The sequence below is a fragment of the Arthrobacter sp. I3 genome (genome assembly GCF_000520575.1).
Classification (GTDB): Bacteria; Actinomycetota; Actinomycetes; order Actinomycetales; family Micrococcaceae; genus Arthrobacter; species Arthrobacter humicola_A.
In genome coordinates, this window is sequence record NZ_KI914954.1 from 41,456 (window position 1) to 89,627 (window position 48,172).

Genomic DNA, 48,172 nt, shown 5'->3' on the forward strand with positions numbered 1-48,172 from the left:
GAGGGGCCGCCCGTCGCGGCGGCTGGGCCGCTCCGGCCGCCGCAACCTTGGTGCTCCTGCTTTCGGCCTCCGCCTGTGCGACGCCGGCCGGTAGCAGCGGAGCCATGGTCTCTGAAGCCGCGGATTCTGAGGGGACACCTTCCGCAACGTCCCCGGCACCGGCACCCGCACCGGCATCCACGACGTCGCCGCTGGCGAAACCCGGCCTGAAACCCGACAGGGAATCCGCCATGAAGTCCACGGTCGAGGCGGTCCTGAACGCCGCCATTCGCGGCGGCGGTCAGCCCGAAACGGCGGGCATCCGCGCGTCGTTGGTTAAGGCAGGGATTCCGGCCGACGCTGTGGAAGTCACAGCCGGGCGGACGCCCACCGGCCTCGCTGCCGACGCCGTCGAGGCCGGAGTGCGCGACGGCAGCGACTGCATCGTGGCCCAGATCCGCACCGGCACCGTCACCGTCGCTGTGCTGCCGGGTCTGGCCTCCGGCGGCTGCCTCGTGGGCGTCCGGGACTGAGCCGAACCCTCGAACGCCGTTAAGTGGCCGATCCGGGCTCACGGAATGTGAGTTATCCCGCCCGAACCACTAGATTTGTAGGCATGGCGGAATTTATCTACACAATGACCAAGGCCCGTAAGGCTGTCGGCGAAAAACTCATCCTCGATGACGTAAGCATGTCCTTCTTCCCGGGGGCCAAGATTGGCGTTGTCGGCCCGAATGGTGCCGGTAAGTCCACCATTCTCAAGATCATGGCCGGCCTGGACACTCCCTCCAACGGTGAGGCCCGGCTCAGCCCCGGCTACACGGTAGGCATCCTGCTGCAGGAGCCGCCGCTGAACGAAGACAAGACCGTCCTGGGCAACGTCCAGGAGGGCGTCGGAGAAATCTACGGCAAGATCCAGCGCTTCAACGCGATCTCTGAGGAAATGGCCAGCCCCGACGCTGACTACGATGCCCTCCTCGAGGAAATGGGACAGCTGCAGGAAGCGATCGACGCTGCCGACGCCTGGGACATCGATTCCCAGCTGGAACAGGCTATGGACGCACTGCGCTGCCCGCCCGCCGACGCCGACGTCACCCTGCTCTCCGGTGGTGAGCGCCGCCGCGTCGCGCTGTGCAAGCTCCTGCTGCAGAAGCCGGACCTGTTGCTCCTCGACGAGCCCACCAACCACCTTGACGCCGAGAGCGTGCTGTGGCTGGAACAGCACCTCTCCAGCTACTCCGGTGCCGTCCTTGCCGTCACCCACGACCGGTACTTCCTCGACCACGTGGCCGAGTGGATCGCCGAAGTCGACCGCGGCCACCTGTACCCGTACGAGGGCAACTACTCCACGTACCTGGAGAAGAAGCGCGCCCGCCTGGAAGTCCAGGGCAAGAAGGACGCCAAGCAGGCCAAGCGCCTGACCGAGGAACTCGAATGGGTCCGGTCCAACGCCAAGGGACGCCAGACCAAGTCCAAGGCCCGTCTGGCCCGCTACGAGGAAATGGCTGCCGAGGCAGACCGTACCCGCAAGCTCGACTTCGAAGAGATCCAGATCCCGCCGGGCCCGCGCCTGGGCGGACTCGTGCTGGAGGCCAAGGGTCTCCAGAAGGGCTTCGATGACCGCACCCTGATCGATGGACTGTCCTTCAGCCTGCCCCGCAACGGCATCGTCGGCGTCATCGGCCCCAACGGCGTCGGCAAGTCCACCCTCTTCAAGACCATCGTGGGCCTGGAACCGCTCGACGGCGGAGAACTGAAGATCGGCGATTCCGTCAAGATCTCCTACGCCGACCAGAGCCGCGGCGGCATCGACCCGAACAAGACCCTGTGGGAAGTCGTGTCCGACGGCCTCGACTACATCCAGGTCGGCCACGTCGAAATGCCGTCCCGCGCCTACGTGGCCGCTTTCGGCTTCAAGGGCCCGGACCAGCAGAAGAAGGCCGGGGTGCTCTCCGGTGGTGAGCGCAACCGCCTCAACCTGGCGCTGACCCTCAAGCAGGGTGGCAACCTGCTGCTCCTCGACGAACCGACCAACGACCTCGACGTCGAAACCCTCAGCAGCCTCGAAAACGCCCTGCTCGAATTCCCGGGCTGCGCCGTCGTCGTCTCGCACGACCGCTGGTTCCTGGACCGGGTGGCCACCCACATCCTCGCCTACGAAGGCGACGAGGAGAACCCGTCCAAGTGGTACTGGTTCGAGGGCAACTTCGAATCCTACGAGGAGAACAAGGTCGAGCGCCTGGGCCCGGATGCGGCCAAGCCGCACCGGGTAACCCACCGCCGCCTCACCCGCGACTAAGCCCGCAAGGCTTACAGCGCCGCGAAAAAGCCGGCTCCCGCCTGAACTGTTTCAGGGGGAGCCGGCTTTTTGCGTGCGGTGGGCCTGTGTGCCGAGGACGCCGTGTCCCAGCCGCCGGACGGGGGAGTACTGGCAGCCCTTGGCCTTGCGGATCTGGTGCTGCAGCGCCCTCGATCAGACGGCGGTCTGCACGGCGCCCTTCTCCGTGTTCTCCAGGTCGGTGTTTTTGAAGTCGTTCGGGACGCGGATCATGCCTTCCTGGGCCACCGTCGCCACGTGCCGGCCGTCCCGGCTGAAGATTTTGCCCGTCGCGAGGCCCCGGGCGCCCTGCGCGCTGGGCGATTCCTGGACGTACAGGAGCCACTCGTCGACCCTGACCGGCCGGTGCCACCACATGGCGTGGTCCAGGCTTGCCACGGACATCCCCGGCGTAATCCAGCTCATGCCGTGCCTGCGGAGGATGGATTCGAGCAAGGTGTAGTCGCTCGCGTAGGCCAGGGCCGCCCGGTGCAGGCCGGCGTCGTCGGGCATCGGGCCGAAGGTCTTCATCCACACGGCGTTGCGGGCCTCCCGCGGTCCCTTGGCCGAGACATACAGCGCCGGATCGACGTGGCGGATGTCGAACGGCCGCTCGTAGGCCCAGTGCCGGGCCACGGGGTGATCGAACTTGCCCAGCAGGTCGGCCGTGCTCGGCAGCGATTCGGGGTCCGGGATCCCGGCGGGCATCTCGGACTGGTGCTCGATCCCCTCGTCCTCGGCCTGGAAGGACGCGATCATCGACAGGATGGGCATGCCCTCCTGATAGGCGTGGACCCGGCGGGCCGAGAAGGACCGCCCGTCGCGCAGGCGCTGCACGCCGAAGGTGATCGGTTTGTTGGCGTCTCCGGGCCGGAGGAAGTAACCGTGCATGGAGTGCACGCTGCGGTCCGGATCGACGGTGCGGCTGCCGGCTATCAGGGACTGCGCCAGCACCTGGCCGCCAAAGACGCGCTGCTTGGGCTGTTGCTGGGAGGGACCCATGAAGATGTCCTCGTCCGTCCGGGCGCCCTCGAGCTCGCCGAGGTTGAGAAGTTGGATGAGCGAGGAGGTGGGGTCCTGGGTCGGGAGCCCCAGCAGTCCGGCTTCGGCTTCAGTCATGGTCTGACTCTAGACGGCGTCCAGCGCCGCTCCAAAGAAGCGCAGCCGGTAGAGTCAGTAGTGTGTCTGATGTCCTAACCCAGCCCCTGCAGTTCACCGATCCCCGCGACCTCGACGACCTGCGCACCTTCGCGACGCGCGCCAAGTCCATTGACGACGGCGCCATCCGGCTCCAGGCCGCGGGTCCCGTCCTGGCCGCCTACGTCTGCGTCCTGCGGCCCCGGCTCCTGGGCGAATCCACCCCCACCATCCTGGGCCTGCGGACCATGGCGCTGGCTCAGCCGGCGGACACTGACGTGACAGTGCCGCTGTCCGCCGTGCTGGACCGCCTGGCACGGGCGGGGGAGCACGACGTCGAACTTCCCGTCCCGCCGGTGACCGTCAGCGAGTCGTGGGCCGGGATCGGCGCGCCGCGGGCCGGCTGGGAACTGCTCGGCACCGTCCAGGACGCCGCCCTGCGGACCGCAGCGGAGGCCGGGATCAGGGAGATCGCCGCGATCATTCCGGACAAGCCCGGTGCGCTGATCGTCAACAACGCCAGGGCAACGGTCTGGGGCCGGGAACTGCCCGACGCCGGCGGCCTGCCGGCCGGGGCCGCGTTCGCCGCGCTCACCCTGGGCTTCCTGGCAGAGAGCGAGCAACGGCTCTACCGGGCCGGGCGCTGGTTCCGGCTCAGCGGCACCCGCGGCCACGTGCTGGTCCGGACCGGCACCGGGCTCTAGGAAGCTCCGGCGCCCTCCGCGCTCAGCCCTCCGACGGGCTGTTCACCATGGACAGGGCTGCCCGCTCCATGTAGTCCCAGAGCGTACCCTCATACAGCGGCGGCAGCTCCAGGGCATCCACCGCGGCACGCATGTGCAACAGCCAGCGTTCCTTGGCCTCCGGTGTCACCCGGAACGGCATGTGGCGCATCCGCAGCCGCGGATGCCCGCGCTCCTCGGCGTACGTCGTCGGCCCGCCCCAGTACTGTTCCAGGAACATCAGGAAGCGGCGCTTCGCCGGGCCAAGGTCCTCTTCCGGGTACATGGCGCGCAACAGCGGATCTGTTGCGACGCCGTCGTAGAAGACATCGATGAGCTTCACGAAAGTCTCGTGGCCGCCCACGGCGTCATAGAAGTTGTCCGTGTAGCCGGGCTGGCTGAACGGATCGTTCTGCAGCAGCTGCCTGGGCTGGCTGGGCTCGCTGGCGCTGGGAATCGTCATTTCACTATTCTCCGGCCTTCTGCTGGGGTGCGCTGTCGGCCTCGTCTGCCGGGGACGTCTCGGGCGGAATGTACGTGCCCTGGGAGCGGTTGCCCACACGCAGGATTTCGCCGTTGCGCAGGTACCAGATGGTGCCGTCGTCGGCCCGGACCCGGGTGATCCGCAGATTCATGGCCTCGACCGTGCCCACCACCTCCGAAGTCTCGATAATGTCGCCAATGCCGTACTGGTCCTCGAAGGTAATGAAAATGCCGGCGAGGAAGTCGCGGATCAACTGCTGGGCACCGAAGCCGATCGCCACACCGAGGATCCCGACGCTCGTCAGGATGGGAGCCACGTCCACGTTCAGGTACTTGAGCACGTACACGATGGTGAGGACGGCGATCAGGACGCCGACCACGCTGCGGAGCAGTGCGCCGATTGTCTCTGCCCGCTGGACGCGGCGTTCGTGGTCCAGGGCGCGGAACGCCGGAGCCACCCAGCGGAAGTGCGACTTCTTGAAGAGTGTGCTGCCCGCCGCTACCCGTTTGGTGATGCCGGTGATCACGAAGGATGCCACCAGCCACACGGCGACGCCGATGCCCAGGCTGATGAGGCCACCTGGCAGATTGACAGCCGAGATGTCCGGTGCGGTGATTGGTTCGATGGTGGTCAGGCTGATCATCGGTGAGGGAAAACTCCTAGTATACTGCAGCCCTGCTGCCGGCCGGCAGCAGGGCTGGGCGTCCGGAAAGGCGGCTGGCGTTCGCCGGGCGCATAACGCTCTGGTCTACTTCAACATTAGCGCCGTAGCGTGGCCCCATGCGCATCCTGGTCCTTGGCGGCACCGTCTTCCTGTCAGCTGAAATAGCCCGGCAGGCCCTCGCCGCCGGGCACGACGTCACCTGCCTGGCCCGAGGTACCGCCGCCTCGCCGCCCGACGGCGCCACCTGGCTGCGCGCGGACCGCGCGCAGGGGAAGGCCGCGTACGAAGGGGCTGCCGGCAGCGGCGCGTGGGACGCCGTCGTCGACGTCTCTCGGGACCCTGACCAGGCGCGGGAGGCCCTCGAGACGCTGGCCGGCTCGGCCCGGCACTGGACCTGCATCTCCAGCTGCTCGGTCTACGCGGACCACTCAGTGGCCGGCGAGGCAGAAGACGCCCTGGTGCTCCCGCCGCTGGCTCCGGGCACGGAGCTGTTAATGGATAACTACGGCGAGGCCAAGTCCGCGATCGAGCACCTGACCCGGGAACTGGCAGGGGGCAAGGCGCATCTCTGCCGCGCCGGCCTGATCGGCGGACCCGGGGACGGCTCCGACCGCTACGGGTACTGGCCGGCCCGGTTCGCCCGGGACAACGATCCCGTCCTGGTCCCGGACATTCCCGCCGACGCCACCCAGATCATCGACGTCCGCGACCTCGCCGCCTGGATCCTCACCGCCGCCGGGAACGGAACCACGGGGGCGCTGAACGCCGTCGGTGAGCCGGTGCCCTTTGCCGCCTATCTGGAGGAAGCCCGCCAGCTCGCCGACGCCGACTCCGAGGTGGTTGTGGCCCCCGAAGACTGGCTGGCGTCGCACGGCGCGAACTACTGGGCCGGCCCGGACTCGCTGCCGCTGTGGCTGCCGTCAGGCCACGAGGGCTTCGCGACCCGCAGCAACGACGCTGCCCGGACAGCGGGGCTGCGGCTCCGGCCGTGGATGGACACGCTGCAGGACACCCTGGCGGATGAACGCCGCCGCGGACTCGGCCGTGAACGCAAGGCCGGTATGAGCCCGGAGACGGAGCGCCGGTTGGTGTCCGAGTACCGGGCAGAGGCCTCGACCAGCCCGGCTGACGGCGCCGCCTGAAAACTATTCCGCCTGAAAACCATTCAGTCAGCCTGGCCCTCCACCACAGCCGTCGGCTCGTGCAACACCGGGAAGTTGACGCTGCGGGCGATGAAACAGACCTTGTTGGCCTCCACGTGGAGTTCCTCGAGGACATCCGGTGCCGCCGCTTCCGCCACCGTCACCCGGGGCCGCAGCGTGACGGATTCGAACTGCCCGCTGCCGTCCCTGTTGGTCCGCATCAGGCCCTCGGCCCGGTCCTCGTAGGCCGTCACCACAACGCCGTGCTTCACGGCCACGTGCAGGAAGGAGAGCATGTGGCACTGCGAGAGCGCGGCCAGCAGCAGCTGTTCGGGGTTGTAGCGCTCCCGGTCCCCGTGGAAGGTCGGATCGGCCGAGCCGCGCAGCACCGGCAGCCCGGGGATCTCGATGTCGTGGTCCCGTGAGTAACCGCGGTACGAGGACGTCCCGGCCCCGCGGTTCCCGGTCCAGCGGACGGTCAGCGCATAGTGGTGTTCGTCAAGGCTCATGGCTCCAGCCTAGAACGACAGAACCCCGGCGCCGCACAGGGGCGGTGCCGGGGTTCCAGGCTTGCCGGGGGTCCGGTGCCTTGGCCGTTAGCCGACGTCGGCCTGGCGGGCGCGCAGGGCGCGGGCAACGCCGTCGCGGTTCTCCAGCATCATCCGGCGCAGCGCCGCACTGCCCTCCGGCAGCGAGGCCAGGAACTCATCCGTGCGGTCCACCGTGGCCTGCGTGGTCAGCTGGGCCGGGTAGAGCCCGACGACGATCTGCGAGGCCAGCGCGTGGGTGCGGCTTGCCATGATGCCCGGGACGGCCTCGAAGTACTTCTCGGCGTACGGCTCGAGCAGGGACGTGTCCAGGACCCGGGTAAAGCCGGTCACCGCGGAGCCCTGCAGGGCGTTGGACAGATCGCCCTTGACCACAATCGATTCCCAGGCCTCGGCCTTGGCCTCGGGGGTGGGGATGGCGGCCTTGGCCAGGGCCGCCGCGTTCTGGCCGTTGGAGGTGTTGTCGTGCTCCAGTTCTTCGTCGATCCGCTCCTGCCCGGCGCGGCCGCCTGCCACGAGGGAAGCCAGCAGCTCCCACCGCAGGTCCTGGTCCACACTCAGCCCGTCGAGGGTGAGTGAGCCGTCCAGCAGCCCGGAGACCGTGTCCAGCTGCCCGGCACTGCGGGCCAGCAGGGCGTAGGACTTCACGAACTGCAGCTGGGCGTCCGAGCCGGCCGGCACCGCCGAGGCGAGTTCCCAGAGCTTGTCGGCCGCGGCCACGGCGGTGGACTCCTGGTACTCCTCGGCCACGTAGAAGGTCAGCGTGGTGGCCAGCTGCCGGAGCTGGACCAGGATCACGGAGGAATCGGATTCCTCGGCAATGTTGGCGAGGATCAGCTCCACGTACCCGCGGGCCGGGGATTCGCCGTCGCGCGCCGCATCCCAGGCCGAGCCCCACACGAGCGTGCGGGGGAGGCTCTGGCTGAAGTCCTTCAGGTGCGCCGTTGCGGTGGCGAGGGACTTCGGATCCAGGCGCACCTTGGCGTAGGCGAGGTCGTCGTCGTTGAGCAGGATCAGGTCCGGCTGGGCCAGGCCGGCCAGGGCCGGAACTTCGGTGCGCTCGCCGTCGACGTCGAGCTCCTCGCGGTGCACCCGCTCCAGCTTGCCGGTCCCGTTGAGGTTGTAGAAGCCGACGGCGAGACGGTGCGGGCGCAGGGTCGGTTCGCTCTCGATCGCCGACTGCACGATGGCGAAGGACTCGATGATGCCGTCCGCGGCCGCCGAGATTTCCGGCGTCAGGGTGTTCACGCCGGCGGTCTCCAGCCAGAGCTGCCCCCACCGTTCCAGGTCGCGGCCGCTGGCCTTCTCGAGTTCGGCCATGAGGTCGCTGAGCTCGGTGTTCTGCCAGGCGTGCTTGCTGAAGTACTCCCGCACCCCGGACATGAATTGCTCCGGGCCCACCCAGGCGACGAGCTGGCGCAGCACCGAGGCGCCCTTGGCGTAGGTGATCCCGTCGAAGTTCACCTCGACGTCCTGGAGGTCGTTGATCTCGGCGAAGATCGGGTGCGTGGTGGGCAGCTGGTCCTGCCGGTAGGCCCAGGACTTCTCCACGGACGCGAACGTGGTCCAGGCGTGGCCGAACTCGGTGTTCTCGACGGCGGCCAGGTGGGACATGTATTCGGCGAACGACTCGTTGAGCCAGAGGTCGTTCCACCAGCGCATGGTGACAAGGTCGCCGAACCACATGTGCGCGAGCTCGTGCAGCACGGTGATGGCGCGGCGTTCCACCTGGGCGTCGGTGACCTTGCCGCGGAAGACGTAGCCTTCCAGGATGGTGACGGCCCCGGCGTTCTCCATGGCGCCGGCGTTGAACTCCGGCACGAAGAGCTGGTCGTACTTCTCGAACGGGTACGGGCAGCCGAACTGGGCCTCGAAGAACTCGAAGCCCTGCCGGGTGAGTTCGAAGATGTTGTCCGCATCGAGGTACTGCATGAGCGACTTGCGGGCGAAGATGCCCAGCGGGGTGACCTTGCCCGCCGCCGACGTGACCTCGCTGCGCACCGACTGGTACGGCCCGGCGATCAGCGCGGTGACATAGGAGGACAGCCGAGGTGTCGGCGTGAACTCCCAGACAGAGCGGGCGCCCCCATCCGCGCCGGGGATGGTCTCCACCGGCACCGGGGTGGGGGAGTTGGACACGACATCCCAGTGCGAGGGGGCGGTGACGGTGAACGTGAAGCTGGCCTTCAGGTCGGGCTGTTCGAAGACGGCGAACATGCGCCGCGAATCCGGGACCTCGAACTGGGTGTACAGGTAGACCTCGTTGTCCACCGGATCCACGAAGCGGTGCAGGCCTTCACCGGTGTTCATGTACGGGGCGTCGGCGACCACCAGCAGGTGGTTCTCGGCCGCGAGGTCCGGGAGCTGGATCCGGACGCCGTCGGAGACCTCGGCCGGATCCAGTTCACGGCCGTTGAGGCTCACGCTGTGCACCGCGTGGGTGACGGCGTCGATGAAGGTCGACGAGCCCGGCTTGGCCCGGAACTTCACGGCCGTGGTGGAGCCGAAGACCTTCTCGCCGCGGGTCAGGTCCAGGCTGACCTCGTAGGATTCGACGTCGATCAGGGCGGCGCGCTCGCGGGCTTCGGCGCGGGTCAGGTTCATACCGGGCAAAGGGGCCTCCAGAAGAAGTTGGATACTGCCGGCCGGCCGCGGCCGCGGTCGCCGGCGGTACTGTGAAATTATTCTTTCACGTTAGCGGCCCTTGGCAAGTTAGCCCGGTCACAACCGGCCACCAGGCCTTTGCGCCAGTCCACGATTTGCCACGAATGGCCGCTAAGCCGATGCCCTTAGCGGCCGTTCGTGTCAGATGGGTGCGGTTGGGTCGGCCCCGTTGACGTTGCCCCGGCGATGTCTTCTTGCTCGTGGCGAGGTCCGGGCGCCGGACTACGTGCCTGATCCCACATTTGCTTCCCGTCCACCTCCTGACCTGCGCGCACGTCCCCAGATCCATCAAGGTGCGTCCGCGGTAGCGTTGGAGCATGGGAAAGATCCGTGACTCCGTCGATGCCAGGGCGCTGCGCTTTGCCATCGGTTTCCCCTTGATGCTGGCGGCAGGATTCGTGGTGTGTGCGCTTCTGGTGCGCCCGGACCTGCCCGAGCCGCTGGCCGTCCGCTGGACCGCCGCCGGTGCCGCCGACTTCGCGCCGTTCGTGACAGTCGCGGGAGCCGGAGCCTCGCTGATCGTGGTGATCGGCTGGGCCGTGTTGCTGCAGGCCGTGCCGCTCTCGCGCCCCGCGATGATGCGCCGCATCATGATGGGCGCCGGCCTGTCCATGAGCCTGTTCGTCACCACAGTCCTTGCCGCCGTGCTCGTGGGCCAGCTGGGCCTGCCCGATGCGCGGGGATCCCATGTGGACGCCTCGGTCCTGGCCCTCGGCAGCGGCGCGGCCCTCGGCCTGGGCATCGTGATGGGTTTTGTCTTCAAGGCCGACGAGCGCTGGTCCGTCGATGACGACGTCGCCGTCCGGCAGGCCCTTGAGCGCGAACAGGATCCGGATTTGGCCAGGGACCGGGTGAGCCTCTGGGTCCACGCCCGCAGCTCAATCTTCGTCATGCTCGGCATCGCAACGATTTTGCCGGCCGCCCTCCTGACCATTGCCGTGCCGTGGCTGTCTGTCCTCCTGGTGGCGGCGGCCCTGGTGGCCGCGGCGTTCCTGGTGGCCCGGATCCGGGTTGACCGCGGCGGGCTGCACGTCTTCGCGGCAGGCTTCGTCCGGGTGATGGAGGTTCCGGCCGCGGCCATCGACGCCGCGACGCCCAGGGACGTCACGGCGGCGGACTATGGCGGGTGGGGCTACCGGACCCATGGCAACACCACAGCGATGCTGGTCAGCAGCGGCCCCGCGGTGGTCATCGACCGCTCAGACGGGCGACGGCTGGCGGTGAGCGGCGGCAGTGCCACCGCGGCGGACAATATTGCCCAAACGCTGTCCCGGGTGGCGGACAGGGCCCGGCGGAACGGCGGGACCACCGCCGTGTAGCACGGCGGTGTCGGTCCCCGGTGGAGCTGGACGGTGGGGCAAGACGGTGGAGTACGACGGCGTGCCGGGCCTGTGTAACACGACCGTCCAGTGAGGGGTCCCGCCGGCTGCAGCACGGTCCCGGGAGGCCTGGCCTAGTACGCTTGGACCAGACCCCACCCGCCCCGGCCGCCGCCCCGGCGCCGCAACCGAACGGAACAGCCGTGACCATTTCTGACCTGCCCCGCGTGCACATTGCCACCGACCACGCCGGAATGGAGCTCAGCGCCCACCTGGTCAGCCACCTCAGCGCCAAGGGCTACGAGGTGGTGGACCACGGACCGAAGGTCTACGACGCCCTGGATGACTACCCGTCGTTCTGCATCAACGCCGCCCTCGCCGTCGTCGCGGACCAGGAAGCCGGAACCCGCGCCCTCGGCATCGTCCTCGGCGGCTCGGGCAATGGCGAGCAGATCGCCGCCAACAAGGTCAAGGGCGTCCGGGCCGCGCTGGCCTGGAACCTGTCCACCGCCCAGCTGGCACGTGAGCACAACGACGCCAACGTCGTCGCCGTCGGCGGCCGCCAGCACAGCGTCGACGAGGCCACGGAAATCATCGAGGCGTTCCTGGCCGAACCTTTCAGCAACGATGAGCGCCACGTCCGCCGGATCGGCAAGATCGCCACGTACGAGCGCACCGGCGAGGTCATCGACTAGTGCCGGAGGGGCATTCCGTCCACCGTCTGGCCCGCCAGTTCGGGGACGTCTTCGCGGGGGAGCGGCTCGCGGTCTCCAGTCCGCAGGGCCGGTTTGCCCAGGGCGCTGCGCTGCTGGACGGCCACACCCTCGTCAGTTCCGTGGCGCACGGGAAGCACCTCTTCCTGGAGTTCGGGCACGGGCTTCTCCTGCACGTCCACCTGGGCCTCTATGGCGCCTGGGATTTCGGCGGCGACGCCACCTTCCGCGGCGCCTCCAGCATCGGCGCGCCCCGGAAGGTGGGGGAGCGGGAAGTCTACGACGACGCTGAGGCGGCCGGGCCGGCCTCATATGAGGGCCCGCCCGCGCCGGTCGGTGCCGTCCGCGTCCGGCTCGCCGGCGCGCACGGCTGGGCCGATCTCCGCGGCGCGACCACGTGCGAGGCGATCACGGACGCGGAAGCGGCGGCCGTACTGGCGCGGCTCGGCCCGGACCCGTTGCGGAACCTTCCCGGCGACCGGGACGCCTTCAGCGCCACCGTGGCGGCCAAACGTACACCGCTGGCGGCCCTGCTGATGGACCAAAAGGTGATTGCCGGCGTCGGGAACGTCTACCGGGCCGAACTCCTGTTCCGGCAGCGGCTCAACCCCTGGCTGCCCGGCGCCGAACTGTCACCGGACGCTGCCCGCCGGCTCTGGGACGACACCGCGGCAATGATGACCGACGGCGTCCGGGACGGCCGGATCATCACGACGCCGCCGCAGTACTGGAACGGGGCCGGAGCCGGCGTATCCCGCGGCGTCCTGCCGGCCCCGGAGGAGGCCCACTTCGTCTACCGGCGGCACGGACTCGGCTGCAGGGACTGCGGAACGCCGGTGGCGCTGACCGAGCTCGGCGCCAGGAAGCTCTATTGGTGCCCGGCCTGCCAGCAGGCCTGAGCCGGTACGCCTGCCCTTCCAAAGCCAATCCTTCCAAGCTCCGGAGCTCCGGCCACCGGGGCCCGGAGGGAACGAAAAAAGCCCCTCCGGAGAGGGGCTTTTTTCGTCATATTTCTGAGGGGACGACGGGAATCGAACCCGCGTAATCAGTTTGGAAGACTGAGGCTTTACCATTAAGCTACGTCCCCGGGGATCTCACTGGAACTCCAGTAAAACTTCCGGGCGGCTGTTCAAGCCGGATACAACTAAACCCAATTCAAGGCCCCGGTGTCAAATGTGCAATTCGGCACAGTATGACCGTAGACTGTTCTGTGCACTTACGGGGTGTAGCTCAGCTTGGCTAGAGCGCCTGCTTTGGGAGCAGGAAGTCGCAGGTTCAAATCCTGTCACCCCGACTCTGCAAGCACTGCCAGCACGTGGCAATGCAGAACCCCATACCCCCCACACCAGGAGTACTTAGACTGTGAAGAGCGCTGTCGAGAACCTCACCCCCACGCGGGTCAAGCTCAATGTTGAGGTCCCCTTTGAGGAATTGAAGCCCAGCATCGCAGAGGCATACAAGACTGTTGCTTCGCAGATCCAGGTCCCCGGTTTCCGCAAGGGCAAGGTCCCCTCCAAGCTCATTGACCAGCGCGTTGGCCGCGGCTACGTCCTGGAGACGGCCATCAACGAGGGCCTCAACGGCTGGTACCAGGCCGCCGTGCAGGAAACCGGCATCCGCCCCCTGAGCCGTCCCGAGGTCGAGATCACCGAGGTTCCGGACCCGTCCGCCACCGACGGCGAGCTCAAGTTCCACGCCGAGGTTGACATCCGCCCCGAGATCGAACTGCCCGATTACGCAGGCATCAAGGTTGAGGTCGCCGCCGCCGAGTCCTCCGACGCCGACGTCGACAAGGCCCTGGACGAGCTCCGCGGCCGCTTCGGCACGCTGAAGTCTGTGGACCGCCCGGCCGCCGATGGCGACTTCCTGACGATCGACATCGCAGCCTCGATCGACGGTGCCGATGTTGACTCCGCTTCCGGCCTGTCCTACCAGGTTGGCGCCGGCACCATGCTCGAAGGCCTCGACGAGGCCGTCACCGGCCTCAGCGCCGACGAGGACGCCATCTTTGACACCACGCTGGTCGGCGGCGAGCACGCCGGCGAGTCCGCTCAGGTCAAGGTCACCGTCAAGGCCGTCAAGGAGCGCGAGCTCCCTGTCGCCGACGACGACTTCGCCCAGCTCGCCAGCGAATTCGACACCCTGGCCGAACTCCGTGAGGACCTGGCTAAGCAGGCCGCCGAGTCCAAGGTTGTTGACCAGGGCGTCGAGGCCCGCGACAAGGTCCTGGACAAGCTCGTTGAGCTCGTCGAGGTGCCCGTCCCGGCGTCGATCGTCGAAGAGCAGCTCGAGCAGCACTTCAACGCCGAAAACGCCCACGGTGAAGGCGAGCACGACACCGAGGAGCACCGCGCCGAGGTCAAGGCCAACACCGAGCGCGCCTTCCAGAACGAGATCATCCTCGACGCCATCGCGGAGAAGGAAGAAGTCAACGTCAGCCAGAACGAGCTGATCGACTACATCGTCACCACCGCCAGCCAGTACGGCATGGACCCGAACCAGTTCGCCCAGATCATCGATCAGAGCGGCCAGGTGCCCATGATGGTTTCCGAGGTCCGCCGCCGCAAGGCACTGGCCGTTGTGCTGGGCCAGGCCGAGGTCACCGACTCCGAGGGCAACAAGGTTGACCTGAGCGACTTCGTCCGCCCCGGCGACGAAGCCGCCCCGGCCGCCGAGACCGTTGAGGACGAAGCAGCTTCGGCAGAAGCCGGCACCGAGGCCACGCCGAGCGATGACCCCGCAGCAGTGAAGTTCTAGCAGTCACTGAGACGTAGAACAGTGGGCCCCCGGATCACCGATCCGGGGGTCGACTGTTTTAAGCCCCGCCTGCAGCCATGCCCGGCCGGCACGGTCTGTTCGGGAGCCGGGAAGGGCCCGCATCCAGGACCCGGCTCGCGGGGTCCCGGCAATCGTGCGCCGTCAGCGAACAGCCCGGCACCAGCGAACAAAGCGGGCCTGAAAACGGTTAGTGTCGCTGTAGGAAAGTTCAGTGATGTCGTCCAGTGGCGTCACCGTCGCCAGCGAGAGGTAAGTACATATGTCACAGCAAGCAGGGGCACCCCGGATGGCCACGGTCGATCCGGCAGCCCAGGATAACTACATTTACAACCGCCTGCTGAAAGAGCGCATCATCTGGCTCGGCTCCGAGGTCCGCGACGATAACGCCAACGCGATCTGCTCCCAGCTGCTGCTGCTCTCGGCGGAGAATCCTGAAAGGGACATCTACCTTTACATCAACTCACCCGGCGGCTCCGTCACCGCCGGCATGGCCATCTACGACACCATGCAGTTCATCCCGAACGATGTTGTCACGGTTGCCACCGGCCTCGCCGCGTCCATGGGCCAGTTCCTGCTCTCCTCCGGCACCAAGGGCAAGCGCTACGCCACCCCCAACGCCCGCATCCTCATGCACCAGCCCTCCGGCGGCATCGGCGGCACGGCGTCGGACATCAAGATCCAGGCCGAGCTGATCCTGCACATGAAGAAGGTCATGGCCGAGCTGACCGCCGACCAGACTGGCCAGAGTGTGGACACCATCCTCAAGGACAACGACCGCGACAAGTGGTTCACGGCCCCGGAAGCCCTCGAATACGGCTTCTTCGACAAGATCGCGGCACATGCCGGATCCGTGGCAGGCGGCGGCGGAACCAACGCCAACGGCTCCGGAAACAGCGGCGGCGCTGCGACAGCCACCGAGAACTGACCGGCAGGTAGACAGCAATGAATTCAGGAGCAATGAACATGAACTACAACTTCGGTTCGACTGCCGGCAACCTGCCGAGCAGCCGCTACGTGCTGCCCCAGTTCGAAGAGCGCACCCCCTACGGCTTCAAGCGCCAGGACCCGTACACCAAGCTGTTCGAGGACCGCATCATCTTCCTCGGCGTCCAGGTCGACGACGCCTCGGCCGACGACGTCATGGCCCAGCTGCTGGTGCTCGAGTCCACCGACCCGGACCGCGACATCACGCTCTACATCAACTCGCCTGGCGGTTCCTTCACCGCCATGACCGCGATCTACGACACCATGACGTACATCCGGCCCGAGATCCAGACCGTCTGCCTCGGCCAGGCGGCCAGCGCCGCCGCCGTGCTGCTCGCGGCCGGCACGCCGGGCAAGCGCCTCGCGCTGCCGAACGCCCGCGTACTGATCCACCAGCCTTCGCTGTCCGGCGGACAGGGCGGGCAGGCCTCGGACCTCGAGATCCAGGCCGCCGAGGTCATGCGCATGCGCTCCTGGCTCGAGGACACGCTGGCCAAGCACTCCGGCCGGACGCCTGAGCAGGTCAACAACGACATTGAGCGGGACAAGATCCTCACGGCCGCCGAGGCCATGCAGTACGGCCTCATTGACCAGGTCCTCGATTCCCGCAAGATCAAGCCCCAGGCAATCGCGCGCTAATCAGCAATCTGCGGCGCCGGTGCGGCATTTTTACTTGGCCGCACCGGCGTCCGCTTTCCACCCAACGGGCCCAAAGTGACCTAGAGTGGAACATGTCACAGCCAGCAGCAAGCTACTAAAGGGGTTCACACATGGCTCGGATTGGCGAGAGCACAGATCTGCTGAAGTGTTCTTTCTGCGGAAAGAGCCAGAAGCAGGTCCGCAAGCTCATTGCCGGGCCCGGCGTCTACATCTGCGACGAGTGCATCGAACTCTGCAACGAGATCATCGAAGAGGAACTCGCGGAAGTAGCTGACCTGGGCAGTTTCGAGCTGCCCAAGCCCCGCGAAATCTTTGATTTCCTGCAGGAATACGTGATTGGCCAGGAACCCGCCAAGCGTTCGCTCGCCGTCGCGGTGTACAACCACTACAAGCGGATCCAGGCTGGCCACGCGCCGAAGAGCGGCAGCCTCGCCGACGGCGTGCACCACGACGACGTCGAGATCGCCAAGTCCAACATCTTGCTGATCGGACCCACCGGCTGCGGCAAGACCTACCTGGCCCAAACCCTCGCCCGCCGCCTCAACGTCCCGTTTGCCGTCGCCGACGCCACGGCCCTGACCGAGGCCGGCTACGTCGGTGAGGACGTTGAGAACATCCTCCTCAAACTTATCCAGGCCGCCGACTATGACGTCAAAAAGGCCGAGCAGGGCATCATCTACATCGATGAGATCGACAAGATCTCACGCAAGAGCGAGAATCCTTCCATTACCCGGGACGTTTCGGGGGAGGGCGTGCAGCAGGCGCTCTTGAAAATCCTAGAGGGCACGGTGGCCTCGGTCCCGCCGCAGGGCGGACGCAAGCACCCGCACCAGGAATTCATCCAGATCGACACCACCAACGTGCTCTTCATCGTGGCCGGCGCCTTCGCGGGGCTCGAGGACATCATCGGTTCGCGGTCCGGGCGCAAGGGCATCGGCTTCGGCGCCCCGCTCAACGAGGTCAAGAACACCACGGATTCCTACGGCGAGGTCATGCCGGAAGACCTGCTCAAGTTCGGGCTGATCCCGGAGTTCATCGGCCGGTTGCCCGTCATCACCACCGTCTCCAACCTGGACCGCGCCGCGCTCATCCAGATTCTCTCGACGCCGAAGAATGCCCTCGTCAAGCAGTATCAGAAGATGTTCCAGCTCGACGGCGTCGAGCTCATCTTCGAGGACGAGGCCCTCAACACCATTGCCGACCAGGCGCTGGAGCGAGGCACCGGAGCCCGGGGGCTGCGCGCCATCATGGAGGAAGTCCTGCTTCCGGTCATGTTCGACCTCCCCAGCCGCGACGACGTCGCCAGCGTCGTGATCACCGAACAGGTCGTGACCAAGAAGGCAGCGCCCACGATGATCGCCCACGACGAGGTCAAACGGCGCAAGTCCGCCTGATCCGGAATATTATCGCGGCCAAGGTCGCTGTAATCTTTAGCGCGCCGTGTGCGTGATCCGCCCCGGCGCTTTCCCCGCAGACTTCCCTAAGGAGAACACCTGTGTCTGAAACCATGACCAACAAAGCCGACTTCTGGTTCGACCCGATGTGCCCCTTCGCCTGGGTCACCTCCCGCTGGATCGGCGAAGTCGAAGAAGTCCGTGACATCAAGACCGAGTGGCATGTCATGAGCCTCGCCGTGCTCAATGAGGGCCGCGAGGAACTGCCCGAGCAGTACCGCGAGTTCATGAAGAAGGCGTGGGCTCCGGTCCGCGTCATCACCGCCGCCGCTGAACAGCACGGTGCCGAATACATCAAGGCGCTCTATGACTCCATGGGCACCAAGATCCACAACGAAGGCATCAAGGACATCGACGAGGTCATCGCCAAGTCGCTGGCCGAGGCCGGACTGCCGGCCGAGCTTGCGGGCGCGGGCCAGAGCGACGAATTTGATGCAAAGCTGCGCGCCAGCCACGAGGCAGGCATCTCGCTGGTCGGTCAGGACGTGGGCACACCTGTCGTCGCCTTCAACGGCACGGCCTTCTTCGGCCCGGTTCTGACGCGTATCCCGCGCGGCGAGGAAGCAGGACAGATCTGGGACGCCACGGTGACCCTGGCATCCTTCCCGTACTTCTTCGAAATCAAGCGCAGCCGTACCGAAAGCCCGGTCTTTAACTAGGCCTGAACACGCCGGGCCGGGCCGCTGCCCGGCCTCCCGGGAGCCCCGGCAGAACTACTCTGTTGTAGTTCTGCCGGGGCTCTTGTGCACAGCAGGCCGGGGGACAACAATAGAACTTACCCACTTCGAAAGAAGAGGGACGCAGGAACCAAAGATTCAGTGACACTCATCCGACGCAGCCTTCGGCAAAGTCAGATGATGGCTACCAGTGACGAGGTAGGAAGACCTGAAAGTCTAAGGATCCCGCCAGATTGTCTAAGACGTCACGTGACAATCGAAAAGTCGAAGCCCCACCAACCGCTAAACGCTGATGGGGCTTCCCCTTTGCCCAAAAACACCTTGCCCAAAAACAGTGGGCCCAATAACGCCGTCCAAGGACGCTTCCCCGGGTGCAGCGTGGGCATTGTGCAGGTGCGCACGACCCGGGGCGGGTCATGCGCACCTGAGGGTGCCAGGGGACTGGCTCCGTGGTGTCAGTCGCGGCGGTCCTCCCGGCGGTCGCCGCGGTCGTCACGGCGGTCTTCGCGCCGGTCGCCGCGACGGTTGATCCCGTGGGCGACGACAACGGCCCCGCCGACGGCGGCGGCGGTCCTGCGTCTGCGTCGTGCTGCCAGTGGCATGTCAGGCTCCTTCTATCGCTTCTTCAGAGGACTGGTCTTCAGCGTCGGCCTGGAAGGCGGCGATGACGGCCTGGGTCGGGATCCGGCCGCTGGCCACGAGTTGGCCGCCGGCCTTGCGGACTGCCGTGCCGAACGGAGCCGCCCACAGGTTCTCCCAGACGAGCACCGCGGCGGAGTGGCCGGGCGCGATCGTCTCGGCCAGGTCCATGACATCCTGCTCAGAGAGCACCATGGCCAGGTCGGCCTCGGCCGTGCGCACCTCGCCGAGCTCGCTCGGGTCGAGGTCGGAGATCTCCGCCGTCTCGAGTGTGCCGTCTTCCATCTTCCTCAGGAACACCATGTCGAGCACCCTGACGAGGTCACGCTGGACCAGGTCCTCCAGGAACGGGGCGATCTGGCCCTTGCCGAAATCGGGTCCGGGGAATTCAACGACGATCCAGTCGACCGGCCCCAGTTCATCGAGTGTCTCAGTCATGCGTATGACCTCCGCTTCTTCTTGGGGTTCAAGGCGATCCGACGGACCGCTGCACCTTCATTCTGTGCCCCCGGTGAGGTGCGGCGCCTCACCCGTGCCGGGTGACCTCACGCCTCAGCGATAGGACTTGCTTGTGCTGCCCCGGGTTCCGGGCCGAAGGAACAAGCCCGGCGTCCCGGCTGTTGCTTCCAATGACGGGGCGGCGGTCCCCGTGCCGTGATCTCCGGGCCACCCGCCCGGTTGTACCCGGTTTTGTCCTGTCCCCACCTGCGAACATTGGAGCGCCATGCCCGTTACAGCCCATCTCGACTTGAACGTCAAAGCCGAAGCCCTGCCCACGGCGCCCGCGGTGCTCCGCGATATTCTCTCCGATACGCGCGCCTTTGACGGCTGCCTCGGGGTCGACGTGCTGGTCGACAGCGAGGATCCGGCGCATTTTCTCGTGGTCGAACAGTGGGTATCGATGGAACACGATGCCGCCTATCGCGCCTGGCGCGCAGGCGACGGCGCGAGCGGGCTGGCAGAACTCCTGGCCGCCCCGCCGGTGCTGACGCACTTCGAGACGTCCTTCGCGGTCTGAGCCTCCCCGCGACGCCGAAGGGGCCCCGCCGGATCAGAATTGCTTCTCTGAACCGGACCGAGGGCCCCTTCGTGTTGTTTCCGCCGGAGACTACGCCTGGACGGGCCGCTCGGCAGGTGCCAGAACGACGTCGCTGACGGCCAGTTCACCCTCGCCGGCGACAAGCGCCAGTTCACGGGCGTTGGCCGCGGCCTTGAGGTCGGCGAGGCCGGCCTTGAGCTGGGTCGTGAGGGACTCCGAGGCCGTGATCGTCGCGGACAGCACCTCGGTGCGCTGCTTGACCTTGGCCTCGGACTTGGCCTTGCGGATGCCGCTGAGCGCGGTGCCGACCGTGGCCAGGAGCGTCGTGTCGCCGTCGACCGCGATGGCGGAAGGCCACTGGGCGCGGTGCACGGAACCGGTGCGCCACCAGCTCCAGACTTCCTCCGTGGCGAACGGCAGGAACGGCGCGAAGAGCCGCAGGAGGGTGTCCAGGCTCGTCGCGAGGGCGGCCAGCACGGACGCCTGCTGCTCCTCGCCGGCCGCACCGTAGGCACGGTCCTTGATGAGCTCCACGTAGTCGTCGGTGAAGTTCCAGAAGAAGCTCTCGGTGATCTGCAGCGCCCGGGCGTAGTCGTAGCCCTCGAATGCCTTGGTCGCCTGCTCGACGACGTCGGCGAGCTGGGCCAGGACGGCCCGGTCCAGCGGGTTGCTCAGCACGGACAGGTCGCCGGAGACGACCGAGTCCTCGGTGGCGCCCAGGTTCAGGACGAACTTGGAGGCGTTGAGCAGCTTGATGGCCAGGCGGCGGCCGATCTTCATCTGCGCGATCTCGTAGGCGGTGTCCGCGCCGAGCTTGGCCGAGGCAGCCCAGTAGCGCACAGCGTCGGAGCCGTACTCTTCCAGCACATCCGTGGGCACAATGACGTTGCCCTTGGACTTGGACATCTTCTTCCGGTCCGGGTCCAGGATCCAGCCGGAGATGGCTGCATGCTTCCACGGTGCGGTCTTCTGCAGCGCGTCGGCGCGGACGGCGGAGGAGAACAGCCAGGTCCGGATGATGTCATGGCCCTGCGGGCGCACGTCGAAGGGGTAGACCTTGGCGAAGAGCGCCTCGTCGGTGCTCCAGCCGCCCACAATCTGGGGGGTCAGGGAGGACGTGGCCCAGGTGTCGAGGACGTCCGCGTCGCCGGTGAAACCGCCGGGCACGTCGCGCTGGGCTTCCTCGTAGCCGGGGGCCGCATCCGCCGCGGTGTCCACGGGCAGCTGCGCATCCGACGGGACGATCGGCGCGTCGTATTCGGGGTTGCCGTCGGCATCCAGGGGGTACCAGACCGGTACCGGCACGCCGAAGAAGCGCTGGCGGGACACGAGCCAGTCGCCGTTGAGCCCCGAAATCCAGTTCTCGTAGCGGGAGCGCATGAACGCCGGGTGGAACTCGATCTCGTTGCCGCGGCCGATCAGCCGTTCGCGCCGGTCCTCGTCGCGGCCGCCGTTGCGGATGTACCACTGGCGCGAGGTGACCACCTCAAGCGGCTTGTCCCCCTTTTCGAAGAAGTTCACCGGGTGCATGATCTTCTTGGGCTCGCCGTCGAGCAGCTCCGCGCCGGCCAGGAGCTCCACCACGGACTCCTTGGCGCTGAATACCGTCTTGCCGGCGATGGCCGCGAAGTTGGCGCGGCCTTCTTCGGTGGTGATCCACTCCGGGGTCTCGCCGATGATGCGGCCGTCGCGGCCCACGATCGCGCGGGTGGGCAGCTGCAGCTCGCGCCACCAGGTGACGTCGGTGAGGTCGCCGAAGGTGCAGACCATGGCGACGCCGGAGCCCTTGTCCGCCTTAGCCAGCGGGTGGGCCTTGACCTCTACCTCGACACCGAACAGGGGAGAGGTGACCTTCTTGCCGAACAGCGGCTTGTAGCGCTCGTCGTCGGGGTTGGCCACGAGCGCGGCGCAGGCGGCCAGCAGCTCGGGGCGGGTGGTCTCGATGAAGATCTTTTCGCCGTCTTCGGTGAAGAAGGGGTAGCGGTAGTAGGCGCCGGCGACCTCACGGTCCTCAAGCTCGGCCTGGGCCACGGCGGTGCGGAACGTGACATCCCACAGGGTGGGGGCCTCGGCCATGTACGCGTCGCCTGCTGCCAGGTTGGCCAGGAAGGCCCGCTGGGAGATGGCGCGGGACTTGTCATCGATCGTCCGGTAGGTCAGGTCCCAGTCCACGGACAGGCCCAGGGTCTGGAAGAGGTGCTCGAAGACCTTCTCGTCCTCGACCGCGAGCTCCTCGCAAAGCTCGATGAAGTTCTTGCGGGAGATGACGTCGAAGTCGCGCTGGTTCTTGGCGGGCTCGGCCGGGGGACGGTAGCCGGCGTCGTAGGCAATCGCGGGATCGCAGCGCACGCCGTAGTAGTTCTGCACGCGGCGCTCGGTGGGCAGGCCGTTGTCGTCCCATCCCATGGGGTAGAAGACGTTCATGCCGGTCATGCGCTGGTAGCGCGCCAGGACGTCGGTCTGCGTGTACGAGAACATGTGTCCGACGTGGAGGGATCCCGACGCCGTGGGCGGGGGAGTGTCGATCGAGTAGACCTGCTCCCGGGTGGTGTCCGGGTTGAACTTGTAGGTCCCTTCGTCAAGCCAGCGCCGCGTGAGCGCTTCTTCCAGCCCCTCCAGGGCGGGCTTGTCCGGAACGTTGATGGGGGCGGTGGTGGGCGTGTCTGTACCCTGATTGTCTTCAGCCATGGGTCAATTGTTGCAGTTCCTTACAGTCCGTTTCACCCAATCGCTACAGTCCGCTGCAGTAAATCGCACTATGCGAGGGCAAAACACTGGAATAGTGTCCAGCGGTATGGAGACGTCTGCCGGAACCTTTGCGGTCAAACGCATCTATGAGGACCCTTCCGACGACGACGGCTGCCGGGTCCTGGTGGACCGGCTCTGGCCGCGCGGAGTCAGCAAGGAACGGGCCCAACTAGAACTCTGGCTCAAGGACGTGGCGCCCTCCCCGCCGCTGCGCAAGGAATTCGGCCACATGCAGGAACGGTTCGCGGACTTCCGGGCGGCCTACGAAGCCGAGCTTGAGGTGAACCCGGCCGTGCAGACACTCCGGGACCTCGCGGCGGAGCACGGGAAAGTGACGCTGCTCTACGGCGCCCGGGACCCGGAGACCAACCATGCCCGGGTGCTGCAGGAGTTCCTCGAGCGGGGCAGCAACAGCAGGAAATGAGCCCGCCATTGCCGTTACTGTGGTCCCATGACTGAGGGAATCGACAACAACACACAAGAATTCACTGCAGCAGGAGCCAAAGCAGCAGTAGTCACCGGCGCCAGCACCGGAATCGGCGAGGCCACCGTGCGTGCGCTCCGCAAGGAAGGCTGGACCGTGTTCGCCGTCGCCCTTCCCACCGATGTGACCGACGACGTCGATGTGGCCCGGCTGCTCGATGAGGTGACCCGCGCCGGCGGCATCGACACGCTGATCAACATCGCCGGTGGTGCCCGCGGCGCCGACAAGGTTGCCGGGGCCAAGACCGAGGACTGGGAATGGATGTTCCAGGTCAACGTGCTCGGCAGCATGAAGCTGATCCGCGCATTCCTGCCCATGCTGCGCGCCTGCGGCGAGGGCACCGTGCTGAACCTGACCTCCACCGCCGGGCTCGCGGCCTATGAGGGCGGCGGTGGCTACAACGCGGCCAAGTTCGCCCAGCACGCCCTGACCGGCGCCTTGCGGCTCGAAGAGGCCGAGCACAACCTCCGCGTGATCGAGGTGGCCCCCGGCCTGGTGCAGACCGAGGAGTTCGCCCTGAACCGCCTCGGCGACCAGGACGCGGCGGCCAAGGTGTACCACGGAGTCGAGAAGCCACTGACGGCCGCCGACGTCGCCGATGTGGTCCGTTACGCCGTCGTGGCGCCGCACCACATCAACCTGGACCAGATCGTGATCCGCCCGGTGGCGCAGGCGGCCAACTACAAGCTGATCCGCAAGAACCAGTAGGGCGGGCCAAGGGCGGCGCGAGGGGCCGGGACGTCCGGTGGCGACACCGGACGTTCACCCTGGCGTGGTGCGGTGGTCAGGCTGCGCTGGTCCGGAGTTGGCCGTGGCGGGGCAAGGTGGCCCGTGCAACTGCACACCACCAGAGTGGAGAACTTTCCCATGCGAACCCCGACGAAGCTCGGCGCTGCCGTACTCAGCGCAGCCCTGCTCCTCACCGCCGCCGCCCAGGCAAACGCTGCCCAGGCCCACGCGGCAGACACGAACACCAACGGCCAGGACAACCACTTCGATCTCCAGGCCCACCGCGGCGGCATCGGCCTGACTGTCGAGTCAACGCTGGCGTCCTTCGCGAAGGGGATCGAGACCGGCGTCTCCACCCTCGAACTTGACCTCCAGATCACCAAAGACGGCCATGAGGTCATCACCCACGACCGCAAGATCAGCGGCCAGAAGTGCCTGGACACGGCTCCTGTCACGCCGAACGACCCCCAGTTCCCCTACGTCGGCAAGTACGTCAAGGACCTGACGTTCGCGCAGGTCCGCAGCCTGGACTGCGGCAGCCTCACGCTTCCCCAGTTCCCGGGCCAGGTGGCCTCGCCGGGCGCCAAGATGCCCACGCTGGCCGAGGTCTTCGCCCTGGCGGACTCCCACCGCGCCAGCCAGGTGAAGTTCAACATCGAAACCAAGGTCGAGGCAGGCGCGCCACAGGAAACGGCCCCGCGCGAGCAGTTCGTCGACGTCGCGCTCCGGGAAATTACGGCCGCCCACATGCAGAGCCGTGTCTCGATTGAGAGCTTCGACTGGGGCTCGTTGCGCCTGGTCCAACAGCGCGATCCCCAGATCCGCACCGTGGCCCTGACCAACAAGGACTTCCTCCAGGCAGGCCGGCCCGGCAAGTCGCCGTGGCTGGGCGGCATCGACGCCGATGACTTCGGCGGAGACCTCGTCGCCGCAGCCTCCTCCCTCGGCTTCGACGCCATCTCTCCGGTGCACGGCACGCCGCAGGACGGCGCCGTGACGGATCCGGGCTATGTTCCCTACGTCACCGCCGACATGGTCCGCCGTGCCCACGCGGCCGGCATGCAGGTCATCCCGTGGACCGTTGATGACAAGCCCACCATGCGGGCGCTCATCGGTGCCGGAGTGGACGGGCTGATCACGGATTACCCGGACCGGCTCCGGGACGTGATGGCCGAGTCCGGCATGAAACTGCCGCGCAGCTAGTCCGCCGCGGGGACGGACAGCGTGGCCAGGAGCGCCGCGTGGTCCGACCCGGCCACCGGCAGCACGGCATAGCCGCTGCTGTGCACCTGCGGGCCGGTCACGATGTGGTCGATGACCACGCCCGGCAACGGGGGACCGGCCATGGGCCAGGTCGGAACCAGGCGGGCCAGGGCCGCGGCGCCGGCATCGACGAGGGGGCCGCCCGGCCGGGTCCTGTCCTGGCCCTGAAGCATCTGCCGGAACTCGGCGTGGTCGAGGGTTGCGTTGAAGTCGCCCAGCAGCAGCATGTTGCCGGGACGGGCGGCAAGGCGGCCCAGGGCGGCCAATTCGCTCCGCCACTGCCCGGCCCGGCCCCACACGGGCGCCTTGGTGTGTACGTTGGTCACGGTGAGGGGGGCCTGCCGGCCGCCGGCGTCGAGCTCCAGTTGCACCGTGGGCATGTGGAAGGCGGAACCGTCCACGGAGTCCACCGGAATGATCGGGCGTGAGGAGTACACGGCGCCGCCGCCCGCGCCGTCCCGCGAGCGGCTGATCCGGTGCGGAAGCAGCGCGCCCAGCCCCTCCGCGTCCAGCCGTTTTTCCAGGTCCGGGGAGAGTTCCTGGACGGCAAGGAGCCCGACGCCGTTTTCACGCACCAGCCGGACAACTTCCGCGGCGTCCGCCTGGCCTTTCCAGGCGTTGAGGCTCATGACCTTCAGTTCGGCCGACGGCCGCTGTCCCGTGCCCTGTCCGATGGACTCTTCTTGTCCCTGCAAGGGCTCCGTCTGCCGGGCCAGAAGCCGGTCCGCCACCTGGTCCGGCGGGAACAGCCAGAGCAGCTGCAAGGCCAGGAGGGCGCCGGCCGGGAGGGCAAGCCAGGGACGGCGCGCCCGCAGCCCCAGCAGGAAGGCCGCGCCGGCGGGAAGCACGAACCAGGGTGTGAAGGCCACGAGTTGGACCACCGGGGCAGGCCACGGCGCCGGGACCGCCCGGAACACGGAGACCACGGCAACGGGCGCGGCGCAAAGGGCAGAGGACACGTGCCACCGGCGGCTGGCGCTGCGGCGCTTCACGGGTAGGCCCGGGGCGGCCGGGGGACGGTCATGGCATGAGTCTATGCAGTCGGACCGCCGGCGTCGCCCCCTGACAGCGGAGTTTGCCGCACCGGGAAACGCAGTGGCACTGAACGTCGCTGCAGCAGGGCAGTGAAACGCACTATTTTCTCCGGTACCATCGACGTAGCAGCTTTGACCCGGCCATCACCGGTGAGCTTCCGGAAGAACACCCTCGCGTGAGGTGGAGACTTAGTCGCCACTGTGCGTGCGCGGGCCAGTAGAACCGGACGGGTAAGCCCGTCATAGCAGTAATGAGCGGCCGACGCCGGTGCAGCACCCTTCGCGAAGGGGAGCGGACCGGCAGCGGTAAGTGAGGTGGTACCGCGGTCCGTGGTGTCGGAAGACAACAGGGCCGTCCTCGCATCCTGAATGCATGTGTTCACCAGCTCAACCCAGGATGTCGAGATGACTTATTACCCCAAGGCCTCCGCCTCAGGCGCCGGCTCCACCACCTCTGCGTCAAACGCAACTTCCAACGCAGTTTCCAACACCTCCCGTGTGTCTGCCTCCGTGAAGTTCCCGGAGATCGAAGAGCGCATCCTCAAGTACTGGGACCAGGACGGCACCTTCCAGGCGAGCATCGACCAGCGGGATGCTGGTCAGGACGGGTCCAACGAGTTCGTCTTCTACGACGGCCCGCCCTTCGCCAACGGCCTGCCGCACTACGGCCACCTCCTGACCGGCTACGCCAAAGACCTCGTGGGCCGCTACCAGACCCAGCGCGGCCGCCGCGTGGAGCGCCGCTTCGGCTGGGACACCCACGGCCTGCCCGCCGAGCTGGAAGCCATGAAGCAGCTGGGCATGACGGACAAGACCCAGATCGAGGCCATGGGCATCGACAAGTTCAACGACGCCTGCCGCGCCTCCGTCATGAAGTACGCCGACGAATGGAAGAGCTACGTCACCCGCCAGGCGCGCTGGGTGGACTTCGAAAACGACTACAAGACGCTCAACGTCGAGTACATGGAGTCCGTGCTCTGGGCCTTCAAGCAGCTGCACGAAAAGGGCCTGACCTACAACGGCTACCGCGTCTTGCCGTACTGCTGGAAGGACGAGACGCCGCTGTCCAACCATGAGCTGCGCATGGACGACGACGTCTACAAGAACCGCCAGGATCAGACCGTCACGGTCACGTTCCCCATCACGGCAGGGGACTCGGAGCTGTCCAGGCAGCTCGCCGGGGTACAGGCACTTGCCTGGACCACCACACCCTGGACGCTGCCCACCAACCTGGCGCTCGCCGTCGGGCCCGACATCAGCTACGTGGTCCTGCCGGCCGGCCCGCACGGGATCAAAGCCGCCGCGGCCGACGCCCCCGTCACGGGCAGCTTCCTGCTCGCCGCGGACCTCCTGGCCGCCTACGCCAAGGACCTCGGCTACGGCGACGGGGCCGAGGGCGCCGCCGCCGCGGAGGCCGCCATCACCTCCCGCCACACCGGCGCCGAGCTCAACGGCTTGAGCTATGAGCCGCTTTGGGACTATTTCCACGACGCCGAAAAGTACGGCACCGAGAACGCCTGGCGCTTCCTCGTGGCCGACTACGTCACCACCACCGACGGCACCGGCATCGTCCACCAGGCCCCCGCCTACGGCGAAGACGACCAGAAGATCTGTGAAGAGGCCGGCATCCCCGTGGTCCTCTCGGTCGACGAAGGCGCAAAGTTCCTGCCGCTCTTCGGCCACGGCGACCTCGCCGAAATCGCCGGGCTGCAGGTGTTCGAGGCCAACAAGCCCATCACCCAGGTGCTCCGCGCCCAGGGCCGCCTGGTCCGCCAGGCCAGCTACGAGCACAGCTACCCGCACTGCTGGCGCTGCCGCAACCCTTTGATCTACCGCGCCGTGTCCTCCTGGTACGTCGAGGTCACCAAGTTCAAGGACCGCATGTCCGAGCTCAACCAGGACATCAACTGGATCCCGGGCAACGTCAAGGACGGCCAGTTCGGCAAGTGGCTCGCCAATGCCCGCGACTGGTCCATCAGCCGCAACCGCTACTGGGGCAGCCCGATCCCCGTCTGGCAGTCCACCGACCCGGACTACCCGCGCACCGATGTTTACGGCTCCCTGGCCGAGATCGAGGCCGACTTCGGCCGCCTGCCGCTGAACAAGGCCGGCCAGGTGGACCTGCACCGGCCGTTCATCGACGAGCTCACCCGCCCGAATCCGGATGACCCGCGCACCCCGGAAGAGGGCCAGTCCGTGATGCGCCGCGTCGAGGACGTCCTGGACGTCTGGTTCGATTCAGGTTCCATGCCCTACGGCCAGGTCCACTACCCGTTCCAGAATGAGGAATGGTTCGACACGCACAACCCGGCGGACTTCATCGTCGAGTACATCGGCCAGACCCGCGGCTGGTTCTACATGCTGCACATCCTTTCCACCGCACTGTTCGACCGTCCGGCCTTCCGGAACGTCATCAGCCACGGCATCGTGCTGGGTTCGGACGGGCAGAAGATGTCCAAGAGCCTGCGCAACTACCCGGACGTCTCCGAGGTCCTGGACCGCGACGGCTCCGACGCCATGCGCTGGTTCCTGATGTCCAGCCCGATCCTGCGCGGCGGCAACCTCGTGGTCACCGAGCAGGGGATCCGCGACGGCGTCCGCCAGGTCATCCTGCCGCTGTGGAACGTGTACAGCTTCTTCACGCTGTACACGAACGCTTCCAACGCAGATGGAGGACAAGCGAAGGGCTACGACGCCAAGCTCCGCTACGACGGCTACGCCGACACCCTTGACCAGTACCTCATGGCCAACACCGGGGACCTGGTCCGGAACATGACCGCCCAGCTGGACAGCTACGACATCTCCGGCGCCTGCGACGAGCTGCGCAGCTACCTGGACATGCTCACGAACTGGTACGTCCGCCGCAGCCGCCAGCGCTTCTTCGACGAGAGTGTGGACGCCTTCGATGCGCTCTACACCGCGCTGGAGACCGTCACCCGCGTGGCCGCCTCCCTGCTGCCGCTGATCTCCGAGGAGATCTGGCGTGGCCTCACCGGCGGGCGTTCCGTCCACCTGGCCGACTGGCCGGATGCCGGACTGTTCCCGGCCAACCCGGGCCTGGTCGAGGCGATGGACCGGGTGCAGCAGATCTGCTCCACCGGCTCCTCGCTGCGCAAGGCCGCGAACCTGCGCGTGCGCCTGCCGCTGCAGGAACTCACGGTCGTGGCACCGGGCGCGGACGCGCTGGGCGGCTTCGCCGCCGTCGTCGCCGATGAACTGAACCTGCGCTCGGTCCGCCTGCTGGACGCCGAGAACGCCTCCCCGGAGGAGTTCGGCATCGAGCAGAAGCTCGTGGTCAATGCCCGGGCCGCCGGCCCGCGCCTGGGCAAGAACGTCCAGCAGGCCATCAAGGGCTCCAAGTCCGGCGACTGGTCGGTCAGCGACGCCGGGGTGGTCACCGCCGGCGGCCTCGACCTCGAACCGCAGGAGTACACCCTGGAAACCGTCGTGGCCGAGGCCGCGGAAGGCGAAGGATCCCGCGCAGCGGCGGTCCTGCCCGGCGGCGGGTTCGTGGTCCTCAACACCGAGGTCACCCCGGAGCTGGAAGCCGAGGGCATGGCCCGTGACATGGTCCGCGCCATCCAGCAGGCCCGCAAGGACGCCGGACTCAATGTCAGCGACCGGATCAGCACGTCCGTCACGGCGAAGCAGGACGTCGTCGAGGCGCTGCTGGCCAACGCGGAGCTGGTCAAGACCGAAACCCTGACCGTCGAGCTGGAAACCCTGGCGGCCGACATCAAGGACCCGCAGGTCAGCGTTGCCAAGAAAGTTGGAGCCTAAACCATGACCGATGAATTCTCCGTTGAAAGCGTCTACGCCGAGCTGCTGGGCCGGGCGCCGGAAAACAAGATGGAGCCGCGGCTCGCCCCGCTGCACCGGGCCATGGAAATCCTGGGGGAGCCGAACAAGGCGTTCCCGATCATCCACGTCACCGGCACCAACGGCAAGACCTCCACGGCCCGGATGATCGAGGCCGGGCTGCGCGCCCACGGCCTGAGCACCGGCCGGTACACGAGCCCGCACCTGTCCAAGGTCACCGAGCGGATCAGCATCGACGGCGCCCCGGTGCCGGATGAGACGTTCGTCCGGATCTGGGACGAGATCCGTCCCTACCTGCAGATCGTGGACGGCGAACTCGAGGCGGCGGGCGAGCCCCGGCTGACCTACTTCGAGTGCCTGACCATCCTGGGCTTCGCGGTCTTCGCTGACCAGCCGGTCAACGTCGCCGTGATCGAAGTGGGCCTGGGCGGCATCACCGACGCCACGAACGTCGGCGACGGCCAGGTGGCCGTCGTCACCCCGATCTCCCTGGACCACACCGATCTGCTGGGCGACACCACCGGGGACATCGCCTACGAGAAGGCCGGCATCATCAAGCCCGGCAGCTTCCTCATCAGCGCGGCGCAGCCGGTCGACGCGGCCCAGGTCCTGCTGGAGAAGGCCAAGGAAGTCAACGTGCCGTTCCGCTTCGAGGGCGTGGAGTTCGGCGTCGAATCCCGCACCGTCGCGGTCGGCGGCCAGATGGTCACCATCCAGGGCATCGCCGGACGCTACGAGGACCTGCTGGTGCCGCTGCACGGCGCGCACCAGGCCGAGAACGCCGCCGTCGCCATTGCCGCGCTGGAAGCGTTCTTTGGCGGGGAAAAGGCGATCGACGCCGAGATCCTGCAGGAGGCCTTCGCCTCCGTCACCTCCCCGGGACGGCTTGAGGTGGTCCGCACCGCGCCGACCATCATCGTGGACGCCGCCCACAACCCGGAGGGCATCCGGGTCTCCGCCGAGGCCATCCACGAGGCCTTCAACTTCACCAAGCTCGTGGTGGTGGTCGGCGTGCTGCGGGAAAAGGACGCCGAGGAGATCCTGCGCCAGCTCAAGGAATCCCTCGGCGGCCTCGCCACCGAATACTGCTTCACCCAGTCCAACTCGCCCCGGGCCGTCCCGGCCGAGGACCTGGCCGAAATCGCGGTTGACCTGGGCTTCGGCGAGGAGAACATCCACGTCGCCGGGAAGCTCGATGACGCCCTCGAATGGGCCGTGGAACGGGCCGAAGCCGACGACGAGCCCGCCGGCGGGGTCCTCGTGACCGGTTCCATCACGCTCGTCGCGGACGCCCGGATCCTGCTCGGAAAGGCGGACGCGTAAGCGATGGCGAAACTCACCAAAGCCCAACGCGAATGGCGCCCGGGCATGCCCAAGAAACGACGTTCCACGAAGGTCATGTTTGCCTCCACGGTCCTGCTGCTGGAAGCATTCGTGGTGCTCTTCGGGACACTGGCCGTCTTTGGACTGCACCGGAACGAATACCCTGCGGCCCTGGTCTTCTCGGTCGGGATCGGCCTGTGCCTGGTCTTCGTCTTCACCTGCGCTGTCCTCTCGAAGCCGTGGGGAGTGGCTCTGGGCTGGGTCCTGCAGCTCGTGCTGATCCTGGGCGGCATCGTGGAACCGGCCATGTACCTCGTCGGCGCGCTCTTCGCCGTGGCGTGGTGGTACGGGATCCGGACCGGCATCCGGATTGACCGGGAAGCTGCCCAGCGGGAGCGCGAGCAGGCCGACTGGGACGCCGCCCACCCCCAGGGCCCCGCGCCGGGAAACAGCGCCTGAAACAGCGCCTGAACCTGTGCCCGGGCACCTGGCCCGAACCCCGTAGACTTGACCTAAATCCCACCCCAACACATTGGAGCAGCTGTGAGCATTGAGCGCACCCTCGTCCTGATCAAGCCCGACGGAGTCGCCCGCAACCTGTCCGGCGCCATCCTGAGCCGGATCGAAGCCAAGGGCTACACCCTGGCCGAGCTCAAGAAAGTCGACGCGAGCCGCGAACTGCTGGAGCAGCACTACGAGGAGCACGTCGGCAAGCCGTTCTACGAGCCGCTGGTTGAGTTCATGCTCAGCGGCCCCGTGGTCGCCGCGATCTTCGAGGGCCACCGCGTCATCGAGGGCTTCCGCACCCTCGCCGGTACCACGGACCCGACGACGGCGGCGCCCGGCACCATCCGCGGCGACTTCGGCCGCGACTGGGGCCTGAAGGTCCAGCAGAACCTGGTCCACGGCTCGGATTCGGCGGAATCCGCCGAGCGCGAGATCAAGATCTGGTTCTAGCCCGAATTTCGGGACACCCCCACCGAGGGGAAAGTTAAGGCCAATGTTCGTACCGGACATTGGCCTTAACTGTCCCCTCGCGGCGGTTGGGGCTTCTCGGCCCGCTCCGGGCCGCGGGGACCTCTCAGCGGCTGGCGAGGCGCACTAGATTCGAGAACTGGCGGGTCTGCATGACCCAATGCGCGGGCTCCAGCATGGTGATGCTCAGGATGGGTTGCAGCCATTGTGGCTGTAGCGACCAGTACCCGCTGACTACCAGCCGGGTGCGCTCACCCGCGGACTCCCGCAGCTCGAATCCCCAGAGCGAGTCGGTGCAATAGCGTGGCCGGGTTCGTGCCGGGTCGAAGGGACGCCCCCGGAGATCGATCGACATACGCAGGCCCAGGAACCGCTCGGGTTCAAGCGCCGCGACCGCCCACCACTCGCTGCCGTCGGGCTTCGCCGCCAGGCGGTCACCAGCGGCGATCTCCTGCCACTCGGGATGGATGCTCTCTGTGCTGCGGCGCCCGAAGTTGTCGAGACGGTCCCAGCTGTACCAGCCGGCGCGATCCGTTCCCATCTGCACCAGCCAGGGCCACACGTGCGAAGGGGGCGCATCGATGGTCACCGCCATGGTCGCCCCTCGCGTGCTGCCCGGAATCAACCCCGCCCCCGGGTAAGGTCCCCGCACTTCGTCAACGGTCGCGCCCCAGCGAAGCAGGCGTGGCCGCACGAGTGTCAGGTAGCCGGCAGTGAAACCGGCCACAGCGCCCGCTGCCAGCAAGGCTCCCCTCGGTGCAGGGTGCATCATCGCGCTTCCCCTTCATTGGTCAGGTGTTCCCGGAAGAAGCCGAGGATGCGCAGACGCGCGTCCTCGGCGGAGGGCTCGTGGTAACCGGCCGCAACCAGCTTCGCGAGCACCTTGTCCCCGAATGTGAGCTCCGACGGGCCATGCCTGTTGAGGAAGCCGTGACCGGCGTCGGGATAGACCTTGATGTCATGGTCTATCCCGACGTCGGCGAGCAGCGGCTCCAGACGCGCCGGGACCTTGCGCACTCCGGGCCAGCGGTCCCTGGCGCCGTAGCTGCCAACGATGGGGCAAGCCCGGGGCATTGCGCGGGCAGTCCCGTCATCGAGTCCGCCGTAGTTGACGCTTGCCGCGGCGAAGTCATGGTCCGGGGCCAGCATGAGGGCGAACCCCCCGCCCATACAGAAGCCGATCACGCCGATCCGGCCGGTGCAGCCGTCCCGTCCGGCCAGCCACGCGCGGGTGAGGTCCAGGTCGCCGAGGGGCCGCCAGCCGCGGATGAGGGACCACAAGCACGCCGCCCTGCTGCCCCAATAAAACAGGTCAGGTGCCACGGCGAGGAACCCCTCGCCGGCCAGCCAGTCGGCCTGGTCTCTGGTGTCACGGCTCAGGCCGAGTGCGTCATGGATGACGACGACGCCGGGCCACGGACCGGCACCGGCCGGCGTCGCCGCGTAGGCAGGCATGTCCCCTCGTTCGGCGTGAATGCTCACAACGGTCATGGGTCCTCCCGTGCACGCACCACCGCGCCGGGCGCCGCGGCCGGGATGCGCAGTCTCGATGGCATTAGCCTGTGATGCTGCCTGAAGACGTGGACGAAGCAGGTTTAGCGAGTTGGGCCGTAATCTGATCCGTCCATTCGTCGACTGCCGCCCAGTCCCGCAAATCCCCAAATCGGCCGCCGGTGAGCCTGAACAACACCCGGAGCGGTGCCGGCATCTGGCCGGCCTGGTAGACGCCGGAGAAGAGTTTGTGGCCTCGAAGCGGAACTTCTTTGATCAGGACTTCTGCCAGACGTTCCTGTTGCATTGCCGCGCCGCGCCGGCGAATCGGCTTTGGCAGCGCATCCGCCATCCCTACACTGAAGGCCCACACGGGCCGACTGGCCAGCTCGCGGGCATGGTGTTTGAAGAACAGCAAAGCCGGGGGCAGCCAGGCCTGGTTGTGGACGGCGCTGCCGACCACGACAGCCTCATAGCGGGAGAGGGCCCCGACGTCCTCCACGGACCGGCACTCCACCTCGCCCAGTGCACCCGCCATGCGGGATGCCATATGTTGTGCCATCTCCCGGGTGGACCCCAAAGCGCTTGCATACGCAATAAGAACAGTCATCATGAAGCCTCCGGTCTTCCTTCCTCCAGCCTTATGTAACCTGCGTGCGCGGGGTCGTGCCATAAGTCCCGAGATGGGCCCGGAGCCTCTCATCGAAGAGACAGCTAAGGCCAATGCCCGGCGCGAGCATTGGCCTTAACAGTCTCTTCGACGCGGTTGGGGCGTTTAGTAGCCGGAGGTACCGATGAAAACCTGGATGAAGGCGAAGAAGATCGTCGCGACGACGGCGACGTACAGCAGCGCCGTAATGATCCAGCCGGAGTCGCCGATCACCTTGGTGGGACCGGCGGGCAGGGCAATCACGCCGTGGGAGATGTTCCGGACGCTCACCCAGACGAACAGCGGGATCATCACGGCCCAGACGATCATGCAGAACGGGCAGAGGATGTGGATGGCGTACAGGGCCTGGGACCAGAGCCAGACCACGAACGCGAAGCCCAGCGTCACGCCCGCCTGGAGCCCCAGCCAGTACCACCGGGAAAACCGGGCGCCGGCCAGGATACCCATGGCCGTGGTGATGATCACGGCGAAGGCGACGATTCCGATGAACATATTGGGGAAGCCGAACACGGAACTCTGCGGTGTCTGCATGACCTGGCCGCAGGAGATCCACGGGTTCACGTCGCAGACCGTGACGTGGTTCGGGTCCTTCAGGACCTCCAGCTTCTCCAGCACCAGGGCCCCGGATGCGAGCCAGCCGATGACGCCGGTGATCAGCAGGAGCCAGGCGAACGGGCGGTCGCGGGTCATCGTGGGAAGGGGCCGCGCCGCGGGGGCCGGGCCGGAACCCGGTTGGTGCACGGTCGCGTCGCCGGCAGTGCTGGAGATGCTGGGCATGGAAATTGAGTCCTTTTTTAGTCGTCCTGACCGGGTGCTTCTTGCCCCGATTGTAACGCCGGAGGCTGAGCAGCGCCGGAGAACGGCCCCGCCGGCCGCGCGCGGCCGCACCTGCTGCACTTCCGGCCCCGCCTGCCCCTGCTTTCACGGCTCCTGTGAGACAATGATCGTGGCTGGAACCCGATCCACATCCGGATTCCGGTCCGGCGATTTTGTTTCAAGACCGCCAATGATGAGCAGGGAGCTGCGGATCCTCTGATTCCAGCTGTCCCGCAATGCCATTGGACGGCACCTGGTTGTGGCGTGTAGGTCAACGGGTTCCAAAACAATCTCGCCGGCCCTCCAGGGCTGCCGCACCCCACTGCCGGTGCGAACCTGAGGGTATTCAATTGACTTCTGTCAATGCCTGCGGGTGTTGACGCATATTTGCCCCCAAGGGGCGCCGAATGTGGCGGCGCATCAGGGGCAGGAGTGTCGCCACATATGGATAATGACCAGGTAGTAGCCGGAAACGAAGAACTAGTAGTCACCGGGGAAGCGCAGGGAACTGCGGAAGCAGAGGCTCCGGTAGCGCCGAAGAGGGCCGTACGGACCCGCCGGAAGGCGCCCGTCGCCAAGGTCAACGCCGCGGAGGCGGCCGAGGCTGTTGCCGAAGCTGCGGCCCTGGCCGACGCGGCCGGTTCAGATGAGCCCGTCCGGGGCCGCCGTAAGCCGGCCAACGTCGAAGCAGCCGTAACTGAAACTGTTGAACCCGAAGCTGCTGTATCTGAAACTGCTGCAGCCGAGACTGCGGCCAAGGCGCCCGCGCGGCGCACCCGGACCCGGAAAGCTGTAGCAGCCCCGGAACCGTTGCCTGCCTTCGCCGGCGACGCCGAAGCCGGCGCACCTGCCGCGGCTGAGGCCCCCGCAGCAGCTGGCGCTGACGCAGCTGCCGCCGCAGAAACGGCCGCAGGGACGGTTGCAGAGAAGCCGGTCCGCCGCCGTGCCAGCCGTGCCAAGGCCGCCCCGAAGGCCGAAGAAGCACCCGCGGCAGTACTCCCGGCCGAAGAAGCCGCCGCGGCGGAAGCACCCACCGCGGAAGCCGCCGCAGCCCAGCCTGAAGAGCCGGAAGCCCGCCCCGAGGAAAGCCCGGCCGCGTCGCTGTTCATGGAACCGGGTGCCCTCACTTCCGTCATCTTCCAGGCCCCGGACCTGAGCACTGTGGTGCGTCCGGCCCCCGTTGCCGCCGCTGCAGCTGAGCCCGAGGACGAGGAAGGCGACGAGGACGAGGACGCCGGCAACCGCCGTCGGCGCCGCAGCCGCGGCCGGCGCGGCCGCACCCGCACCTCTGCCGAGTCCGACACCGAGTCGGAAGGCACCGAAGAAGAGGGCGACGAAGGCTCCGAGGTAATCCTTGAAGACGGTGTGACCTCCCGCCGCCGCCGCCGCCGTCGCCGTGGAGACCAGGACCTGGAGCTGACCGGCGGGGAAGGCGACGATCCGCCCAACACGGTGACCCGCGTCCGTGCGCCGCGTGCCATGGCCGAGGCGCCGGTGAACAACCGCGTCACGTCCGTCAAGGGCTCCACCCGCCTGGAAGCCAAGAAGCAGCGCCGCCGCGAATCCCGCGACACCGGCCGCCGCCGTACCGTCATCACCGAGGCCGAGTTCCTGGCCCGCCGCGAGTCCGTGGACCGCCAGATGATCGTCCGCCAGCGCGACGACAGAATCCAGATCGGTGTCCTTGAAGACGGCGTCCTGGCCGAGCACTTCGTGTCCAAGACCCAGCAGGACTCCCTGATCGGCAACGTCTACCTGGGCAAGGTCCAGAACGTGCTGCCCTCCATGGAAGCCGCTTTCGTGGACATCGGCCGCGGCCGCAACGCCGTGCTCTATGCCGGTGAAGTGAACTGGGAGTCCGTCAACCTCGAGGGCAAGCAGCGCCGCATCGAGAACGCGCTGAAGTCCGGCGACTCCGTGCTGGTCCAGGTCACCAAGGACCCGGTCGGCCACAAGGGCGCCCGTCTCACCAGCCAGATCTCACTGCCCGGCCGGTACCTCGTGTACGTGCCCGGCGGTTCCATGACCGGCATCTCCCGCAAGCTGCCCGACGTCGAACGCAACCGCCTCAAGCGGATCCTCAAGGACCGCCTGCCCGAGGACGCGGGCGTCATTGTCCGCACCGCGGCCGAGGGAGCTTCCGAGGAGGAGCTGACGCACGACATCAACCGCCTCCGCGCGCAGTGGGAAGGCATCGAGAGCCAGTCGACGTCCACCAAGATCCTCGCCCCCGAGCTGCTCTACGGCGAACCTGACCTGACCATCAAGGTGGTCCGGGACGTCTTCAACGAGGACTTCTCCAAGCTGATCGTCTCCGGCGAGGAAGCCTGGGACACTATCGAGGCCTACGTCACCTACGTCGCACCGGACCTCGTGGGCCGGCTTGAGAAGTGGACCAAGGACACGGACATCTTCGCGGCCTGGCGCATCGACGAGCAGATCCACAAGGCCCTGGACCGGAAGGTCTTCCTGCCTTCGGGCGGTTCGCTAGTGATCGACCGCACCGAAGCCATGACCGTGGTCGACGTCAACACCGGCAAATTCACCGGCTCCGGCGGCAACCTCGAGGAAACCGTCACCAAGAACAACCTGGAAGCGGCCGAGGAAGTCGTCCGGCAGCTGCGCCTGCGCGACATTGGCGGCATCATCGTGATCGACTTCATCGACATGGTGCTCGAATCCAACCGCGACCTCGTGCTGCGCCGCATGGTGGAGTGCCTGGGCCGGGACCGGACCAAGCACCAGGTGGCCGAGGTGACCTCGCTGGGCCTCGTGCAGATGACCCGCAAGCGGATGGGCACCGGGTTGCTGGAAGTATTCGGCGAACAGTGCGAAACGTGTGCGGGCCGCGGCATCGTCACCCACGACGAGCCGGTGGAGCACCGCCGTGCCAACACGGTCGCCGCGGAGCACTATGTGCCGCGCACCGAGGCGCAGCCTGCTGCCCGACCGGAACGCAAGAGCCGTCGCCGCGGCAGGGGAGGCCAGGGCGGAGAGACCGCGCCGGCCGCATCCGCGCCCGTCCACGCCGAACCCACCGAGGCCGAACGCCACGCCAAGGCCGAGGCCACCCGGGCCGCGCTGGCCAACATCGCCGCCGCAGCGCACGCCGCGCACCTGCACGACGGGGAGGCAGCCGCAGCCAGCGACGCCGGGGCCCGCCAGGCCGCCGTCGACGCCGTCACGCAGCTCGCAGCCGCCGACGAGGCAGCCGGCCGCCCCGCAACGGTGCTGACGTTTGGCGGCGAGCAGGTGGCCCTGCCCTTCGTCGAGCACGCGGAGGACGCGCCGTCACCGGCCCTGACCCTGGACCTGCTGACCGAGGCTTTCGCAAACCTGGGCGAAGCCGAGGCCGGCAAGCCGGACCAGGCCGCCGGCCAGGCCGCCGGCCTGGCGGCCGGGCAGGCAGCGGCTGTTGCCGCACCGGAAGCCACGGCGCCCGAGGCGCCGTCGGCCGTCCGCGCTGCGGAGGCGCCGGCGTCACGCACGGCTGACACCACGACGCTGCGCGGCCGCCGCGCACGCCGCAACCGGAGTGCCAGCCGCGCCCAGGGTGCAGCCAACGAAACCTCTGTGGAGCACCGCGAGGCAACCCGGCCGGCCGCGGCCGGATCGGTCCACGAGGCCAAGGCTCCCGCTGCGGCCAGGCCTGCGTCCCTCCCGGCCGGCAACGAGCCGATCATCCTCGGCGTCGGCGTGCCGGCGTCGGAGCTGTAGTCCTCCGCGACTGACCACGTCCCCGTCCGGTCATTATTTCGACTGGTCGGGTTGCGGGTCCGGGTCAGGGCAGACGTAACATACGTCCGCCCGGGCCCGGGCCCGCTCGTGCGTTAACGGGTCCGCAGGGTGGCAGCGGCTAGGCTGGAACACTGACACGGGGTGCCGGGCATCGGGCCGGCTGAGATCCAGACCCGTTGAACCTGTCCGGTTAGCACCGGCGAAGGGATGTCTGCCTTGTCCGCGAGACCGAATCCGTCCGAGTTCCTCCCGCCCAATTTTCTGCACAGCGAGTCTCTGCCGGCGCCGCCGCGCATTCCCCGTGTGCTGGCCATCGCCGGCTCCGATCCCTCCGGCGGGGCCGGAATCCAGGCCGACCTGAAGAGCATCGCGGCGAACGGCGGCTACGGCATGGCTGCCATCACCGCCCTGACAGCGCAGAACACCCAGGGCGTGCGTGCCGTCCACGTTCCCCCGGCGGCGTTCCTCACGGCGCAGCTGGACGCCATCAGCGACGACATCGGCATCGACGCCGTCAAGATCGGCATGCTCGGTGACGCCGCCGTGATCGACGCCGTCCGCGGCTGGCTGGAAAAGATGCGCCCCGCCGTCGTGGTCCTGGACCCGGTGATGGTCGCCACCAGCGGGGACCGGCTCCTGCAGGAATCCGCCGAGGCCGCCCTGCAGGCCCTCCTGCCGCTGGCGGACCTCATCACGCCCAACCTCGCCGAACTCGCCATCCTGCTCAAGGAGCCCGTCGCGGCCGACTGGTCCGAGGCCCTGGCGCAGGGCAAGCGGCTGGCCGCCCTGACCGGCACCACCGTTCTGGTTAAGGGCGGACACCTCCAGGGCGGCGGGCATGCCCACGGCGCCGGCGCCGACGGCCACGCCGCCGGCAACGGCGCCGCGGACGGCTGCCCGGATGCGCTGGTCAACACCGGCGGCCTGCTCGGCCAGGAAACGGTCGTGGTGTCGGGGGAGCGGATCGCGACGCGCAACAGCCACGGCACCGGCTGCTCCCTGTCCTCGGCCATGGCCACCGTGCAGGCCCGGGTGGGGGACTGGGAAGCGGCGCTGCGCGAAGTCAAGCCGTGGCTGCTGGGCGCGCTCCGCGAAGCCTCGGCCTTGGACGTCGGCTCCGGCAACGGCCCGGTCCACCACTTCCACCACCTCCAGCACCTCCAGGGCAGGCACGGTCCGGCAGTGGGGGAGTTCGCCGCAGCCCTGCGCGCAGGAGCCGCGGGCGATCTTGAGGCGATCTACGCCCTGGACTTCGTCCGCGGACTGGCCGACGGCACCTTGCCCGAGCACGAGTTCGCGTACTACCTCGCCCAGGACGCCATCTACCTCAACGGCTACTCCCGGGTCCTGGCCCGGGCCGCGGCGATTGCCCCCAGTGAGGCCGAGCAGCTGTTCTGGGCCCGTTCGGCGCAGACCTGCCTGGAAGTCGAATCCGAGCTGCACCGTTCCTGGCTCAGCACCCGCCCCACGGCCTCCACCCTGGGCCCGGTCACGAAATCGTATGTGGACCACCTGCTGGCCGCCTCGGTCTCCGGCAGCTATGGCGTCCTCGTGGCGGCGGCGCTGCCCTGCTTCTGGCTCTACGCCGAGGTCGGTTCCACGCTGCACCGGGAGTTCCTGGCCGGCGGCGCCCCCGGGGAGCACCCCTACGCCGGCTGGCTGCGGACCTACGCCGACGAGGACTTCGCCGCCGCGACCCGGCAGGCCATCGCGTACACGGACACGGCGGCCGGGCGGGCATCGGAGAGCGAGCGGGAGGCCATGGCCCTGGCCTTCCGGCAGTCATCGCGCTACGAAGTGGACTTCTTCGACGCGCCGCGGCTGTACGCCTGACGCGAGCTGGTCCGGACTACCGGTACGATAGTGGGGCACGGTTCCGGAAGTCGTTGCGGCAACACAGCTCAGGATGGTCAAGATCCCGGCCAAGAACATTGGCGGGGACTTTGCATCAAGACACTGTGGCGCCTATCACGGACTACCCGCCGGAACCAGCCTCATTTGCGGCCGAAGGCAAAATTAGCGTATTCTAGATCTTCGGTGCTTACGCCAACACTTGGGTTATGACCCTGAGAACAGTCCACTTGGAATTCCAAATGGATTTGTTCCGGGGGTAGCTCATGGGTTCCCCCGGGGAATCCACCGGCGTTGAGGCACAGCGTGAGCCGGTCCAAACAATTTGGCCCCTGGTTCCGCACGCAAATCTAGTAATAAACGTCGAGAGAAGTGAGTTCCCCAGTGGTGTACGCGATTGTCCGCGCAGGCGGCCGCCAAGAGAAGGTTTCCGTTGGAGACTTCGTTACCCTGAACCGCGTCCCCGGTGGAGCCGGCAGCACCTTTGAGTTGCCCGCACTGCTCCTGGTGGACGGTGACAAAGTCACGTCTGCTGCTGCGGACCTGGCCAAGGTAACGGTTACGGCTGAGATCCTCGAAGACCTCCGTGGTCCGAAGATCGTCATCCAGAAGTTCAAGAACAAGACCGGTTACAAGAAGCGTCAGGGCCACCGTCAGGAACTGACCAAGGTCAAGATCACCGGTATCAAGTAACTCTTCGTTACTGTTCAGGTTCCAGCAGATTCCCCAGAATTTTTGAAGGCAGGCATTTCAAATGGCACATAAAAAAGGCGCGAGTTCCACTCGCAACGGTCGTGACTCCAACGCCCAGTACCTCGGCGTCAAGCGCTTCGGTGGCCAGGTAGTTTCCGCAGGCGAGATCATCGTCCGCCAGCGCGGCACCCACTTCCACCCGGGCGCCGGCGTAGGCCGCGGCGGGGACGACACCCTGTTCGCCCTGACCCCCGGTGCTGTCGAGTTCGGCACCCGCCGTGGTCGCCGCGTTGTGAACATCGTGGCTGCTGCAGCTGCAGAGTAACAATAAGTTCTAAATCGGTGGGGCGGGCCATTAGGTCCGCTCCACCGGTGTTTTAACCGCATTACAATCATCTTGGGCCCCTTTGGGGGTCCGGGGAACAGCACTGAGGAGATCCACGTGGCGAGCTTTGTAGACCGGGTAGTACTGCACGTATCCGGCGGTACCGGCGGCCACGGCTGTGTCTCCGTCCACCGCGAGAAGTTCAAGCCCCTCGGCGGTCCCGACGGCGGCAACGGCGGCAACGGCGGCGACGTCATCCTTCGCGTGGACCCCCAGACCACCACCCTGCTCGACTACCACCACGCGCCCCACCGGCACGCCACCAACGGCGGCCCCGGCATGGGCGACTGGCGCGGCGGCAAAAACGGCGAAACCCTGATCCTTCCGGTGCCGGTGGGCACCGTAGTGAAGTCCAAGTCCGGCGACGTCATCGCCGACCTCGTGGCCGAAGGCGACGAATACATCGCCGCCGCCGGCGGCATCGGCGGCCTCGGCAACGCCTCCCTGTCCTCCCAGAAGCGCCGCGCGCCCGGCTTCGCGCTGCTCGGCATCGAAGGCGAATCCAGCGACGTCGTCCTGGAACTGAAGTCCATCGCCGACATCGCCCTCGTCGGCTTCCCCTCCGCCGGCAAGTCCAGCCTGATCGCCGCCATGTCCGCCGCCCGGCCCAAGATCGCGGACTATCCCTTCACCACCCTCATCCCCAACCTCGGCGTCGTCCAGGCCGGTGAAGTCCGCTTCACCATCGCCGACGTCCCCGGCCTGATCGAGGGCGCCAGCGAGGGCAAGGGCCTGGGCCACCACTTCCTGCGCCACGTCGAGCGGTGCGCCGCCCTGGTGCACGTGCTGGACTGCGGCACGCTCGAATCGGACCGCGATCCGCTCTCCGACCTCGCCATCATCGAGGCCGAGCTGGAGAAGTACGCCGTGGACATGAGCTACAGCGGGTCCGACGGCGAAGTCGTTCCACTGAACCACCGCCCCCGCCTCGTGGCCCTGAACAAGGTTGACCTGCCGGACGGCAAGGACATGGCCGAGTTCGTCCGCCCGGAGCTCGAATCCAGGGGCTACAAGGTCTTCGAAATCTCGGCGACGAGCCACGAAGGCCTCCGCCAGCTCGGTTTCGCCATGGCCGAAATCGTCAAGGCCGCCCGGGACGCCGTCGCCGCGACCCCGCCGAAGGTACACGCCCCCGTGCTGCGCCCCCGCGCCGTCAACGAGACCGGCTTCACGATCCGCCGCGAAGAAAAGAACCTCGAGCCGCTCTTCCGCGTCCTCGGCGACAAGCCCGTGCGCTGGGTCAAGCAGACAGACTTCACCAACGAGGAGGCGATCGGCTACCTCGCCGACCGCCTGGCCAAGCTCGGCGTCGAAAATGAACTGTTCAAGCAGGGCGCCAAGCCGGGCGACATGGTGGTCATCGGCGAGGACGACGGCGTCGTCTTCGACTGGGAGCCGACCATGATGGCCGGTGCCGAGCTGCTCGCCTCGCCCCGCGGCACCGACGTGCGCTTCGCCGACATCGGCGACCGCCCGACGCGTGGCCAGAAGCGCGACGAACAGCAGGAACGCCGCGACGCCAAGGCCGCCGCCCGCGCCGAGCTCGAAGCCGAACGCAAGGCCGGCATCTGGACCGAATCCGTCAGCGGCCGCCGCGCGCGGCAGCCGCTCAAGGAGAGTGGACTGGGCGAAGCCGATGACGAGTAAGACCGTCGTCGAGCACGGGTCCCAGCCGCTCAGCGCTCAAAACATCGGTGCCCAAAACATCGGTGCCCAGACCATCAACGCCCCGGACCGCACCGCGCTGTCCGGGGCGCGCCGGATCGTCGTCAAGGTGGGCTCGTCCTCGCTGACGTCCATCAAGGGCGGGATCTCCGAAGAGGCCCTGACCGGGCTCGCCGACGCCCTGGCGCACAAGCGCAACGCGGGCGCGGAGATCATCCTGGTGTCCTCCGGTGCGATCGCCGCCGGTCTCGCCCCGCTCGGCCTCGAGAAGCGCCCCCGCGATCTCGCCACCCAGCAGGCCGCCGCCAGTGTGGGCCAGGGCCTGCTGATGGCCCGCTACACCCACGCCTTCGGCGCGCACGGGGTTACCGTCAGCCAGGTGCTGCTGACCGCCGATGACTTCATGCGCCGCAGCCAGCACACCAACGCGTTCCGCGCGCTGGACCGGCTGCTGAACCTCGGCGTTGTCCCGGTGGTCAACGAAAACGACACCGTAGCCACCCACGAGATCCGCTTTGGCGACAACGACCGTCTCGCGGCCCTGGTGGCACACCTGGTCCGCGCCGACGCACTCGTGCTGCTGTCCGACGTCGACTCCCTGTACGACGGTCCGCCGTCGCATGGCGCCAAGCGGATTCCGCATGTGTCCGGCCCCCACGACCTCGACGGCGTCTCGATCGGCAGCACCGGAAAGGCCGGTGTGGGCACGGGCGGCATGGTCACCAAGGTCGAAGCCGCCAGCATCGCCGCTGGTTCGGGCATCCACGCCCTCGTAACATCCACGGCCAATGCGGCCGCCGCGCTGGCCGGCGAGGACGTGGGCACATGGTTCTCCGTCAACGGCGCACGCAAGCCGATCCGCCTCCTGTGGCTGGCCCACCTGGCATCCGTGCGCGGCACCCTGGTGCTCGACGACGGTGCCGTCAAGGCCGTCCGCGACCGCCGCACCTCGCTTCTGCCGGCCGGAATCGCCGCGGTGAAGGGCGACTTCGAGGCCGGCGACGCCGTGGAGATGGTGTCCGTGGACAACACCGTGATTGCCCGCGGGCTGGTCAACTATTCGGCCGCCGAGCTGCCCCAAATGCTGGGCCGCTCAACGCATGAGCTCGGCAGGGCACTGGGCCGTGGATATGACCGCGAAGTTGTTCATGTTGACGACCTGGTGCTGGTCTAGGTTCCCCCGACGCCTAAACTGGAAGCATGACTGAGGCCCTGACTTCCGCTGCCGTGACTGATGTGCCTGCCGGCACCGTTCCTGCCGATAACGCCGCGCCCGCCCAAGGGTTCGCCGCGGTACCGGATCCGGCAGCGGTCCCGGGCACGGCAACGGAGACCGAAGCAGCCGTCCACGCGGTCGCAGACCGCTCACGCCACGCCGCCCACAGGATGGCACGCGCCAACCGGGCCTGGAAGGACCGGGGCCTGCGCGCCGTCGGCAAGGCGCTGGTGGATCACAAGCACCAGATCCTGGCCGCCAACGCCAAGGACGTCGCGGCCGGCCGGGCCGCCGGCACCAGCGCCGCCCTGCTGGACCGCCTGACGCTGACCGACTCACGCATCACGGCCCTCGCCGCCGCACTGGAAAACCTCGCCACCCTGCCCGATCCCGTCGGCAACGTGGTGCGCGGCCAGACCCTCCCCAACGGGCTGCGTCTGCGCCAGATCAACGTACCCATGGGCGTGGTGGCCGCGATCTATGAGGCCCGCCCGAACGTCACGGTCGACATCGCCGGACTGGCCCTCAAGAGCGGTAACGCCGTCATCCTGCGCGGCGGATCCGCCGCCGCTGCCACCAACGCCGCCCTGATCACCATCCTCCGGGATGCGCTGGAATCGGTGGGCCTGCCCGCCGACGCCGTCCAGACCGTGGACCAATACGGCCGCGACGGCGCCAACGCGCTCATGCGGGCGCGCGGCCGGGTGGACGTTCTCATTCCCCGCGGCGGGCGCGAGCTGATCCAGACCGTCGTGACGAACTCCTCCGTGCCGGTCATCGAGACCGGTGAAGGCAACGTCCATATCTTCCTGGACGCTTCCGCCAACGAGGAAATGGCCGTGGACATCCTCCTGAACGCCAAGACCCAGCGGCCCAGCGTCTGCAACACCGTCGAAACCCTCCTGGTGCACTCCAAGTCCACCGTCCTTCCCGCGGTCGCCGCCGCATTGCGGGCTGCCGGGGTCACCCTGCACGTGGACCAGCGCATCCGCGCCGCCCTGCCGGCCTCGGTCCAGTCCGTGCCGGCCACGGAAGATGACTGGGCCACCGAATACATGAACCTGGACCTGGCCGTGGCCATGGTGGACAGCCTGGACGAGGCCGTCAGGCACATCCGGAAGTGGTCCACCGGCCACACCGAAGCGATCCTGACCAACGACCTCGCCAACGCCGAGCGCTTCATCGCCGAGGTCGATTCGGCCGCCGTGATCGTGAACGCCTCCACCCGCTTCACCGACGGCGGCGAGCTCGGCCTCGGCGCCGAAGTGGGCATTTCCACCCAAAAACTCCATGCCCGCGGCCCCATGGGACTGACCGAGCTGACCACGACCAAGTGGATCGTGCAGGGCGAGGGCCAGATCCGGGGCTAGCAACGCTGTAACATGGAACGGAAGACCGGAACGGCGGACACCTCCGCCGTCGTCAAATTTTGAACTCACTAGGGGAGAACATGCTGTCGCAGCAGATCGCCACTTTCGTCGCCGCCGCCGGCGAATCGGGCCACGAGGAACTCGCACCGCTCATTGCACCGCCGTTTGTCATTGGCGGCACCATGTTCGCGATCCTGGTGGTCCTGCTGATGATCACCCTGTCCTACTCCAACCTGGGCCGGCGCCACGTGGTTGTCGAGGAGCACGCGGACCCGCACCGCCAGCACCCGAACAAGCACGATCACGGCCAAGGTCACTAATATTTCCGCCCCAACGAAGCAGCGCGGCGCCCAGCGCCGCCTGCGTCTGGGTGTGATGGGTGGCACGTTCGACCCCATCCACCACGGACACCTTGTCGCGGCCAGTGAGGTCGCGGCCAAGTTCGACCTCGACGAAGTCGTTTTTGTGCCCACCGGCCAGCCCTGGCAGAAGATGGCCAAGAAGGTCAGCGAAGCCGAGCACCGGTATCTCATGACAGTCATCGCCACGGCCTCGAACCCGCGCTTCACCGTGAGCCGGGTGGACGTGGACCGTCCGGGACCGACCTACACGATCGACACCCTGCGTGACCTGCGGACCCTGCGTCCGGACGCCGATCTGTTCTTCATCACCGGCGCGGACGCCCTGGCCCAGATTTTGTCCTGGAAAGACATCGATGAACTCTGGTCCCTCGCGCACTTTGTGGGCGTAACCCGGCCAGGCCACGTCCTGGACGGCATGGGCCGCAAAGACGTCAGCCTCCTGGAGGTCCCGGCCATGGCCATTTCCTCCACGGATTGCCGCACGAGGGTGGCCGAAGGCAACCCGGTCTGGTACCTCGTACCGGACGGGGTGGTCCAGTACATCGCCAAGTACGGCCTGTACCACGCCAGCCCCGACGCCGATCGCCTCGAAGCCGGACACGCCGCGACCGCCAACGCCGGACACGCCGCGGCCGGGACTGCCTCCGCACAGCACGATCCAGCCTTTGAGATAACCCAACCAGCCAGCACTGAATGAGTTTGCCATGAGTCAGGAACAGCCTCCCATCCGCAGCCGCCGCGAATTGCGGCAGGCCAGAGATGAACGTCTGGACACTCCGGGCCCGGGCGAGCCGACGGAGGCCGAAATCACCGGCCGGAGCCGTCGCGTTGCCGACGCCCCGGTGGACTCTGTGCGTGCTGATTCTGTGCCCGCTGATTCTGTGCCCGCTGGCACGGAGCGGTCTTCCCAGGTCCGGGCACGGGACCGCGCCGCGCTGCGCACCATCAAGGAACTCGCAGAGAAGGAAGGCCAGCTGGCCGGCGGAGGGCCGCCCACGCGACGCCAGTTAAGGCTTTTGGAGCTGGCGACCGAAACGGCCCCGGCCACCCAGGCCAACACCATTGTCCCGGTGTCGCCGCGGACCCGGGCCACCCCGGTGGTTTCGCCGGCCCCGAAGGACGCCGCCTCCACGGATGCGGCCGCGAAGGGCGCTGCTCCGACGGACGCTGCCCCGGCGCCCAAGGCCCCCGCTGCGCCCAAGGCTCCCACGGCCGACGGCGCCGGACCGGGCGGGGCGACGCCCGAGGGCATGACCGTGGAGCAGGCGCTGGCCGCCCGCGAACTCCTCGCGGAGCAGGCCAAGAACCAAGTGGCCAAGATGGAACACATTGCGGCCACGGATCCGGATGCCGTTGATCCGGCCGTCCTGGCCGAGCAGATCGCCCTCGCCGAGCGTGCCGCGATCCTGAACCGCCGCGCCGCCGCCAAGCAGAAGCTTGCCGAACAAAACAGTCAGCCGGCGGCGCCCCGCAACGATCCGACCACGGCCAACAACCTGGCCATGGTCACACCCCTGGAATTCGAGAAGGTTCCCGGCGTGGAGCGGCCCGTCATGAAGCGCCCTGCCACGTCGTACGTTCCGGTTGTCACCAACCCGGGTCCGCGCGTGGACACGCCGC

Annotated in this window: 44 protein-coding genes, 2 tRNA genes and 1 riboswitch; of the genes, 31 read left to right on the forward strand and 15 right to left on the reverse strand. The window is 67.5% G+C overall.

Annotation, left to right across the window (positions count from 1 at the left end; all coding sequences use genetic code 11):
* On the reverse strand, nucleotides 1-232 hold a 232-nt coding region (locus tag Y706_RS29865), incomplete at its 3' end, for a hypothetical protein (protein ID WP_216699150.1).
* Here Y706_RS29865 and Y706_RS0118980 point away from each other — a divergent pair.
* Nucleotides 231-512, forward strand: a complete 282-nt coding sequence (locus Y706_RS0118980; protein ID WP_043436496.1) for a DUF6993 domain-containing protein — start codon at nucleotides 231-233, stop codon at nucleotides 510-512. The genes Y706_RS29865 and Y706_RS0118980 overlap by 2 nt on opposite strands.
* Nucleotides 513-595: 83 nt before the next feature.
* Nucleotides 596-2,278 (forward strand): energy-dependent translational throttle protein EttA, encoded by a 1,683-nt coding sequence (ettA, locus tag Y706_RS0118985; protein WP_026266424.1) that lies wholly within the window; start codon nucleotides 596-598, stop codon nucleotides 2,276-2,278.
* 174 nt (nucleotides 2,279-2,452) lie between these two features.
* On the opposite strand, the gene Y706_RS0118990 is transcribed toward ettA, so the two are convergent.
* Nucleotides 2,453-3,415: an acyl-CoA thioesterase gene (locus tag Y706_RS0118990; protein WP_028277837.1), complete on the reverse strand. Its 963-nt coding sequence runs from the start codon at nucleotides 3,413-3,415 to the stop codon at nucleotides 2,453-2,455.
* Between the two features lie 62 nt (nucleotides 3,416-3,477).
* Between Y706_RS0118990 and Y706_RS0118995 the strand changes: the two genes are divergently transcribed.
* Entirely contained in the window at nucleotides 3,478-4,137 is a 660-nt protein-coding gene (locus Y706_RS0118995) for a DUF8185 domain-containing protein (protein ID WP_028277838.1), read from the forward strand.
* Between the two features lie 22 nt (nucleotides 4,138-4,159).
* Here Y706_RS0118995 and Y706_RS0119000 read toward each other — a convergent pair whose 3' ends face one another.
* Nucleotides 4,160-4,618 carry a globin gene (locus Y706_RS0119000; protein WP_043436497.1) on the reverse strand — a complete coding sequence of 153 codons (459 nt, stop codon included), beginning with the start codon at nucleotides 4,616-4,618 and terminating at the stop codon, nucleotides 4,160-4,162.
* A 4-nt stretch (nucleotides 4,619-4,622) separates the two neighbouring features.
* Entirely contained in the window at nucleotides 4,623-5,282 is a 660-nt protein-coding gene (locus Y706_RS0119005) for a mechanosensitive ion channel family protein (protein WP_028277840.1), read from the reverse strand.
* Between the two features lie 137 nt (nucleotides 5,283-5,419).
* On the opposite strand from Y706_RS0119005, the gene Y706_RS0119010 reads away from it, so the two are divergent.
* On the forward strand, nucleotides 5,420-6,445 hold the full coding sequence (locus tag Y706_RS0119010; RefSeq protein ID WP_028277841.1) for a Rossmann-fold NAD(P)-binding domain-containing protein: 1,026 nt from the start codon (nucleotides 5,420-5,422) through the stop codon (nucleotides 6,443-6,445).
* Between the two features lie 23 nt (nucleotides 6,446-6,468).
* Here the strand turns inward: Y706_RS0119010 and Y706_RS0119015 are convergent, their stop codons facing one another.
* Both Y706_RS0119015 and pepN read right to left on the reverse strand, forming a co-directional pair.
* Nucleotides 6,469-6,954 carry an OsmC family protein gene (locus Y706_RS0119015; protein WP_028277842.1) on the reverse strand — a complete coding sequence of 162 codons (486 nt, stop codon included), beginning with the start codon at nucleotides 6,952-6,954 and terminating at the stop codon, nucleotides 6,469-6,471.
* An 87-nt stretch (nucleotides 6,955-7,041) separates the two neighbouring features.
* On the reverse strand, nucleotides 7,042-9,597 hold the full coding sequence (pepN, locus tag Y706_RS0119020; protein WP_043436499.1) for an aminopeptidase N: 2,556 nt from the start codon (nucleotides 9,595-9,597) through the stop codon (nucleotides 7,042-7,044).
* A gap of 377 nt (nucleotides 9,598-9,974) precedes the next feature.
* Here pepN and Y706_RS0119025 point away from each other — a divergent pair, with 377 nt between their 5' ends.
* The 3 genes from Y706_RS0119025 to Y706_RS0119035 all read left to right on the forward strand — a co-directional run bounded on the left by Y706_RS0119025 (nucleotide 9,975) and on the right by Y706_RS0119035 (nucleotide 12,588).
* Nucleotides 9,975-10,976: a hypothetical protein gene (locus tag Y706_RS0119025; RefSeq protein ID WP_028277844.1), complete on the forward strand. Its 1,002-nt coding sequence runs from the start codon at nucleotides 9,975-9,977 to the stop codon at nucleotides 10,974-10,976.
* A 203-nt stretch (nucleotides 10,977-11,179) separates the two neighbouring features.
* The gene (locus Y706_RS0119030) at nucleotides 11,180-11,671 is read left to right on the forward strand and encodes a ribose-5-phosphate isomerase (protein WP_028277845.1); all 492 of its coding nucleotides are present in this window, start codon (nucleotides 11,180-11,182) and stop codon (nucleotides 11,669-11,671) included.
* Nucleotides 11,671-12,588, forward strand: coding sequence for an Fpg/Nei family DNA glycosylase (locus tag Y706_RS0119035; protein ID WP_028277846.1), 918 nt, complete (start codon nucleotides 11,671-11,673; stop codon nucleotides 12,586-12,588). The genes Y706_RS0119030 and Y706_RS0119035 overlap by 1 nt, the downstream gene beginning before the upstream one ends.
* Before the next feature lie 117 nt (nucleotides 12,589-12,705).
* On the opposite strand, the gene Y706_RS0119040 is transcribed toward Y706_RS0119035, so the two are convergent.
* Nucleotides 12,706-12,776: transfer RNA gene (locus Y706_RS0119040), tRNA-Gly, on the reverse strand.
* Nucleotides 12,777-12,908: 132 nt separating this feature from the next.
* Between Y706_RS0119040 and Y706_RS0119045 the strand changes: the two genes are divergently transcribed.
* The 6 genes from Y706_RS0119045 (at nucleotide 12,909) to Y706_RS0119070 (ending at nucleotide 18,224) form a co-directional block, all read left to right on the forward strand.
* Nucleotides 12,909-12,983: transfer RNA gene (locus tag Y706_RS0119045), tRNA-Pro, on the forward strand.
* 68 nt (nucleotides 12,984-13,051) lie between these two features.
* Nucleotides 13,052-14,446 (forward strand): trigger factor, encoded by a 1,395-nt coding sequence (gene tig, locus Y706_RS0119050; protein WP_028277847.1) that lies wholly within the window; start codon nucleotides 13,052-13,054, stop codon nucleotides 14,444-14,446.
* A gap of 307 nt (nucleotides 14,447-14,753) precedes the next feature.
* Nucleotides 14,754-15,392 (forward strand): ATP-dependent Clp protease proteolytic subunit, encoded by a 639-nt coding sequence (locus tag Y706_RS0119055; protein WP_028277848.1) that lies wholly within the window; start codon nucleotides 14,754-14,756, stop codon nucleotides 15,390-15,392.
* A gap of 38 nt (nucleotides 15,393-15,430) precedes the next feature.
* Nucleotides 15,431-16,090 (forward strand): ATP-dependent Clp protease proteolytic subunit, encoded by a 660-nt coding sequence (locus Y706_RS0119060; protein WP_026266422.1) that lies wholly within the window; start codon nucleotides 15,431-15,433, stop codon nucleotides 16,088-16,090.
* Between the two features lie 131 nt (nucleotides 16,091-16,221).
* Nucleotides 16,222-17,505, forward strand: coding sequence for an ATP-dependent Clp protease ATP-binding subunit ClpX (clpX, locus tag Y706_RS0119065; RefSeq protein WP_028277849.1), 1,284 nt, complete (start codon nucleotides 16,222-16,224; stop codon nucleotides 17,503-17,505).
* Nucleotides 17,506-17,606: 101 nt separating this feature from the next.
* On the forward strand, nucleotides 17,607-18,224 hold the full coding sequence (locus Y706_RS0119070; RefSeq protein ID WP_028277850.1) for a mycothiol-dependent nitroreductase Rv2466c family protein: 618 nt from the start codon (nucleotides 17,607-17,609) through the stop codon (nucleotides 18,222-18,224).
* A gap of 473 nt (nucleotides 18,225-18,697) precedes the next feature.
* Here Y706_RS0119070 and Y706_RS28965 read toward each other — a convergent pair whose 3' ends face one another.
* Together Y706_RS28965 and Y706_RS0119080 are read right to left on the reverse strand one after the other, a co-directional pair.
* The gene (locus Y706_RS28965) at nucleotides 18,698-18,844 is read right to left on the reverse strand and encodes a hypothetical protein (RefSeq protein WP_155855732.1); all 147 of its coding nucleotides are present in this window, start codon (nucleotides 18,842-18,844) and stop codon (nucleotides 18,698-18,700) included.
* A gap of 1 nt (nucleotide 18,845) precedes the next feature.
* The gene (locus Y706_RS0119080; RefSeq protein ID WP_028277851.1) at nucleotides 18,846-19,319 is read right to left on the reverse strand and encodes a DUF6325 family protein; all 474 of its coding nucleotides are present in this window, start codon (nucleotides 19,317-19,319) and stop codon (nucleotides 18,846-18,848) included.
* 286 nt (nucleotides 19,320-19,605) lie between these two features.
* Here Y706_RS0119080 and Y706_RS0119085 point away from each other — a divergent pair, with 286 nt between their 5' ends.
* Nucleotides 19,606-19,899 (forward strand): putative quinol monooxygenase, encoded by a 294-nt coding sequence (locus Y706_RS0119085; protein WP_028277852.1) that lies wholly within the window; start codon nucleotides 19,606-19,608, stop codon nucleotides 19,897-19,899.
* A gap of 90 nt (nucleotides 19,900-19,989) precedes the next feature.
* On the opposite strand, the gene valS is transcribed toward Y706_RS0119085, so the two are convergent.
* Nucleotides 19,990-22,608 (reverse strand): valine--tRNA ligase, encoded by a 2,619-nt coding sequence (gene valS, locus Y706_RS0119090; RefSeq protein WP_028277853.1) that lies wholly within the window; start codon nucleotides 22,606-22,608, stop codon nucleotides 19,990-19,992.
* A 106-nt stretch (nucleotides 22,609-22,714) separates the two neighbouring features.
* Here valS and Y706_RS0119095 point away from each other — a divergent pair, with 106 nt between their 5' ends.
* The 3 genes from Y706_RS0119095 to Y706_RS0119105 all read left to right on the forward strand — a co-directional run bounded on the left by Y706_RS0119095 (nucleotide 22,715) and on the right by Y706_RS0119105 (nucleotide 25,084).
* The gene (locus Y706_RS0119095; protein ID WP_028277854.1) at nucleotides 22,715-23,092 is read left to right on the forward strand and encodes a DUF488 domain-containing protein; all 378 of its coding nucleotides are present in this window, start codon (nucleotides 22,715-22,717) and stop codon (nucleotides 23,090-23,092) included.
* A 27-nt stretch (nucleotides 23,093-23,119) separates the two neighbouring features.
* Nucleotides 23,120-23,860, forward strand: a complete 741-nt coding sequence (locus tag Y706_RS0119100) for an SDR family oxidoreductase (RefSeq protein WP_028277855.1) — start codon at nucleotides 23,120-23,122, stop codon at nucleotides 23,858-23,860.
* Between the two features lie 159 nt (nucleotides 23,861-24,019).
* Nucleotides 24,020-25,084 (forward strand): glycerophosphodiester phosphodiesterase, encoded by a 1,065-nt coding sequence (locus Y706_RS0119105; protein WP_028277856.1) that lies wholly within the window; start codon nucleotides 24,020-24,022, stop codon nucleotides 25,082-25,084.
* On the opposite strand, the gene Y706_RS0119110 is transcribed toward Y706_RS0119105, so the two are convergent.
* A complete protein-coding gene (locus Y706_RS0119110) occupies nucleotides 25,081-26,103 on the reverse strand; it encodes an endonuclease/exonuclease/phosphatase family protein (protein WP_028277857.1) in 1,023 nt (340 codons plus the stop codon). The genes Y706_RS0119105 and Y706_RS0119110 overlap by 4 nt on opposite strands.
* A gap of 480 nt (nucleotides 26,104-26,583) precedes the next feature.
* On the opposite strand from Y706_RS0119110, the gene ileS reads away from it, so the two are divergent.
* The 4 genes from ileS (at nucleotide 26,584) to ndk (ending at nucleotide 32,277) form a co-directional block, all read left to right on the forward strand.
* Nucleotides 26,584-29,958, forward strand: coding sequence for an isoleucine--tRNA ligase (gene ileS, locus Y706_RS0119115; RefSeq protein ID WP_028277858.1), 3,375 nt, complete (start codon nucleotides 26,584-26,586; stop codon nucleotides 29,956-29,958).
* A 3-nt stretch (nucleotides 29,959-29,961) separates the two neighbouring features.
* Complete coding sequence (locus Y706_RS0119120; protein ID WP_028277859.1) at nucleotides 29,962-31,320, forward strand: bifunctional folylpolyglutamate synthase/dihydrofolate synthase; 1,359 nt, start codon at nucleotides 29,962-29,964, stop codon at nucleotides 31,318-31,320.
* A 3-nt stretch (nucleotides 31,321-31,323) separates the two neighbouring features.
* Nucleotides 31,324-31,779, forward strand: a complete 456-nt coding sequence (locus tag Y706_RS0119125) for a DUF4233 domain-containing protein (protein ID WP_028277860.1) — start codon at nucleotides 31,324-31,326, stop codon at nucleotides 31,777-31,779.
* Nucleotides 31,780-31,863: 84 nt separating this feature from the next.
* The gene (ndk, locus tag Y706_RS0119130; protein ID WP_018773361.1) at nucleotides 31,864-32,277 is read left to right on the forward strand and encodes a nucleoside-diphosphate kinase; all 414 of its coding nucleotides are present in this window, start codon (nucleotides 31,864-31,866) and stop codon (nucleotides 32,275-32,277) included.
* Between the two features lie 124 nt (nucleotides 32,278-32,401).
* On the opposite strand, the gene Y706_RS0119135 is transcribed toward ndk, so the two are convergent.
* The 4 genes from Y706_RS0119135 to Y706_RS0119150 all read right to left on the reverse strand — a co-directional run bounded on the left by Y706_RS0119135 (nucleotide 32,402) and on the right by Y706_RS0119150 (nucleotide 35,233).
* The gene (locus tag Y706_RS0119135) at nucleotides 32,402-32,890 is read right to left on the reverse strand and encodes a hypothetical protein (RefSeq protein WP_052355111.1); all 489 of its coding nucleotides are present in this window, start codon (nucleotides 32,888-32,890) and stop codon (nucleotides 32,402-32,404) included.
* A 173-nt stretch (nucleotides 32,891-33,063) separates the two neighbouring features.
* Nucleotides 33,064-33,786: a dienelactone hydrolase family protein gene (locus Y706_RS0119140; RefSeq protein WP_043436503.1), complete on the reverse strand. Its 723-nt coding sequence runs from the start codon at nucleotides 33,784-33,786 to the stop codon at nucleotides 33,064-33,066.
* Nucleotides 33,787-33,850: 64 nt separating this feature from the next.
* A complete protein-coding gene (locus Y706_RS0119145; RefSeq protein ID WP_343213093.1) occupies nucleotides 33,851-34,489 on the reverse strand; it encodes a flavodoxin domain-containing protein in 639 nt (212 codons plus the stop codon).
* Nucleotides 34,490-34,561: 72 nt separating this feature from the next.
* The gene (locus Y706_RS0119150) at nucleotides 34,562-35,233 is read right to left on the reverse strand and encodes a vitamin K epoxide reductase family protein (protein ID WP_028277864.1); all 672 of its coding nucleotides are present in this window, start codon (nucleotides 35,231-35,233) and stop codon (nucleotides 34,562-34,564) included.
* A gap of 483 nt (nucleotides 35,234-35,716) precedes the next feature.
* On the opposite strand from Y706_RS0119150, the gene Y706_RS0119155 reads away from it, so the two are divergent.
* The 10 genes from Y706_RS0119155 to Y706_RS29430 all read left to right on the forward strand — a co-directional run.
* A complete protein-coding gene (locus Y706_RS0119155; RefSeq protein ID WP_028277865.1) occupies nucleotides 35,717-38,989 on the forward strand; it encodes an Rne/Rng family ribonuclease in 3,273 nt (1,090 codons plus the stop codon).
* Nucleotides 38,990-39,137: 148 nt separating this feature from the next.
* A riboswitch (TPP riboswitch) is annotated at nucleotides 39,138-39,235 on the forward strand.
* Nucleotides 39,218-40,843 (forward strand): bifunctional hydroxymethylpyrimidine kinase/phosphomethylpyrimidine kinase, encoded by a 1,626-nt coding sequence (locus Y706_RS0119160; RefSeq protein ID WP_043436505.1) that lies wholly within the window; start codon nucleotides 39,218-39,220, stop codon nucleotides 40,841-40,843. Its footprint overlaps the riboswitch before it by 18 nt.
* 402 nt (nucleotides 40,844-41,245) lie before the next feature.
* Nucleotides 41,246-41,554, forward strand: a complete 309-nt coding sequence (rplU, locus tag Y706_RS0119165; RefSeq protein ID WP_018773353.1) for a 50S ribosomal protein L21 — start codon at nucleotides 41,246-41,248, stop codon at nucleotides 41,552-41,554.
* A 61-nt stretch (nucleotides 41,555-41,615) separates the two neighbouring features.
* Nucleotides 41,616-41,879: a 50S ribosomal protein L27 gene (gene rpmA, locus Y706_RS0119170; RefSeq protein ID WP_009372867.1), complete on the forward strand. Its 264-nt coding sequence runs from the start codon at nucleotides 41,616-41,618 to the stop codon at nucleotides 41,877-41,879.
* A 117-nt stretch (nucleotides 41,880-41,996) separates the two neighbouring features.
* Nucleotides 41,997-43,586, forward strand: a complete 1,590-nt coding sequence (gene obgE, locus Y706_RS0119175) for a GTPase ObgE (RefSeq protein ID WP_028277867.1) — start codon at nucleotides 41,997-41,999, stop codon at nucleotides 43,584-43,586.
* Nucleotides 43,576-44,778 (forward strand): glutamate 5-kinase, encoded by a 1,203-nt coding sequence (gene proB / locus Y706_RS0119180; protein WP_253906838.1) that lies wholly within the window; start codon nucleotides 43,576-43,578, stop codon nucleotides 44,776-44,778. Before obgE ends, proB begins: the two co-directional genes overlap by 11 nt.
* Before the next feature lie 26 nt (nucleotides 44,779-44,804).
* Nucleotides 44,805-46,190, forward strand: a complete 1,386-nt coding sequence (locus tag Y706_RS0119185; protein WP_028277869.1) for a glutamate-5-semialdehyde dehydrogenase — start codon at nucleotides 44,805-44,807, stop codon at nucleotides 46,188-46,190.
* 80 nt (nucleotides 46,191-46,270) lie between these two features.
* Entirely contained in the window at nucleotides 46,271-46,510 is a 240-nt protein-coding gene (locus Y706_RS0119190) for a hypothetical protein (protein ID WP_028277870.1), read from the forward strand.
* A gap of 40 nt (nucleotides 46,511-46,550) precedes the next feature.
* Nucleotides 46,551-47,249 (forward strand): nicotinate-nucleotide adenylyltransferase, encoded by a 699-nt coding sequence (nadD, locus tag Y706_RS26505; protein WP_275450892.1) that lies wholly within the window; start codon nucleotides 46,551-46,553, stop codon nucleotides 47,247-47,249.
* 7 nt (nucleotides 47,250-47,256) lie between these two features.
* The coding region (locus tag Y706_RS29430; RefSeq protein ID WP_052355108.1) for a hypothetical protein at nucleotides 47,257-48,172 on the forward strand (916 nt) is incomplete at its 3' end.

Coding starts and splice junctions, on each gene's coding strand:
- Y706_RS0119025 (WP_028277844.1), top strand. CDS start 9,975: ATGGGAAAGATCCGTGACTCCGTCGATGCCAGGGCGCTGCGCTTTGCC.
- Y706_RS0119185 (WP_028277869.1), top strand. CDS start 44,805: ATGACTGAGGCCCTGACTTCCGCTGCCGTGACTGATGTGCCTGCCGGC.
- Y706_RS0119150 (WP_028277864.1), bottom strand. CDS start 35,233: ATGCCCAGCATCTCCAGCACTGCCGGCGACGCGACCGTGCACCAACCG.
- Y706_RS0119140 (WP_043436503.1), bottom strand. CDS start 33,786: ATGACCGTTGTGAGCATTCACGCCGAACGAGGGGACATGCCTGCCTAC.
- ileS (WP_028277858.1), top strand. CDS start 26,584: ATGACTTATTACCCCAAGGCCTCCGCCTCAGGCGCCGGCTCCACCACC.
- ettA (WP_026266424.1), top strand. CDS start 596: ATGGCGGAATTTATCTACACAATGACCAAGGCCCGTAAGGCTGTCGGC.
- Y706_RS0119010 (WP_028277841.1), top strand. CDS start 5,420: ATGCGCATCCTGGTCCTTGGCGGCACCGTCTTCCTGTCAGCTGAAATA.
- Y706_RS0119160 (WP_043436505.1), top strand. CDS start 39,218: ATGTCTGCCTTGTCCGCGAGACCGAATCCGTCCGAGTTCCTCCCGCCC.
- Y706_RS0119135 (WP_052355111.1), bottom strand. CDS start 32,890: ATGGCGGTGACCATCGATGCGCCCCCTTCGCACGTGTGGCCCTGGCTG.
- Y706_RS0119000 (WP_043436497.1), bottom strand. CDS start 4,618: ATGACGATTCCCAGCGCCAGCGAGCCCAGCCAGCCCAGGCAGCTGCTG.
- Y706_RS0119155 (WP_028277865.1), top strand. CDS start 35,717: ATGGATAATGACCAGGTAGTAGCCGGAAACGAAGAACTAGTAGTCACC.
- Y706_RS0119095 (WP_028277854.1), top strand. CDS start 22,715: ATGGAGACGTCTGCCGGAACCTTTGCGGTCAAACGCATCTATGAGGAC.
- Y706_RS0119085 (WP_028277852.1), top strand. CDS start 19,606: ATGCCCGTTACAGCCCATCTCGACTTGAACGTCAAAGCCGAAGCCCTG.
- Y706_RS0118990 (WP_028277837.1), bottom strand. CDS start 3,415: ATGACTGAAGCCGAAGCCGGACTGCTGGGGCTCCCGACCCAGGACCCC.
- Y706_RS0119005 (WP_028277840.1), bottom strand. CDS start 5,282: ATGATCAGCCTGACCACCATCGAACCAATCACCGCACCGGACATCTCG.
- Y706_RS0119125 (WP_028277860.1), top strand. CDS start 31,324: ATGGCGAAACTCACCAAAGCCCAACGCGAATGGCGCCCGGGCATGCCC.
- Y706_RS0119055 (WP_028277848.1), top strand. CDS start 14,754: ATGGCCACGGTCGATCCGGCAGCCCAGGATAACTACATTTACAACCGC.
- clpX (WP_028277849.1), top strand. CDS start 16,222: ATGGCTCGGATTGGCGAGAGCACAGATCTGCTGAAGTGTTCTTTCTGC.
- Y706_RS0119120 (WP_028277859.1), top strand. CDS start 29,962: ATGACCGATGAATTCTCCGTTGAAAGCGTCTACGCCGAGCTGCTGGGC.
- Y706_RS0119015 (WP_028277842.1), bottom strand. CDS start 6,954: ATGAGCCTTGACGAACACCACTATGCGCTGACCGTCCGCTGGACCGGG.
- Y706_RS0119190 (WP_028277870.1), top strand. CDS start 46,271: ATGCTGTCGCAGCAGATCGCCACTTTCGTCGCCGCCGCCGGCGAATCG.
- Y706_RS0119060 (WP_026266422.1), top strand. CDS start 15,431: ATGAACTACAACTTCGGTTCGACTGCCGGCAACCTGCCGAGCAGCCGC.
- valS (WP_028277853.1), bottom strand. CDS start 22,608: ATGGCTGAAGACAATCAGGGTACAGACACGCCCACCACCGCCCCCATC.
- Y706_RS0119105 (WP_028277856.1), top strand. CDS start 24,020: ATGCGAACCCCGACGAAGCTCGGCGCTGCCGTACTCAGCGCAGCCCTG.
- Y706_RS0119080 (WP_028277851.1), bottom strand. CDS start 19,319: ATGACTGAGACACTCGATGAACTGGGGCCGGTCGACTGGATCGTCGTT.
- pepN (WP_043436499.1), bottom strand. CDS start 9,597: ATGAACCTGACCCGCGCCGAAGCCCGCGAGCGCGCCGCCCTGATCGAC.
- Y706_RS0119100 (WP_028277855.1), top strand. CDS start 23,120: ATGACTGAGGGAATCGACAACAACACACAAGAATTCACTGCAGCAGGA.
- proB (WP_253906838.1), top strand. CDS start 43,576: ATGACGAGTAAGACCGTCGTCGAGCACGGGTCCCAGCCGCTCAGCGCT.
- Y706_RS28965 (WP_155855732.1), bottom strand. CDS start 18,844: ATGCCACTGGCAGCACGACGCAGACGCAGGACCGCCGCCGCCGTCGGC.
- rpmA (WP_009372867.1), top strand. CDS start 41,616: ATGGCACATAAAAAAGGCGCGAGTTCCACTCGCAACGGTCGTGACTCC.
- Y706_RS0118980 (WP_043436496.1), top strand. CDS start 231: ATGAAGTCCACGGTCGAGGCGGTCCTGAACGCCGCCATTCGCGGCGGC.
- Y706_RS0119145 (WP_343213093.1), bottom strand. CDS start 34,489: ATGAGAGGCTCCGGGCCCATCTCGGGACTTATGGCACGACCCCGCGCA.